The organism is Variovorax paradoxus (genome assembly GCF_022009635.1).
Classification (GTDB): Bacteria; Pseudomonadota; Gammaproteobacteria; order Burkholderiales; family Burkholderiaceae_C; genus Variovorax.
Genome location: NZ_CP091716.1, coordinates 6314559 through 6370468 on the forward strand (window position 1 = coordinate 6314559; position 55910 = coordinate 6370468).

General features: G+C 68.4%; 55 protein-coding genes and 1 riboswitch (2 of these 56 cut by a window edge). Of the genes, 22 read left to right on the forward strand and 33 right to left on the reverse strand.

Going from position 1 to position 55910, the window contains the following annotated elements:
• A protein-coding gene (locus tag L3V85_RS29470) for an alkyl sulfatase dimerization domain-containing protein (protein ID WP_237676171.1) crosses the window boundary here: on the forward strand, positions 1–105 show its end. The gene continues 1167 nt to the left of window position 1, outside the view; the window shows 105 of its 1272 coding nt (coding positions 1168–1272); the start codon falls outside the window, past its left edge; it ends in the stop codon at positions 103–105.
• Positions 106–129: 24 nt separating this feature from the next.
• On the forward strand, positions 130–1125 hold the full coding sequence (locus L3V85_RS29475; protein ID WP_237676172.1) for a Bug family tripartite tricarboxylate transporter substrate binding protein: 996 nt from the start codon (positions 130–132) through the stop codon (positions 1123–1125).
• 4 nt (positions 1126–1129) lie between these two features.
• Here the strand turns inward: L3V85_RS29475 and L3V85_RS29480 are convergent, their stop codons facing one another.
• Complete coding sequence (locus L3V85_RS29480; RefSeq protein WP_237676173.1) at positions 1130–2017, reverse strand: hypothetical protein; 888 nt, start codon at positions 2015–2017, stop codon at positions 1130–1132.
• Positions 2014–2586, reverse strand: coding sequence for a Holliday junction branch migration protein RuvA (ruvA, locus tag L3V85_RS29485; protein WP_237676174.1), 573 nt, complete (start codon positions 2584–2586; stop codon positions 2014–2016). The genes L3V85_RS29480 and ruvA overlap by 4 nt, the downstream gene beginning before the upstream one ends.
• Positions 2587–2606: 20 nt before the next feature.
• On the opposite strand from ruvA, the gene L3V85_RS29490 reads away from it, so the two are divergent.
• Both L3V85_RS29490 and ybeY read left to right on the forward strand, forming a co-directional pair.
• A complete protein-coding gene (locus L3V85_RS29490) occupies positions 2607–3563 on the forward strand; it encodes a PhoH family protein (protein WP_237676175.1) in 957 nt (318 codons plus the stop codon).
• Position 3564: 1 nt separating this feature from the next.
• Positions 3565–4032, forward strand: coding sequence for an rRNA maturation RNase YbeY (ybeY, locus tag L3V85_RS29495; RefSeq protein WP_237676176.1), 468 nt, complete (start codon positions 3565–3567; stop codon positions 4030–4032).
• Positions 4033–4046: 14 nt separating this feature from the next.
• Here ybeY and dtd read toward each other — a convergent pair whose 3' ends face one another.
• Complete coding sequence (dtd, locus tag L3V85_RS29500; RefSeq protein WP_237676177.1) at positions 4047–4490, reverse strand: D-aminoacyl-tRNA deacylase; 444 nt, start codon at positions 4488–4490, stop codon at positions 4047–4049.
• Positions 4487–5404, reverse strand: coding sequence for a cation diffusion facilitator family transporter (locus tag L3V85_RS29505; RefSeq protein ID WP_237676178.1), 918 nt, complete (start codon positions 5402–5404; stop codon positions 4487–4489). The genes dtd and L3V85_RS29505 overlap by 4 nt, the downstream gene beginning before the upstream one ends.
• A gap of 152 nt (positions 5405–5556) precedes the next feature.
• Between L3V85_RS29505 and L3V85_RS29510 the strand changes: the two genes are divergently transcribed.
• Positions 5557–6021 (forward strand): FecR family protein, encoded by a 465-nt coding sequence (locus L3V85_RS29510; RefSeq protein ID WP_237676179.1) that lies wholly within the window; start codon positions 5557–5559, stop codon positions 6019–6021.
• Entirely contained in the window at positions 6018–6641 is a 624-nt protein-coding gene (locus L3V85_RS29515) for an OmpA family protein (protein WP_337250096.1), read from the forward strand. The genes L3V85_RS29510 and L3V85_RS29515 overlap by 4 nt, the downstream gene beginning before the upstream one ends.
• Positions 6642–6648: 7 nt before the next feature.
• Here the strand turns inward: L3V85_RS29515 and tyrS are convergent, their stop codons facing one another.
• A complete protein-coding gene (gene tyrS / locus L3V85_RS29520; protein WP_237676180.1) occupies positions 6649–7857 on the reverse strand; it encodes a tyrosine--tRNA ligase in 1209 nt (402 codons plus the stop codon).
• Between the two features lie 184 nt (positions 7858–8041).
• On the opposite strand from tyrS, the gene L3V85_RS29525 reads away from it, so the two are divergent.
• Positions 8042–9388, forward strand: a complete 1347-nt coding sequence (locus L3V85_RS29525; protein WP_237676181.1) for a M23 family metallopeptidase — start codon at positions 8042–8044, stop codon at positions 9386–9388.
• Between the two features lie 42 nt (positions 9389–9430).
• Positions 9431–10555, forward strand: a complete 1125-nt coding sequence (locus tag L3V85_RS29530; RefSeq protein ID WP_237676182.1) for an anhydro-N-acetylmuramic acid kinase — start codon at positions 9431–9433, stop codon at positions 10553–10555.
• Positions 10556–10568: 13 nt separating this feature from the next.
• Here the strand turns inward: L3V85_RS29530 and mdtD are convergent, their stop codons facing one another.
• The 6 genes from mdtD to L3V85_RS29560 all read right to left on the reverse strand — a co-directional run bounded on the left by mdtD (position 10569) and on the right by L3V85_RS29560 (position 15550).
• Positions 10569–11993, reverse strand: coding sequence for a multidrug transporter subunit MdtD (gene mdtD, locus L3V85_RS29535; protein WP_237676183.1), 1425 nt, complete (start codon positions 11991–11993; stop codon positions 10569–10571).
• An 80-nt stretch (positions 11994–12073) separates the two neighbouring features.
• Positions 12074–12439, reverse strand: a complete 366-nt coding sequence (erpA, locus tag L3V85_RS29540) for an iron-sulfur cluster insertion protein ErpA (protein ID WP_007827949.1) — start codon at positions 12437–12439, stop codon at positions 12074–12076.
• A gap of 183 nt (positions 12440–12622) precedes the next feature.
• The gene (rpsI, locus tag L3V85_RS29545) at positions 12623–13015 is read right to left on the reverse strand and encodes a 30S ribosomal protein S9 (RefSeq protein WP_062479216.1); all 393 of its coding nucleotides are present in this window, start codon (positions 13013–13015) and stop codon (positions 12623–12625) included.
• A 12-nt stretch (positions 13016–13027) separates the two neighbouring features.
• Positions 13028–13459: a 50S ribosomal protein L13 gene (rplM, locus tag L3V85_RS29550; protein WP_237676184.1), complete on the reverse strand. Its 432-nt coding sequence runs from the start codon at positions 13457–13459 to the stop codon at positions 13028–13030.
• Positions 13460–13634: 175 nt separating this feature from the next.
• Positions 13635–14915: a S1C family serine protease gene (locus L3V85_RS29555; RefSeq protein WP_237676185.1), complete on the reverse strand. Its 1281-nt coding sequence runs from the start codon at positions 14913–14915 to the stop codon at positions 13635–13637.
• Complete coding sequence (locus L3V85_RS29560) at positions 14912–15550, reverse strand: hypothetical protein (RefSeq protein WP_237676186.1); 639 nt, start codon at positions 15548–15550, stop codon at positions 14912–14914. The genes L3V85_RS29555 and L3V85_RS29560 overlap by 4 nt, the downstream gene beginning before the upstream one ends.
• A gap of 162 nt (positions 15551–15712) precedes the next feature.
• On the opposite strand from L3V85_RS29560, the gene L3V85_RS29565 reads away from it, so the two are divergent.
• Positions 15713–16678: a 23S rRNA (adenine(2030)-N(6))-methyltransferase RlmJ gene (locus L3V85_RS29565; RefSeq protein WP_237676187.1), complete on the forward strand. Its 966-nt coding sequence runs from the start codon at positions 15713–15715 to the stop codon at positions 16676–16678.
• A 30-nt stretch (positions 16679–16708) separates the two neighbouring features.
• On the opposite strand, the gene L3V85_RS29570 is transcribed toward L3V85_RS29565, so the two are convergent.
• The 4 genes from L3V85_RS29570 to ahcY form a co-directional block, all read right to left on the reverse strand.
• Positions 16709–17320 carry a septal ring lytic transglycosylase RlpA family protein gene (locus L3V85_RS29570; protein ID WP_237680680.1) on the reverse strand — a complete coding sequence of 204 codons (612 nt, stop codon included), beginning with the start codon at positions 17318–17320 and terminating at the stop codon, positions 16709–16711.
• Positions 17321–17415: 95 nt separating this feature from the next.
• Entirely contained in the window at positions 17416–18240 is an 825-nt protein-coding gene (gene metF, locus L3V85_RS29575) for a methylenetetrahydrofolate reductase [NAD(P)H] (RefSeq protein ID WP_237676188.1), read from the reverse strand.
• A 10-nt stretch (positions 18241–18250) separates the two neighbouring features.
• Positions 18251–19027, reverse strand: a complete 777-nt coding sequence (locus tag L3V85_RS29580) for a TlyA family RNA methyltransferase (RefSeq protein WP_237676189.1) — start codon at positions 19025–19027, stop codon at positions 18251–18253.
• Between the two features lie 10 nt (positions 19028–19037).
• Positions 19038–20477 (reverse strand): adenosylhomocysteinase, encoded by a 1440-nt coding sequence (gene ahcY, locus L3V85_RS29585; protein ID WP_237676190.1) that lies wholly within the window; start codon positions 20475–20477, stop codon positions 19038–19040.
• Between the two features lie 67 nt (positions 20478–20544).
• Positions 20545–20613: riboswitch (S-adenosyl-L-homocysteine riboswitch) on the reverse strand.
• A gap of 183 nt (positions 20614–20796) precedes the next feature.
• Here ahcY and L3V85_RS29590 point away from each other — a divergent pair.
• The 8 genes from L3V85_RS29590 (at position 20797) to L3V85_RS29625 (ending at position 29142) form a co-directional block, all read left to right on the forward strand.
• Positions 20797–22914 (forward strand): hypothetical protein, encoded by a 2118-nt coding sequence (locus tag L3V85_RS29590; protein ID WP_237676191.1) that lies wholly within the window; start codon positions 20797–20799, stop codon positions 22912–22914.
• Between the two features lie 142 nt (positions 22915–23056).
• Positions 23057–23704 (forward strand): hypothetical protein, encoded by a 648-nt coding sequence (locus tag L3V85_RS29595; RefSeq protein ID WP_237676192.1) that lies wholly within the window; start codon positions 23057–23059, stop codon positions 23702–23704.
• 156 nt (positions 23705–23860) lie between these two features.
• Positions 23861–24361, forward strand: a complete 501-nt coding sequence (gene phaP / locus L3V85_RS29600; RefSeq protein ID WP_237676193.1) for a TIGR01841 family phasin — start codon at positions 23861–23863, stop codon at positions 24359–24361.
• A 26-nt stretch (positions 24362–24387) separates the two neighbouring features.
• Complete coding sequence (locus tag L3V85_RS29605) at positions 24388–25308, forward strand: alpha/beta fold hydrolase (protein WP_237676194.1); 921 nt, start codon at positions 24388–24390, stop codon at positions 25306–25308.
• A 32-nt stretch (positions 25309–25340) separates the two neighbouring features.
• A complete protein-coding gene (locus L3V85_RS29610; protein WP_237676195.1) occupies positions 25341–25748 on the forward strand; it encodes a hypothetical protein in 408 nt (135 codons plus the stop codon).
• A complete protein-coding gene (locus tag L3V85_RS29615; protein WP_237676196.1) occupies positions 25745–26818 on the forward strand; it encodes an alpha/beta fold hydrolase in 1074 nt (357 codons plus the stop codon). The genes L3V85_RS29610 and L3V85_RS29615 overlap by 4 nt, the downstream gene beginning before the upstream one ends.
• Before the next feature lie 2 nt (positions 26819–26820).
• Positions 26821–27423 carry a GNAT family N-acetyltransferase gene (locus tag L3V85_RS29620; protein WP_237676197.1) on the forward strand — a complete coding sequence of 201 codons (603 nt, stop codon included), beginning with the start codon at positions 26821–26823 and terminating at the stop codon, positions 27421–27423.
• A 90-nt stretch (positions 27424–27513) separates the two neighbouring features.
• Positions 27514–29142, forward strand: a complete 1629-nt coding sequence (locus L3V85_RS29625; protein WP_237676198.1) for a peptide chain release factor 3 — start codon at positions 27514–27516, stop codon at positions 29140–29142.
• A 15-nt stretch (positions 29143–29157) separates the two neighbouring features.
• On the opposite strand, the gene L3V85_RS29630 is transcribed toward L3V85_RS29625, so the two are convergent.
• The 3 genes from L3V85_RS29630 to L3V85_RS29640 all read right to left on the reverse strand — a co-directional run bounded on the left by L3V85_RS29630 (position 29158) and on the right by L3V85_RS29640 (position 31880).
• Positions 29158–29961, reverse strand: coding sequence for an ABC transporter permease (locus L3V85_RS29630; protein WP_237676199.1), 804 nt, complete (start codon positions 29959–29961; stop codon positions 29158–29160).
• Between the two features lie 87 nt (positions 29962–30048).
• Positions 30049–30825: an ABC transporter permease gene (locus tag L3V85_RS29635; RefSeq protein WP_237680681.1), complete on the reverse strand. Its 777-nt coding sequence runs from the start codon at positions 30823–30825 to the stop codon at positions 30049–30051.
• Positions 30826–30884: 59 nt separating this feature from the next.
• Complete coding sequence (locus L3V85_RS29640; RefSeq protein WP_237676200.1) at positions 30885–31880, reverse strand: ABC transporter ATP-binding protein; 996 nt, start codon at positions 31878–31880, stop codon at positions 30885–30887.
• A gap of 99 nt (positions 31881–31979) precedes the next feature.
• Here L3V85_RS29640 and L3V85_RS29645 point away from each other — a divergent pair, with 99 nt between their 5' ends.
• Positions 31980–32813, forward strand: a complete 834-nt coding sequence (locus L3V85_RS29645) for an HAD-IIB family hydrolase (RefSeq protein ID WP_237676201.1) — start codon at positions 31980–31982, stop codon at positions 32811–32813.
• 1 nt (position 32814) lies between these two features.
• Here L3V85_RS29645 and L3V85_RS29650 read toward each other — a convergent pair whose 3' ends face one another.
• Complete coding sequence (locus L3V85_RS29650; RefSeq protein ID WP_237676202.1) at positions 32815–34065, reverse strand: MFS transporter; 1251 nt, start codon at positions 34063–34065, stop codon at positions 32815–32817.
• 88 nt (positions 34066–34153) lie between these two features.
• On the opposite strand from L3V85_RS29650, the gene L3V85_RS29655 reads away from it, so the two are divergent.
• Positions 34154–34723, forward strand: a complete 570-nt coding sequence (locus tag L3V85_RS29655; protein ID WP_237676203.1) for a TetR/AcrR family transcriptional regulator — start codon at positions 34154–34156, stop codon at positions 34721–34723.
• Here the strand turns inward: L3V85_RS29655 and L3V85_RS29660 are convergent.
• The 5 genes from L3V85_RS29660 to L3V85_RS29680 all read right to left on the reverse strand — a co-directional run bounded on the left by L3V85_RS29660 (position 34710) and on the right by L3V85_RS29680 (position 40312).
• A complete protein-coding gene (locus tag L3V85_RS29660) occupies positions 34710–35693 on the reverse strand; it encodes a Bug family tripartite tricarboxylate transporter substrate binding protein (RefSeq protein ID WP_237676204.1) in 984 nt (327 codons plus the stop codon). The genes L3V85_RS29655 and L3V85_RS29660 overlap by 14 nt on opposite strands.
• Before the next feature lie 142 nt (positions 35694–35835).
• Positions 35836–36876, reverse strand: coding sequence for a histone deacetylase family protein (locus tag L3V85_RS29665; RefSeq protein WP_237676205.1), 1041 nt, complete (start codon positions 36874–36876; stop codon positions 35836–35838).
• A gap of 36 nt (positions 36877–36912) precedes the next feature.
• On the reverse strand, positions 36913–37962 hold the full coding sequence (locus tag L3V85_RS29670; RefSeq protein ID WP_237676206.1) for an ornithine cyclodeaminase: 1050 nt from the start codon (positions 37960–37962) through the stop codon (positions 36913–36915).
• 143 nt (positions 37963–38105) lie between these two features.
• A complete protein-coding gene (locus L3V85_RS29675; RefSeq protein WP_237676207.1) occupies positions 38106–39314 on the reverse strand; it encodes an amidohydrolase in 1209 nt (402 codons plus the stop codon).
• A gap of 11 nt (positions 39315–39325) precedes the next feature.
• Positions 39326–40312, reverse strand: a complete 987-nt coding sequence (locus tag L3V85_RS29680; protein WP_237676208.1) for a Bug family tripartite tricarboxylate transporter substrate binding protein — start codon at positions 40310–40312, stop codon at positions 39326–39328.
• Between the two features lie 107 nt (positions 40313–40419).
• Between L3V85_RS29680 and L3V85_RS29685 the strand changes: the two genes are divergently transcribed.
• The gene (locus L3V85_RS29685) at positions 40420–41376 is read left to right on the forward strand and encodes a LysR family transcriptional regulator (protein ID WP_237676209.1); all 957 of its coding nucleotides are present in this window, start codon (positions 40420–40422) and stop codon (positions 41374–41376) included.
• A 7-nt stretch (positions 41377–41383) separates the two neighbouring features.
• Here the strand turns inward: L3V85_RS29685 and uvrA are convergent, their stop codons facing one another.
• Positions 41384–47227 carry an excinuclease ABC subunit UvrA gene (gene uvrA / locus L3V85_RS29690; RefSeq protein ID WP_237680682.1) on the reverse strand — a complete coding sequence of 1948 codons (5844 nt, stop codon included), beginning with the start codon at positions 47225–47227 and terminating at the stop codon, positions 41384–41386.
• Positions 47228–47413: 186 nt separating this feature from the next.
• Between uvrA and L3V85_RS29695 the strand changes: the two genes are divergently transcribed.
• Positions 47414–48526, forward strand: coding sequence for an ABC transporter substrate-binding protein (locus L3V85_RS29695; RefSeq protein ID WP_237676210.1), 1113 nt, complete (start codon positions 47414–47416; stop codon positions 48524–48526).
• A 183-nt stretch (positions 48527–48709) separates the two neighbouring features.
• Positions 48710–49822, forward strand: a complete 1113-nt coding sequence (locus L3V85_RS29700) for an ABC transporter substrate-binding protein (protein ID WP_237676211.1) — start codon at positions 48710–48712, stop codon at positions 49820–49822.
• Between the two features lie 114 nt (positions 49823–49936).
• Here the strand turns inward: L3V85_RS29700 and L3V85_RS29705 are convergent, their stop codons facing one another.
• The 8 genes from L3V85_RS29705 to L3V85_RS29740 form a co-directional block, all read right to left on the reverse strand.
• Entirely contained in the window at positions 49937–50086 is a 150-nt protein-coding gene (locus L3V85_RS29705) for a hypothetical protein (RefSeq protein WP_172839900.1), read from the reverse strand.
• 131 nt (positions 50087–50217) lie between these two features.
• Positions 50218–51912, reverse strand: coding sequence for an MFS transporter (locus L3V85_RS29710; RefSeq protein WP_237676212.1), 1695 nt, complete (start codon positions 51910–51912; stop codon positions 50218–50220).
• Between the two features lie 181 nt (positions 51913–52093).
• On the reverse strand, positions 52094–52741 hold the full coding sequence (locus tag L3V85_RS29715; RefSeq protein ID WP_237676213.1) for a 2-hydroxychromene-2-carboxylate isomerase: 648 nt from the start codon (positions 52739–52741) through the stop codon (positions 52094–52096).
• Positions 52738–52995, reverse strand: coding sequence for a DUF1289 domain-containing protein (locus L3V85_RS29720; RefSeq protein ID WP_237676214.1), 258 nt, complete (start codon positions 52993–52995; stop codon positions 52738–52740). The genes L3V85_RS29715 and L3V85_RS29720 overlap by 4 nt, the downstream gene beginning before the upstream one ends.
• On the reverse strand, positions 52992–53480 hold the full coding sequence (locus L3V85_RS29725; protein ID WP_237676215.1) for a YbaK/EbsC family protein: 489 nt from the start codon (positions 53478–53480) through the stop codon (positions 52992–52994). The genes L3V85_RS29720 and L3V85_RS29725 overlap by 4 nt, the downstream gene beginning before the upstream one ends.
• A 15-nt stretch (positions 53481–53495) precedes the next feature.
• Positions 53496–54137 (reverse strand): homoserine/homoserine lactone efflux protein, encoded by a 642-nt coding sequence (gene rhtB, locus L3V85_RS29730; RefSeq protein ID WP_237676216.1) that lies wholly within the window; start codon positions 54135–54137, stop codon positions 53496–53498.
• A 3-nt stretch (positions 54138–54140) separates the two neighbouring features.
• On the reverse strand, positions 54141–55061 hold the full coding sequence (locus L3V85_RS29735) for a hydroxymethylglutaryl-CoA lyase (RefSeq protein ID WP_237676217.1): 921 nt from the start codon (positions 55059–55061) through the stop codon (positions 54141–54143).
• Positions 55062–55198: 137 nt separating this feature from the next.
• Positions 55199–55910, reverse strand: partial view of an acyl-CoA dehydrogenase family protein gene (locus L3V85_RS29740; protein WP_237676218.1) — the 3' portion only. 458 nt of this gene lie beyond the right edge of the window; 712 of the gene's 1170 nt are visible here — the last part of the coding sequence; the start codon falls outside the window, past its right edge; the stop codon is at positions 55199–55201.

The following is a 55910-nucleotide window of genomic DNA, read 5'->3' on the forward strand; positions in this document are numbered from 1 at the left end:
CGCGAGCGCGCGCGGCAGGTGCCCAGTTACGTGTCGCGCAACCTGTATCGCGTGGGCGCGGACATGATCGAGCAGGGAACCCAGGCGCGCTTCGGCATCCACTGACCCCCACATCCCAGGAGACAAGACATGACAACCACATTCCTCGGACACCGCCTGCGCACGCTGGCCCTCGGCGTGCTCGCCGCATTCGCCGCGGCCGCCGGCCACGCGCAGGGCGCCGACACCTACCCCGACAAGCCGGTGACGCTGGTCGTGCCCACGGCGGCGGCGGGCGGCACCGACACCATCTCGCGGCTGATCGCGGACGCGCTCTCCAAGGCGCTGAAGCAGCCCTTCATCATCGACAACCGCCCCGGCGCCAACGGCATCCTCGGCACCGACCTGGTGGCGCGCGGCACGCCCGATGGCTACCGGCTGCTGTTCACCTATGCGGCGGCGATGGTGGTGAACCCCAGCCTCTACAAGAAGCTGCCCTACGACCCGGTGAAGGACTTCGCGCCCGTGGCGCAGATCGGGCGCGGCGGCAACCTGCTGCTGGTGCGCCAGGACCTGCCGGTGAAGACGCTCAAGGAATTCATCGCCTACGCCAAGGCGCGGCCCGACAAGCTCAGCTACTGCTCGTGGGGCAACGGCTCCGGCGGCCACTTGGCGATGGAAAGCCTCAAGAAGCAGGCCGGCCTCGTGATGACGCACGTGCCCTACAAAGGCAGCGGCCCCTGCGTGCAGGACCTGATGGGCGGCCAGGTGGACGCGGCCTTCGCCGACATGTCGTCCACGGTGGAACTGGTGCGCGCCGGGCGCCTGAAGGCGCTGGCCAACAGCGGCCCCTCGCGCATTCCGATGCTGCCCGACGTGCCGACGATGACCGAGGCCGGCTACCCCTTCACCAACTACTCGTGGTACGGGCTGCTGGCGCCCGCGAAGACGCCGCCGGCCATCGTGAAGAAGCTCAACATTGCCGTGAACCAGGTGCTGAAGGACCCCGCCGTGGTGCAGCGCCTGCGCGAACTCAACTTCACCGACCTGCCGCAGAACACGCCCGAGCAGTTCGCCGCGACCATCCAGAAAGACCTGCACGACTGGAGCGTGCTGATCAAGGACATCGGGTTGACGATCGAATGAGCGCTCAGGCGTCGTCCATGGACCGCGACCGGCCGAACCAGAAGCCCACGATCAGGCCGACCGTGCCGAAGCCGATGGCGATCCAGAGGCTCAGGAAGGTGAAGACGTTGTAACGCCCGGGCTGCTGCGCCAGCGCGCTCGCCAGGTCGGGCTCGTTCAGGCCGCCGAGCCCGCGGGCCGCGGCGAAGTCGAAGCCCGCCGAGCCGAGGAAGTTGAGCGTCAGCAGCAGCGGCAGGATGGCGAACAGTGGAAACCACGCGCCGCGCAACTTGCGCCACGACATCAGTTGCGCCGCCACGAACAACGCCGCGCCGACAACGAACAACCCGAGCACGAAGCGGTCGCGGGCCAACGGCAGCAGCCATGGCCAGACCCACTGCAGCGGGTAGAGCGGCCATTCCGCCTGCGGCGCCAGGCCGCCGGGGCGGGCGAAGGCCTGCCAGCCCAGCGCGAGCGTGGCGCGCCCCACCAGCGCGGACGCACAGGCCACGGCCGCGACGCTCAGGCAGCCGATGCGCAAGGGAGACGAACGCGGCTGTGGAAACACATGCGACGGCAGCACCGGCAACGGAAATTGCCCCGGCTGCCAGATCCGCTTCACCACAGTGACCGGCGGCGGCGCCACCGACAGTTCGCCGCGCACCAGCCAGTCGATGGCGAAGATCGCGAGCGCGAAGGCCATCGCGGCCGTCAGCCAGGCACAGGCGCCCGGCATGTCGACGAAGCCGACCGGCGTGAACATCGGCAGGTTGCCGTACACGAGGCCCGCGCAGCCGTAGGCCAGCAGGATCGGCACGCAGCCGATATGGGCCGCCTGCATCAGCAGCTCGTCGCTGCGGACCGACTCCTGGCGCAGCGCCTGGACGCGTGACCAAGCGCCGCGCAGGCTCACTTGGCCAGCGACTTCAGCGCGAGCTTGATGCCCTCGCTCACCGTCGCGTCCTTCGGCAGCGCCTTCAATGCGAGTGCTGCTTCCTTGTCGCTGTAGCCCAGCGCGATCAGCGCCTGAAGGATGTCGGCCTGCGCGTCGGACGCCGTATGCGCGGGCAGGCCGATGTCGGCGCCCAGCTTGCCCTTGAGCTCAAGCAGCAGCCGCTCGGCGGTCTTCTTGCCGATGCCGGGGATCTTCACGAGCCGGCCCAGCTCCTGGGTGGTGATTGCCTGCGCCAGCTCGCCCACGCTCATGCCCGACAGCAGGCCGAGCGCGGTGCGCGGCCCCACGCCGGTGATCTTGATGAGCTGGCGGAAAGCCGCCCGTTCCTCGGCGGTGCCGAAGCCGTAGAGAATCTGCGCGTCCTCGCGCACGACGAAGTGCGTGAGCAGCGACACCTTCGCGCCGACGTTCGGCAGGTTGTAGAACGTGCTCATCGGCACATCGACCTCGTAGCCGACGCCGTTGCAGTCCACCACCACCTGCGGTGGATTGCGTTCGGCCAGCGTGCCGGTGAGTTTGCCTATCATGGGTGCCCTTTTTCCTTGAAATGTCCGGCGTGATTCTGCGACACACCTTTACCCCACTGAACAATTCGCGCCTCGGCCACCTGTGCGGACCTCTGGACGCCCACCTGCGCCGCATCGAGGAAGCGCTGGGCGTGAAGATCGCGCACCGCCACGAGCAGTTCAAGGTCGACGGCCCCAAGGCCGCCGCCCAGCGCGCGATGGACGTGCTGCAGGCGCTGTATGAAATCGCCCAGCGCACGATCGACCCGGCCGTGGTGCAGCTCACGCTGGCCGGCGACGGCTCGATGCTCGAGGGCGACGACGACATCGCGATGCTGGTCACCCGCCGCACCGACCTGCGCGCGCGCACGCCCACGCAGGCGGTGTACCTGGACAACATCGCCAAGCACGACATCACCTTCGGCATCGGCCCGGCCGGCACCGGCAAGACCTACCTGGCGGTGGCCTGCGCGGTCGATGCGCTGGAACGCGCGGCGGTGCAGCGCATCGTGCTCACGCGCCCGGCGGTGGAAGCGGGCGAGCGGCTCGGCTTCCTGCCCGGCGACCTGACGCAAAAGGTCGACCCCTACCTGCGCCCGCTGTACGACGCGCTCTACGACCTGATGGGCTACGAGAAGGTGCAGAAGGCCTTCGAGCGCAACGCGCTGGAGATCGCGCCGCTGGCCTTCATGCGCGGCCGCACGCTGAACAACGCCTTCGTGATCCTCGACGAGGCGCAGAACACCACGCCCGAGCAGATGAAAATGTTCCTCACGCGCATCGGCTTCGGCGCGCGCGCGGTGGTGACGGGCGACGTGAGCCAGATCGACCTGCCCAAGCAGCAGCTCAGCGGCCTGATCGACGCCGAGCGCGTTCTCAAGCGCGTGAGCGGCATCGCCATGACGCACTTCACCAGCGCCGACGTGGTGCGCCACCCGCTGGTGGCGAAGATCGTCGATGCCTATGACGGCCAGCGCAAGCGTGCGGGAGGCCACTGAGATGGCCGCATCGAAGCTCCCGGCGCTTTCGCTGTCGCTGCAGTTCGGCCGCTTCAAGGGCGTGGAGCGCCATCGCGCCGCGCTGCCGCGCCACAGCGTGACACGCTGGGTTCGCCATGCGCTCGACATCGACGGCGAGATCACCGTGCGCATCGTCGACGCCGAGGAAGGCCAGCGCCTGAACCGCGAGTTCCGCGGCAAGGACTACGCCACCAACGTGCTGACCTTCGACTATGCGCAAAGCCCGCTGGTGATGGCCGACCTGGTGCTGTGCGCGCCGGTGGTGGCGCGCGAGGCCAAGGAAAACCGCAAGACGCTGGCCGACCATTACGCGCACCTGCTGGTGCACGGCACGCTGCATGCGCAGGGCTGGGACCACGAGACCAGCGAAGCCGACGCCGACGAGATGGAGGCCTACGAGATCGAGATCCTCGCGGGCCTGGGCATTCGCAGCCCTTACGGCAAGTGACCGGATAGCGGCGGCTATGCCGTCATCTGCAGCGGGATCGTCACCGGGCCATCGTTCAGCAGGTGCACCTGCATGTCGGCGCCGAATTCGCCGGTGGCGACCACCGGGTGCGCGGCGCGCGCCTGCGCCACGAAGTATTCGTAAAGCCGGCGCCCTTCGTCGGGCGGCGCGGCCTGGGTGAAGCTGGGGCGGTTGCCGCCGCTCGCGTCGGCCGCGAGCGTGAACTGGCTCACCACCAGCAGGCCGCCGCCGATGTCCTGCACGCTGCGGTTCATCTTGCCGGCCTCGTCGGCAAAGATGCGCAGCTTGAGGATCTTGGCGAGCATGCGGTCGGCCAGGGCATCGACGTCGCCACGCTCGGCGCACAGCAGCACGAGCAGGCCGGAATCGATGGCGCCGACGGTGCGGCCGGAAATATCCACGCGTGCATTCGCCACGCGCTGAAGTACAGCTTTCATAGGGGGTGATGTTCGCCGGCCTGGGTGGCGCGGGCTTCCATGGTCAGGGGCAGGAGCTGGATGGTGACGCGCAGGCCCGGCACGGCGTCCATCAGGGACTGCTCGAGCTGGTCGCGCATGGCGGCGGCGTGCTGCAGCGTCCAGTCGCCGGGCACGTGCATGTGGAGGTCGGCAAAGCGGCGCTGGCCGGCGCTGCGCGTGACCATGTCGTCGAAGCGCAGCCGGGTGCCTTCGGGCATGCGGGCTGCGAAGGCGTCGAGCGTGGCGCGCACGGTGGCCAGCGTCTCGGGGTCGAGCGCCTGGTCCATGAGCCCCTGCGACGAACGCCACACCAGCTTGGCGCCCTCGCGCACGATGTTGAGCGCCACGCCGATGGCCAGCACCGGGTCGAGCCAGAGCCAGCCGCTCAGTTGCACGCCGATGATGCCGATCACCACGGCGGCCGAGGTCCAGACGTCTGTCATCAGGTGGCGGCCGTCGGCCTCCAGGGCAATGGAGCGGTGCGTGCGGGCCGCGCGGAACAGCACCACGGCCAGCGCGGCGTTGAAACCCGAGCTCACCACCGACAGCGCCAGGCCCCAACCCAATTGCTCCAGCGGCTGCGGCGACAGCAGGCGCTGCACCGACACCCAGAGGATGGCGATGGCCGCGCCGACGATCAGGATGCCCTCGAAACCGGAGGAGAAGTACTCGGCCTTGTGGTGGCCGTAGGGGTGCTCGTCGTCGGCCGGCCGTTCGGCGATGGTCACCATGGCCAGCGCGAACATGGCGCTCGCCAGGTTGACGAAGGACTCCATCGCGTCCGAGATCAGCCCCATCGAATTGGTGATGTAGCCGGCTGTTCCCTTGAGCACGATGGTGATCAGGGCGACTGCGACGGAAACGCGAAGCAGGGTCTTGGGGGTCAGCGTCATGCGGGATCTGCGGTGAATTTGGACGAATGACCACGCGAAAAGCGGTAATAGGCCGCAAGATCCGACTGAATTTTCGGCCTCGTGTCCATATGTAACGCCTTCGCCTTAATATTTGTGACCATTGCGAAACAATCTCTCGCAGAAAAGTCAGGATGATGAAAAAAACCGTGATCGCCTTGTGCGGCCTCGCCATTGTGGGCTCGGCCGCGCTGGCCCAGACGCCCGCCGCTGAACCGAAGGCGGGCTTCGTGAAGTCCGTGCGCGGCAGCGTGCAGTTGCTCGACGCCGGCGGCGCAGTTCGCAACGCCAAGCCCGGCGATGCGCTGGGCGCGGTGGACCGCATCGTCACCGGGCCGGACTCGTCGGCGGCCGTGGTGATGCGCGACGACACGACGCTGGTGGTCGGCCCGCTGTCGCGGCTCGACCTGAAGGAATTCCATTTCGACGGCACCACGCACGAAGGCGGCATGCTGCTGTCGCTGCTGCGCGGCTCGATGCGCATGATCACCGGCCTGATCGGCAAGACCAACCCCGACGCCGTGCGCGTCGAGACCCAGACGGCCACCATCGGCATCCGTGGCACCGATTTCATCGTTCAAGCAGACGGCCGCCCATGAAAACCCGTTTCGCCTTTTTCCCCACCCTCGTTCTTGGCATGGCCGCGCTGACGGCAATGCTGCTCGGCGCATGCTCGACCCCCGGCACCCGCGTGGTGCTGCTGCCTCAAGACGACGGCAAGCCTTCCGCCGTGGTGGTGCGCGCCAAGGACGGTGAAGAAGTCCTGTCCAAGCCTTACCAGCGCGCCACCGCCGCGGTGGGCGCCAGCGGCGCCCCGGTCGTCGACCAGGCCGATGCGGCCAAGGTGCAGGCGGAGAACAAGCAGCTGTTCGACATGCGCCCGCCGCCGCCCAAGCGCTACACGGTGTACTTCGAACTCGGCGGCACCACGCTCACGCCGTCTTCGCAGCTGACCTTGTCCGAGGCGCTGGCCGAAGCGCAGGCGCGCAGCGGCAGCGACATCGTCGTCACCGGCCACACCGACACCAAGGGCACGATCGAGCAGAACGACGAGCTCTCGCGCCGGCGCGCGCAGGAAGTGGTCCAGTTGCTGGTGGAACGCCAGTTCCCGTCCGCCCGCATCGAGGCCGTGGGGCGCGGCGAGCGCGAACTGGCGGTGCAGACCGCGGACGACGTGGACGAGCCGCGCAACCGGCGCGTCACCATCGAAGTCCGCTAGCCCAAGGTCAGCTCAGGGTCACGCGCGCGAACTTGCGCTTGCCGACCTGCACCACGTAGCTGCCCGCGGGCAGCTTCAGCGCCTTGTCGCTGACCACGACGGAGTCGATCCGCACGCCGCCGCCGTCGATCAGGCGGTTGCCCTCCGAAGTCGACGGTGCCAGGTTCGCCTGCTTGAGCAGTTGGGCGATGCCCAGCGGGGCGCCGCTCAGTGCCACCTCGGGAATCTCGTCCGGCACGCCGCCCTTGCTGCGGTTGATGAAATCCTGCTCGGCCGTGTCGGCCGCCGCCGCGCTGTGGAAGCGCGTGGTGATTTCCTTGGCCAGCGCGACCTTGGCGTCCTTCGGGTTGCGCCCGCCTTCGATCTCGGCCTTCAGCGCCGCGATCTGCTCTAGCGACTGGAAGCTCAGCAGCGTGTACCAGCGCCACATCAGGTCGTCGGAAATCGACAGCACCTTGGCGAACATGGTGTTGGCGTCTTCGCTGATGCCGATGTAGTTGTTCTTGCTCTTGGACATCTTTTCGACGCCATCGAGCCCTTCCAGCAGCGGCATAGTGAGGATGCACTGCGGTTCCTGGCCGTATTCCTGCTGGAGATGACGGCCGACGAGCAGGTTGAACTTCTGGTCGGTGCCGCCCAGTTCGAGGTCGCTCTTGAGCGCCACCGAGTCGTAGCCCTGCATCAGCGGGTAGAGGAATTCGTGCACCGAGATCGACTGGCCGGCCTTGAAGCGCTTGTTGAAGTCGTCGCGCTCCATCATCCGGGCGACCGTGTACTTGGCGGCCAGCTGGATCATGCCGCGGGCGCCCAAGGGGTCGCTCCACTCGGAGTTGTAGCGGATCTCGGTCTTGTCGGGGTCCAGCACCAGGCTGGCCTGCTTGTAATAAGTCTGGGCGTTGGCCTCGATCTGCTCGCGGGTGAGCGGCGGGCGGGTGTTGTTCCGGCCCGAGGGGTCGCCGATGGTGCTGGTGAAGTCGCCGATCAGGAAGATCACCCGGTGGCCCAGGTCCTGAAGCTGGCGCATCTTGTTGAGCACCACCGTGTGGCCGATGTGGATGTCCGGCGCGGTCGGGTCCAGGCCCAGCTTGATGCGCAGCGGCGTTCCGGTGGCTTCGGAGCGCTGCAGCTTGCGCACCCATTCGTCCTGCGGCAGCAGTTCGTCAGCGCCTCGGAGGGAGATTTCGAGCGCGCGTCCTACACTATTTGAGAGGCTCATGGATGTAACAGATTCGGCCTTTACGGGCCTTTTTGGCTGATTTTCAAGGTGCCGAAGCTATACTCAGCCCGACTTTTCGAGCGCCGAATTCTAAGCGGCGCTTTTTTCCGCACCGTCTCCTGCCGCCCTGAACGTTACTGGGCCTTGCAGCACGGATTTGCAGAACCTGAGCTGGAATTCAAGTTTGATCAACGGCATTCTTGCCGCCGAGGAGCTTCTCGCTTCCCGCGTGGCTTATACATTCCGGACGTACCCCAAGCAGATCACCGCGGTCATCGCGGCCGCCCTGCTGAGCGCCGGCACCCTCGCGGTGGCATCGCTCGGTCCGGACGCATCCGACCTCCCCGTTCGCCAGATCCTGGAAGCCACGGCCCCCATTTCGGTGGCCGACCAGAGCGAATCGCTGGAAAGCTTCAGCTTCACGCTGTTCCGCACCGACGTCACGCGCTCGAGCGACACGGCCGAGGCGCTGCTCAAGCGCCTGGGCATTTCCGACCCCGCGGCCACCGCCTTCGTGCGCGGCAGCGTCGAGGCCCGCAACGCGCTGTTCTCGCGCGCCGGCCGCACCGTGACGGCCGAGGCCACGCAGGAAAACCAGCTCAAGAAGCTCAGCGCCCGCTGGATTCCGGACGGCGACGGCGGCTTCAAGCGCTACGTCATCGAACGCACGCCCACCGGCTTTGCCGGCGTGACCGAGCGCGACGCGCTCACGGCGGGCACGCGCCTGGCGAGCGGCACCATCCGTACCTCGCTGTTCGCCGCCACCGACGACTCGCGCATTCCCGACGCGGTGGCGAGCCAGTTGGCCGACATCTTCGCGGGCGACGTCGACGTGCGCAACCTGCGCAAGGGCGACCGCTTCGCCGTGGTCTACGAGACCCTGGAAGCCGACGGCCAGGCGCTGCGCAGCGGCCGCGTGCTCTCGGCCGAGTTCGAGAACAACGGCAAGATCCACCAGGCCGTGTGGTTCCAGCCGCCCGGCGCGGGCCAGAAGGGCAGCTACTACCGCCCGAACGGCGACAGCCTGCGCAAGGCCTACCTGGCGACGCCGGTCGAGTTCTCGCGCGTGTCCAGCGGTTTCGCGATGCGCATGCACCCGATCCTGAACAGCTGGCGCCAGCACAACGGCATCGACTACGCGGCGCCCACGGGCACCTCGGTGCGCACGGTCGGCGACGGCACGGTCGATTTCGCGGGCACGCAGAACGGCTACGGCAACATCGTCATCATCAACCACCGCAACAACCAGCAGACGGCGTACGCCCACCTGAGCCGCATCGACGTCAAGGCCGGCCAGAGCGTGAGCCAGGGCCAGACGATCGGCGCCGTGGGCATGACCGGCTGGGCCACCGGCCCGCACCTGCACTTCGAATTCCGCGTGGGCGGGGTCTACCAGAACCCGACCTCCATCGCCCAGGAAGGCGGCGCGCCGATCACCGCGGCGATGCGCCCGGCCTTCGAGCGCATCGCCGTCGGTGCCCGCACCGAACTGGCAGCGGCCTTCTCCGTCATCCAGGCCAGCGCGGACTGAGCACGCGCGGCGGCGGCCCTCTTTTCCCGACCTGACGCCAGGATGGCCGCCGAACTTTTCATCGGCCTGATGTCGGGCACATCGCTCGACGGCGTCGACGGCGTGCTCGCCGACCTTTCAGACGGCCGCATCGCGGTGCGGTCCTACGCCACGGCCGGCTTTCCCGTGGCACTGCGCGCGGAACTGCTCGCGCTCAACACCACCGGCGACAACGAACTGCACCGCGCGGCACTGGCCGGCAACGGGCTTGCGCGGGCCTATGCCGGCGTGGTCCGGCAGCTGCTGGCGGACAGCGGCACCGATGCCCGCGCCGTCACCGCCATCGGCGCGCATGGGCAGACCGTGCGCCACCGCCCGCTGGAGTTCGACGAGGTCGGCTACACGCTCCAGATCAACAACCCCTCGCTGCTGGCCGAGCTGACCGGCATCGACGTGGTCGGCGACTTCCGCAGCCGCGATCTGGCCGCCGGCGGCCAGGGCGCGCCGCTGGTGCCTGCCTTTCACCGCGCGCTGTTCGCCCGCCCCGGCGAGCCGGTCGCGGTGCTGAACATCGGCGGCATTTCGAACCTGAGCCTGCTGCCGGCCGCGGACGCCCCCGAAGGCGCGATCGTGCTCGGCTTCGACTGCGGCCCCGGCAATGCGCTGATGGACCACTGGTGCCAGTCCCACCAGGGTCAACCCTTCGATCGCGATGGACAGTGGGCCGCCAGCGGGCAGGTGCTGCCTGGCCTGCTCGCGCAACTGCTGGCCGATCCTTACTTCGCCAAGGCCCCGCCCAAGAGCACGGGGCGCGACCTTTTCAACCCGGACTGGCTGGCCGCGCAAATCGGCACCACGGCCATGGCGCCCGCCGACGTGCAGGCGACGCTGACCGAGCTGACCGCCAGCGCCTGCGCGGCGGATCTGCGCAGCCACGGCAAAGACGCGAAGTTGCTGATCGTCTGCGGCGGCGGCGCGCTGAACGGCCACCTGCTGGCCCGCCTGCGCGCTCTGCTGCCCGGCGTCAGCGTGGAGGCATCGACCGACCACGGCCTGCCGCCGCAGCAGGTCGAGGCGGCCGCCTTTGCCTGGCTGGCCCGCGCCACCGTGCGGCGCGAACCCGGCAACCTCGCCAGCGTGACCGGCGCGCGCGGAGCGCGGGTGCTGGGCGCCATCTACCCCGCCTGAAGGCGGCCGGCCGTCAGCCCTGGCCGGATACCTCCGGCTGCGCGGGATGCGCCGCGCGCACCTCCGACGGCAGGTGCCAGAAGATCAGCGCGGACGCCACGGTGATCAGCCCCATGGTCGCAAAGGTCGCCTGGAAGGCATCCAGCGTGTGGGCGGCCGTCTCGGTGCCGAAGATGCCGTTGTAGCCCGCCAGCACCGCGCCGGCGGCGGCCACGCCCATGCTCATGGCCAGCATCTGCACCATCGACAGCAGGCTGTTGCCGCTGCTGGCCATGCTGCCGTCCAGGTCCTTCAGGGTGATGGTGTTCATGGCGGTGAACTGCAGCGAATTGACCGCGCCGAAAGCCAACAACTGCAGCACGTGCAGCACCATCGGCTGGCCCGGCGCCGTGAGGCCGAAGCTGGCCATGGTGCAACCCACCAGAGCCGTGTTGACCACCAGCACCCGGCGGTAGCCGTGCCGCGTGATCAGCGGCGTGGCGAAGCGCTTCATGGCCATGCCGGCCAGCGCGATCGGCAGCATCATCAGTCCGGCGCGCACCGGCGAGTAGCCCATCGACACCTGCAGCAGCAGCGGCACCAGAAAAGGCATGCAGCTGCTGCCGAGCCGCGAGAACAGGTTGCCGATCAGGCCGATGCTGAGCGTCGGCACATGGAAGAGCGAGGGCGCGAACAGCGGCTCGGGCGTTCGCGAGGCGCGCAGCCAGTAGGCCGCGATGCTGGCAAAGCCGAAGATCAGCACGACCATCACGCCGCCCTGTCGCAGGCCCACGCCGTCGAGCGAAAGCGAAATAGCCACCATGCCGAAGGCCAGCATCGCGTAGCCGACGCTGTCGAAGCGCTTTTGCACCACGCCGCGCAGGTCGGGCATGTACTTGAGCGTGGCGAGGCAGCCGGCCAGCCCCACGGGCACGTTGATCAGGAAAATCCAGTGCCAGGAGGCGTACTGCACCAGCCACCCGCCCAGCGTGGGGCCCAGCAAGGGCCCTATGAGCCCCGGGATGGCCACGAAACTCATCGCCTGGAGGAACTCCCCACGCGGCACCGTTCGCAGCAGCGACAGCCGCCCCACGGGCAGCAGCAGCGCCCCGCCGAGCCCCTGCACCACGCGCGCCGCCACAAGTTGCCCCAGGCTGTGCGACAGCGCGCACAGCACCGAGCCGAGCGCGAACAGCACGATGGCCGAGAAAAAGATGCGGCGCGTGCCGAAGCGGTCGGCGATCCAGCCCGAGGCCGGGATCAGCATCGCCATGGTCAGCGCATAGGCCACAACCACCGACTGCATGCGCAGCGGGCTTTCGCCGAGGCTGGCTGCCATTGCCGGCAACGCCGTGTTGATGATGGTGGCGTCGAGCGTCTGCATGAAGAAGCCGACGGCGACGAGCCACAGCAGGCTCTTGCGAACGGGTTGGACGGCGGTTTCAGCCTCGGAAGTCATAGGCGGCGGGAAAGGAGCAGGAACGAAAAAGCCGCCCGAAGGCGGCTTTTTGGGGAGGCTTGGTCAGCAGCATCCGGGCATCAGGCCGAAAAGCTCGATCCGCAGCCGCAGGTGCTGGTGGCGTTCGGGTTCTTGATCACGAACTGGGCGCCTTGCAGGTCTTCCTTGTAGTCGATCTCGGCGCCGACCAGGTACTGGTAGCTCATGGCGTCGATCAGCAGCGACACACCGTTCTTGGTCATGGTGGTGTCGTCTTCGTTCGTGATTTCGTCGAAGGTGAAGCCATACTGGAAACCGGAGCAACCGCCACCTTGCACGAACACGCGCAGTTTCAGGTCGGGGTTGCCTTCTTCGGCGATCAGGTCTGCAACCTTGGCTGCCGCACTGTCGGTGAAGACGATCGGCTCGGGCATCTGGGTCTGGATGTTTTCGGCTACGGCGCTCATGGGGTGATAACTCCTGGTGGGCCGAACAGGCGGCCAATGGAACGAATGCTACTGCAATGCCGCAATTTCGGCAGGCGGACTGTGGCGTGCACCCCTACGCAAGTGGGGTCGGGCGGCCATGTGCCAAGACGCCGCAACGAAAAAGCCGCCCGGAGGCGGCTTTCTTGTTCGAAGCGAACAGGATCAGCGCTTGCTGAACTGCTTGCGACGACGGGCGGAGTGCAGACCGACCTTCTTACGCTCGACTTCACGTGCATCGCGCGTCACGAAGCCGGCTTGGCTCAGGACGGGCTTCAGGCTCGCGTCGTAGTCGATCAGCGCGCGGGTGATGCCGTGGCGGGTGGCGCCGGCTTGACCCGATTCGCCGCCGCCGTTCACGTTGACCATCACGTCGAAAGCTTCGAGGTTGTTGGTCAGCGCCAGGGGTTGCTTCGCGATCATGATCGAGGTTTCGCGGCCGAAGAACGCTTGGATGTCCTTGCCGTTGACCGTGATCTTGCCGGTGCCCTTTTTCAGAAACACGCGGGCGACGCTGGATTTGCGACGGCCGGTGCCATTGTTCCATTCACCAATCATTCTCAAGGCTCCTTACAGTTCCAGCACTTTGGGCTGTTGGGCGGTATGCGGGTGCTCAGCGCCACCGTACACCTTGAGTTTCTTGATCATTGCGTAACCGAGCGGGCCCTTGGGCAGCATGCCCTTGACAGCCTTTTCCAGGGCGCGGCCCGGGTGCTTGTTCTGCATGTCGCGGAAGTTCGTCGCGGTGATGCCGCCCGGGTAGCCCGAGTGACGGTAGTACACCTTGTCGATCGACTTGGCGCCAGTGACGCGCAGGTGCGATGCGTTGATGATGACGATGAAGTCACCGGTATCGACGTGAGGCGTGTAAATGGCCTTGTGTTTGCCGCGCAAACGGAGAGCAACTTCGCTGGCTACTCGTCCGAGGACCTTGTCGGTCGCGTCAATCACAAACCACTCGTGCGTCACGTCAGCGGGCTTGGCGCTGAACGTTTTGGTCATGAGTTTTTCTCTTGAAAAGAGGGTTTGGCGAGCCCTTTTCCACGGTCGGCGTTCCTCTGGTGGGAATCTCTTAGGTGGGCTTGAAGTCTTCGCCGCGGGGCTACAAAAACGCTGCGAAGCCCGCGATTATATGAAGAAACGGCCAAATGGCCAATTTCCGGGATTCGGGCCGGTTTCAGCGCTGGATGCGAACGAGTTCCAGGGCTTCGTTCGTTGCGCTGGAATTGCCGCGCCGGTGTTCGCCTTCGAACCTGACGATGCGCCCCAGTTCAGGACTGTAGAGAGCGGAGCCCACGAAACGCGTGCCGACGAGGGAGGGGCTCGTGCCATAGGAGGGGGCATAGATCCATCCCTCGTACGCGACGCGCAACACGTTGAGCTCCACGCCCCCCACCCGGAACGGGCGTTCGCCGCCGACGGTTGCGTCCAATTCGTGCCGCAGCCTGTCCCCGCTCGAGGCGATGTAGTCGAGGTGCCAGCGCATGCCGGGCTGCACGCCCTTGCGGACCCAGCCCCCTGGCGGCGACGAGGTGTCGAACATGCCGCCAGCCGGCGACGCGACCGACACGACTTCGCCGCCGGCCTTCTCGACGCGCCCGCCCATGTTGAACGAGAGCTCGTCGCCGTCGACCTTGTCGAGCCGATAGATCACCGGCGTCCGGTTGCCCGTCAGCTTGTCGATGCGCACATATTCGAGGGCGTCTCCGGGGCGCAGCGGCTCGTTCAGCGGCACTTCGACGCCAGGCACCCGCCGTCCCGATGACCCGGCGGGCTCCCTGGCCCGCGCCTCCAGCATCGCCTTGGCCCGCGCCGGCAACTCCGCAAGGAACTCGACCGGCATCGCGAAATTGAGGCTGCCGCCGTCGCGCGCGCCAAAGCTGGTGATGCCCAGCAGGCGTCCTTCGCTGTCGAACAGCCCGCCGCCGCTCGAGCCCGGCGAGATGGCCGCGGTGGTCTGCAGCAGCCGGGCCTCCGGCTCGCCGGCGCCACCACCGCCGCCGCGCAGGCCCGACAGGATGCCCTCGCTGAGCGTGTTCTCCAGGCCGCGCGGGTTGCCGATGGCATACACCCGCTGTCCCACGCGCGCGCTGCCCGCGGGCGCCAGGACGACCGGGGGCGCCGTGAAATTGGCCACCTTGATCTGACACAGGTCGCGCGCCGGGTCCGGAAACTCCAGCGTCGCGCCGTAGGTGACGTTGTCCTGCTTGATGACGAAGCTGCTCGCCTTGGCCAGCACATGGCAGTTGGTGACGAGCCGGCCGGCCGCGATCACCACCGCGCTGCCGGCACGCAAGGGGCGCTCCTGTGCGTCGAAGGTGCGAACTGCCCAGACGCTGCCCGACACCTTGCTGAACAGCGCCTCCGGCTCCAGCGCGGCGGCCGCCCCCGCCGCCAGGGCCAAGCCCAGGAACGCGGGTGCCGCGCGCAGCGGCAGTGCCCTCGCCGAGCCGCTCATGGCTTGGCCGGCAGCAAGCCGCTCAGGTCATCCATCGAAACCCGCGTTTCGGGCTTGGACTGAGGCTGCGGTGCAGCCGGCGCCAGGGCCTGGCTCGGCGGCGGAGTCACGGGCGCGGGCGCCACCACCTTGACCGGCGGCGGCTCCGGTGCCGGCGCCACGGGAGCCGGACGCGCCTCCTCGGGTGGCTTCACCGCCACCGTCTTGGGCGCCGCCGGCGGTGCCGCGGCCATCTCGGTCGTGCCGATGCGGATGCCCGCCGTCGGCCCTTCGCCCGTCTGCGCGCTGCGATCGATGCTTCGCACTTCGCCGAAAATCAGCTGGATCCAGCTCGGATAGTTGTAGCCCGCCGCCGTGCCGGCATCGACCGCCGCGCCGATCAAGCCGCCGATCAGGATGTTCCCGGCCATGCCCACGTTGGCGCGCGACACGGCCTGTCCGTTGGCCGGCGCGAAGCCGGGCTGGCTGCATTCGATGTTGAGATTGGCGCTCGAGCGCCTGATCGGCACCGTGTCGCCCGAGCGCATCACGGTGTCGTTGCGGTCGTTGGTGACCTGGCATTTGGCGCCGTCGACCACCTTGCCCGCGGCCGTCATGGTCTCGATCTTCACGTTCTGCGTGGTGCCGTGCGTCACCGACGCGCAGCCCGTCAGAATAGACAGAACACCCGCGCCGACGCACAGGCCCCAAAATCGCCATCCAGCTCCTCGCATCTGCAACGCCCTCTTTTTTTGTAAACCGATGTTTCGGCGCGAGAGTCTAGCGTCGTCCATCCCATTTTTTCAGGCCCATTCCCCATGTTCAGTTACCGCCACGCCTTCCATGCCGGCAACCACGCCGACGTGCTCAAGCACACGGTGCTGATTGCCACGCTCGACCACCTGCTCGAAAAAGACGCGGCCCTCACGGTCGTCGACACCCACGCCGGCGCCGGCCTGTACCGCCTCGACGGCGACTATGCCGGCACCAGCGGCGAAGCGGCCGAAGGCATCCTGCGCCTTCTTTCGGGCAAGAAGGAGCCGGCCGCGCCCGCATCGGCTCCTGCACCCGCGGCGAAATCCGCCGCGAAGAAAGCGGCACCCGAGGCCGAAGCCCCGCTGGCCGATGCCATCGCCCGCTATCTCGGCGTGATCAGCGACTTCAATTCCAAGGGCGGCGCGCGCGTCTACCCCGGCTCGCCGTTCATCATCCAGCACCTGCTGCGCGACCACGACAAGCTCAAGCTGTTCGAGCTGCATCCCACCGACTCCCGCACGCTGAGTGCCAACATCGCGCAGCTCGAAGCCGGCAGGCAGATCGCCGTGCTGCTCGAGGACGGCTTCGGCAGCGCCACCAAGTTCCTGCCGCCGCCCTCGCGGCGCGCGCTGGTGCTGATGGACCCGAGCTACGAGATGAAGACCGACTACGGCCGCGTGCTCGACTTCGCGGCCGAGGCGCTCAAGCGCTTTGCCACGGGCACCTACGCGATCTGGTATCCGATCATTCCGCGCCCCGAGGCGCACGACCTGCCGCGCCGCCTCAAGACGATGGCGACCAAGGCCGGCAAGTCGTGGCTGCACGCCACGCTGACGGTCAAGTCGAGCAAGATCACGAAAGACGCCGCCTCGGGCGAAACGCAGCGCCCGGGCCTGCCGGCCAGCGGCATGTTCCTGATCAATCCGCCCTACACGCTGAAGCCGCTGCTCGCGGAAGCGTTGCCGCAACTGGTGGAACGCCTGGGGCAGGACCGCAACGCCACCTTCTCGCTCGAATCGGGCGGCTGAGCAAGCCGGTCGGGCGGCGAGCCCTTCCCTTTATTTGCGGCGGCGCTGCGGCACGATCACCTTGCGCCGCGCCGGCACCTTCACCTGGGCGCGCTGCTGCGGCTCGGCCGACGCCACGGGCGCCTGTGCGTCGCCCGGCTCCACCGGCAGGCCGCCGCAGCGCATGCCGTCGTGGTCCACCACCGTCAGCGCCACCTGCTTGATGCCCAGGCCGGTCAGGCCGATGCGGTCGGCCGCGGCGCGGCTCAGGTCGATCACGCGGCCCAGCGAATAGGGGCCGCGGTCGTTGATGCGCACCAGCACTTCGCTGCCGTTGACGAGGCTGCGCACGCACACGCGCGTGTTGAAGGGCAGAGTCTTGTGGGCCGCCGTCATGGCGGTCATGTCGAAGCGCTCGCCGCTGGCGGTCTTGCGCTGATGGAACTGGATGCCGTACCAGGAAGCGCCGCCGCGCTCGAAGATCTCGCGCGGTCCGTCGTCGGGCACGCCGTCGTCAGGTGTCAGCTCGCCCGTGCCGGACACGGCCAGGTCGTAGCGCACCGAAGGCACGCTCGAGCGCGCGGCAGCGCCGGGCGGCACCGCCAAGGCCCGCGGCAGGGGTTTCAGGTTGCCGCCGCCCTCGGCATCGGTGGCGGGCGGCATGGCGCAGCCCACGAGCGCGCAGGTCGCGGCCACGAGGGCCGCATGCAGCGCACCTCGCAGCGACGCCGCTACCGTCGCTCCGGCCGCGCGCCCTCTCAATCGAGGCGCTCCAGCAGCGCCAGCGTCGCGGCCGACTGGTTCATCGTGTAGAAGTGCATCGCCGGCGCGCCGCCCTCGGCCAGCCGCGCGCACAGGTCCGTGACCACATCGAGACCGAAGGACTTGATCGATGCCGTGTCGTCTCCAAAGCCCTGCAGCCGCAGGCGGATCCAGCGCGGAATCTCGGCGCCGCAGGCATCCGAGAAACGCATGAGCTGCGTCGAACTCGTGATCGGCATGATGCCCGGCACGATGGGCGTGTCGAGCCCCAGCTTGCGCGCGTCGTCGACGAAGCGGAAGTACGCCTCGGGGCTGAAGAAATACTGCGTGATCGCCGAATCGGCGCCCGCCTTCACCTTGGCGGCAAAGGCCTGCAGGTCGGCTTCGGGCGAGCGGGCCTGCGGATGGATCTCGGGGTAGCAGGCCACCTCGATGTGGAAGTCGCGGCCCGTCTCCTCACGGATGAAGGCGACCAGGTCGCTCGCGTACTGGAACTCGCCGCCGATGCCGTAGCCGCTCGGCAGGTCGCCGCGCAGGGCCACGAGGCGCTTGACGCCCATGGCCTTCAGCTCGGCGAGTTGCTCGCGCACCGTGGCGCGGGTGGCGCCGATGCACGAGAAATGGCTCGCCGCGTCCACGCCCTCGGACAGGATCTCCTGCACCGCACCGAAGGTGCCCTGGTGCGTGGAGCCGCCCGCGCCGTAGGTGACCGAGCAGAACTGCGGCTTGCGCGCATACAGTTGCTGGCGCACCGCGCGCAGCTTGACCGCGCCTTCGGGCGTCTTGGTCGGGAAGAATTCGAAACTCAGCGGAAGGCGCACCTGCGTCTCCTTAGGAACCGTTCGCGTGAACAGCGCGCACGGCGTGAATGAAAAACTCGCGGTTGCCGTCGCCGCCGGCGATCGGGCTGTCGAACCACTGCAGCACCTTCAGTCCGAGCGCCTCGCAGGCGTCGTACAGGCGCTTCTCGACCACCGCATACATGGACTCGTCGCGCACGATGCCGCCCTTGCCGACCTGGCCCGGCTGCAGTTCGAACTGCGGCTTGACCAGCATCAGCAGGCGGCCGTCGTCCGCCAGGAACTCGACCACCGCCGGCAGCACCAGCGTGAGCGAGATGAACGACAGGTCGCCCACGATCAGGTCGAAGCGCGACTCGCCTTCATCGCCCAGGTCGTCGGGCGACAGCGCGCGCGCATTGACGCCCTCGATGGGCACCACGCGCTCGTCTTCGCGCAGCTTCGCATGCAGCTGCCCGTGGCCGACGTCGACGCCCACCACCTTCGCGGCGCCGCGCTGCAGCAGGCAGTCGGTGAAACCGCCGGTCGACTGGCCGACGTCGAGGCACAGCTTGCCGGCCGGGTCGACACCGCTCGCGGCCAGCGCGCCTTCGAGCTTGAGGCCGCCGCGCGACACGTAGCGCGCCTCGGCCGCGTCGACCAGTTCGAGCTCGGCCGACTCGGGCACTTCGTCCTTGTTCTTGGCGACGTTGCGCCACGCGTCGCTCGTGCCCGCGTCGCGCCAGCGCATGCCGCCGGCGATGAGCCGCACGGCCTGCGAACGCGACGCGGCCAGGCCGCGCTCCACCAGCAATTGATCTGCGCGCATGCGCTGTCGATCAGTAGCGGTACGTGTCCGGCTTGTACGGACCGTTCTTGCTCACGCCGATGTAGGCGGCCTGCGCGTCGGTCAGCTCGGTGAGCATGGCGCCGACCTTCTTCAGGTGCAGGCGCGCGACCTTCTCGTCCAGGTGCTTGGGCAGCACGTAGACCTTGCCGGCCTGGTAGGCGTCGGGCTTGGTGAACAGCTCGATCTGGGCGATGGTCTGGTTCGCGAACGACGACGACATCACGAAGCTTGGGTGGCCCGTGCCGCAGCCCAGGTTCACGAGGCGGCCCTTGGCCAGCAGGATGATCTTCTTGCCGTCCGGGAAGGTGATGTGGTCGACCTGCGGCTTGATTTCTTCCCACTCGTACTTCTCGATCGAAGCGACGTCGATCTCGTTGTCGAAGTGGCCGATGTTGCAGACGATGGCCTGGTCCTTCATCTTGACCATGGTGTCGTGCGTGATCACGTCCTTGTTGCCGGTGGTGGTCACGAAGATGTCGGCCTTGTCGGCGGCGTATTCCATCGTCACGACCTTGTAGCCTTCCATCGCGGCCTGCAGGGCGTTGATGGGGTCGATTTCAGTGACCCACACCTGTGCCGACAGTGCGCGCAGCGCCTGGGCCGAGCCCTTGCCCACGTCGCCGTAGCCGGCCACGCAGGCCACCTTGCCGGCGATCATCACGTCGGTGGCGCGCTTGATGCCGTCCACCAGCGACTCGCGGCAGCCATACAGGTTGTCGAACTTGCTCTTGGTGACCGAGTCGTTCACGTTGATGGCGCGGAACAGCAGCGTGCCCTTGGCCGACATTTCATTCAGGCGGTGCACGCCGGTGGTGGTTTCCTCGGTCACGCCGATGATTTCAGCGGACTTGCGGGTGTACCAGGTGTCGTCCACGGCCAGCTTGGCCTTGATGGCGGCGAAGAGAATGCGCTCTTCCTCGCTCGTCGGGTTGGCGAGCACGCCCAGGTCCTTCTCCGCGCGCTGGCCCAGGTGCATGAGCAGCGTGGCGTCGCCGCCGTCGTCCAGGATCATGTTCGGGCCTTCGCCCTTCGAGCCCTTGGGGCCGAAGTCGAAGATGGCGTGGGTGTAGTCCCAGTAGTCCTTCAGCGACTCGCCCTTGATGGCGAACACCGGCGTGCCCTTTTCGGCGATGGCGGCGGCGGCGTGGTCCTGCGTCGAGAAGATGTTGCACGAGGCCCAGCGCACTTCGGCGCCCAGTGCTTGCAGCGTCTCGATCAGCACGGCCGTCTGGATGGTCATGTGCAGCGAGCCGGTGATGCGCGCGCCCTTGAGCGCCTGGCCCTTCGAGAACTCTTCGCGGATGGCCATCAGGCCGGGCATTTCGGTTTCCGCGATGCGGATTTCCTTGCGGCCCCAGGCGGCGAGGGACAGATCGGCGATCGCCTGGTCGGCGGTCGAGACGGGGGTGGGCTTGAGAACAGCGCTCATGAGAACTCCAACAAAACTGGTTTGAAAGATGCCACTGCGTTCGGGGAAAAGGACTCACCGCGAGAACAGCGGGTGAGCGTGGTTGCGATGTGATCCGAGCCTCACGCCTGGCGGCGCTGCAACGCTCCTCGGGACGGGGCATTGTAGACGGGGCGGACGACCGAGCCAACCTCGGGGATTTGCACCGATTCGGGCCGTATCGGCTGACATCTGCCAGCCCCGGCGTTAAAGCCCCCTCTTTTTACGATTTGCCCGGGTTCGGTTCAGCAGCCAGCCGGCTCGCTGCCGGGCCCATCAGACAATGAAGAGGGCTCAACACATGAAGATGACGAGATATCTCGCGGGTTGTGGGCTGGTCGCCTTGCTGGCGGCTTGCGGGGGCGGAGGCAGCGGCGGTGGCGGCGCGGGCGGTGGCGTGCCGCTGACGGGCCTGGGCGCCGGGCCACAGGCGGAAGCTCCGGCGGCAACGCCCGAGTCCGCGCCGGCGGCCAGGGCGGGCAAGGCCACGCTGGCCGGCGCCGACGCGCGCAGCGGCACCTACCGCGTCTATGCGTCCAACGGCACGCAGCAGCAACTGGCGCTCGACTTCGACGCCGGCAGCTACACGATGACGGACAACCTCGGCGCGGCCGAGTCCGGCACCTTCGCCGAAGACTTCACCGAACCGGGCACCTACGTCTTCGCCAGCAGCCGCATCACCACGGCCGCCAACACGGCGCGCTTTCGCGTGGCGGCCGACGTGGTCGTCGGCGCGTTCCCGTTCCAGACGGCGTATTCGAGCCCCGCGGCCTACGCCGCGCAGCCCTTCGTGGCGGCGCGCGACTTCGTCACCACGGCGGCGCTGCTCGACGGCACCTACAACCGCTTCAGCGTCACGCGCAGCCCGGGCGGCGCGCAGGACTCGTCGATGCTGGCCATGCGCCTCTCGAGCAGCGGCACCGTGCTGGAAGTCTGCAACGACGCGATCATCTACAAGATCGATCTCTGCCCCGCAGCCTCGAAGCGCACCTATTCGGTAGCGGCCGGCGCCGACGACACCTGGGTCGGCACCAACGTGAGCAACAGCAGCGACATCGCCAACTTCCGCATCGCGCGCGTCGGCGGCCAGAACGTCTATCTCGCCGGGGGCGTCAACCTGGCGCCGGCCGTGCAGTTCTTGCGCATCGGCCTGCCGGAGTCGTCCAGCTGGCCGGCCACCCGCGGCCTCGGCGCGTCGACCACGGGCAGCTGGGGCAGCAACCTGATCGACACCGCGAACTCGGTGCGTACGGCCACCAGCCCGGACGGCACCTACGGCGTCCTGACTCTGCCGGTGGGAGGCACGTTCCCGTTGCAGCCCGAGGGCATCCGCGGCGTCAACACCAACGGCACGAGCAAGTACTTCGCGATGCAGAACGGCCTGCTGTCGGTGCTGGTCGGCTCTCGCAATCCGAACACGCAGGGCTACCTGCAACTCAACCTGATCGACACCGGCACCGCGCCCGATGCGCGCAACGGCCGCTACAAGGTCTACGCAGCCAACGGCTCGCGGCAGACGCTGGCGCTGAACCTGGACAGCAAGCGCTACGAGATGACCGATGCCGCCGGCACCGTCGACTCGGGCAGCTTCACCGCCGACACGTCGGAGGCCGGCAGCTTCGTGTTCGACAGCAGCCGCATCGCGAGCCCGGTGAACACGGCACGCTTCCGGCTGGCCACGGACACCGTGGTCGGGTCGTTCCCGTTCGCGGTCGCTCAGGTCACGCCGGCGAGCTACGCGGTGCGGCCCTTTGTGGCATCGCGCGCGCTGGTGAAGACGCAGGCGGCGCTCGACGGCGTCTACAACCGGCTGGGCATCAACATGACGGCCACCGCCGCCGATTCGTCGATCACGCAGATCCAGGTCGCCAACGGCGGCACCGTGCTCTACCTGTGCAACGACAACACGATCTACCGCATCGACAACTGCCCGTCGCCCTCGGTGCGCACCTACACCGTGTCGCCCGGCTCGAGCGTCGACACCTGGCAGATCGTGAACGTGGCCAACCCGTCGGACAACGGCAGCTTCGGCATCGCGCGCATCGGCGACGAGAACGTGTACCTCTCGGCCGGCATCCTGCCCTCGACGCCCACCACGTCGGTGTTCCGCATCGGCCTGCCCGAGCGCGCGGCGTGGCCCACCGTCACCGCGCGCGGCGGCGCCACCAACGGCGGCTGGGGCAGCACGGCCATCGACGCATCGAGCTATGCGCGCACCCGGGTGCTCCCCGACGGCACGGCGGGCACGCTGAATGCCTCACTGGGCTCCATGGGCACCATCGGCCCGCTCAACATGCGCGCGGTGGGGTTCCCCAACTCGACCTTGCACTTCTCGAGCCAGAGCAGCAAGCTGTTCGCGATGGTCGGCGCGCGCAGCCCGGCCACCGCCGGCGCGCTTGAAATCGGCCTGATCGACTGACGCGCCAGCGCACAGCCCGTCCCGGGGCCGCATGCCGCAAGACCGGCATGCGGCCCTTGCTCATTCAGGCCTAAGTCGGCCGCCAGCAGATTCGGGCGCCGCGGCGTACATTGCCCCGACCCCCACTCCGCCGAAAGCCGCCATGCCGATCCTCCTGCCCCACAACCGCCGGGCGCTGCTCGCCGCCACCGTCATCAGCCTGGGCTTCGCCGCGCTGCCGAACGGCGCATCCGCGCAGCCCGCGCCCGAGACCGTCCGCATCCGCGGCACCATCGTGCGCGTCGACGCCAAGACCCTCGTCGTGCAGGACCGCGGCGGTGAAGTCGTCAGCCTCGCGCGGCCGGCCGACATGCCGGTGTCCGAGGTCTACCGCATCAAGCTCTCCGACATCAAGCGCGGCAGCTTCGTCGGCACGGCCGCTATGCCGCAGGCCGACGGCACGCAAAAAGCGATCGAAGTGGTGGTGTTCCCCGAGGCCGCGCGCGGCACCGGCGAGGGCCATCGCCCCTGGGACCTGCTGCCCGAGAGCACCATGACCAACGCCACCGTGGCCGACCTGGCCGCCGCGCCGAAGTCGGTGCGCGGCGGCCAGCAGATGCGGCTGACCTACAAGGGCGGCGAGAAGATCGTCGTCGTGCCGCCCGACGCGCCGGTGGTCACCTTCCGGCCCGGCACCGAGGCGCTGCTGGTGCCCGGCGCCAAGGTGATGGTGAACGCGCAGGAAAAGAACGGCACGCCCACGGCATTGCGCGTGACCGCGGGCCGCAACGGCTTCGCGCCGCCGATGTAATCCATCGGTACGAGCACGCGCGCGGGAACCCAAGGGAAATCCCGCAGGCATTTTTTTCGCGGCGACATGCCGGTGCGGCGTATCGTGGCGATGGACTTTTGCCGACCGGCCGGTCCTCGCCATCCACCCGTTCACCGTCACAGGAGATTCCGCACCATGGCCACTGCCAAGAAAGCCGCCGCCAAGAAGACCACTGCCAGCAGCAGTGGCAGCAGCAAGGCGGCTGCCCCCAGCGCCGCCGAGATGCTCAACCCGCTGAAGAACCTCAAGAACATGACCGACCGCCTGCAGGAGCTCAACTTGACCGGCGGCGCGGGCAAGCTGCTCGAAAGCGGCCGCAAGGACCTGCAGGCGCTGATGCAGGCCAACGAGAAGTCCTACCAGGGCCTGCAGACGGTGGTGCAGCGGCAGACCGAGATGATCAAGAGCGCCATCACCGAATGGCAGACCGCCGCCAAGGAAATGCCCGGCAAGGACCCGAAGGAAAACCTCGCCAAGCTCGACGAGCTCGGCCGCCAATCGTTCCAGCGCGCCATCGACGACATCAAGGAGCTGGCCAACCTTGCCGCCAAGTCGCAGGCCGACGCCTTCGACGTGGTGCGCCAGCGCATCCAGTCCAACGTGGACGAAGTCACCAAGCTGCTGCAGCGCAAGTAAGAGAAGAACAAAAGCCCGGCCGGCCCATGACCACCGCAGCGCCCCCCATCGAGCGGCGCACGCCCGCCAACCACGTCGAACTGGCCTGGAACAGCTTCGGCGACCCCGGCGCGCCGCCGCTGCTGCTGGTGATGGGCCTCGGCGCCCAGATGGTGGCGTGGGACGACGCCTTCTGCACGCGCCTGGCCGAGACCGGCGGGCACCGGGTGATCCGCTTCGACAACCGCGACATCGGCCACTCCACGCACCTGTCCCACCTGGGCGTGCCCGACATCCAGGCGCTGATGGCGCAGGCCATGACCGGCCAGCCGCTGCGGGTGCCCTACACGCTGCGCGACATGGCCCAGGACTGCATCGGCCTGCTCGACGCGCTCGGCATCGAGCGGGCGCACATCGTCGGCGCCTCGATGGGCGGCGCCATCGGGCAGGAGCTGGCCATTCACCATCCGCGGCGGATGCGCTCGTTCACCAGCATCATGTCGACCACCGGCAACCCGGCGCTGCCGCCGCCCACGGCGGAAGCGATGGCGGTGCTGTTCTCGCCCGCGCCGACCACCTTCGACGCTTACGTGGCGCACCACGCGAAGGTGTGGCGCGTGCTGCGCGGGCCGTCGGCTTTTCCGCTCGACGAGGCCCGCGATGCCGAACGCGCCCAGCTGGTCTTCCTGCGCGGGCTCAACCCTCCCGGCGTGGCGCGCCAGCTCGCGGCCATCCTCGCGTCGGGCAATCGCAAGCCGGCGCTGCGCGACGTGCGCGTGCCGACGCTGGTGATCCACGGCGACGCCGATCCGCTCGTGCCGGTGGCCTGCGGCGTCGACGTGGCCGACGCGATCGCGGGCGCCGCCCTGCTGCGCATACCGCGCATGGGCCATGCGCTGCCGATCGAGATGTGGCCGCAGATCGTCGACGCCATCGCGGCGCACACGGCCCGTCACTCGCACGACTGAAGACGATCCACTCGCACCCAGGGAGCGCACGAATGACCAAGTTCTCCCCGCTCGACCCCATGGCCATGTGGCGCGAGCTCACGGCCCAGTGGGAAAAAAGCACCAACGAGTTCGCCAACGAGACCATGGCCTCGGACCCGTTCCGCCAGGGCATGCACGGCGGCATGAACGCCTCGCTCTCCGCGCAGAAGGCGCTGGGCGACTTGATGGCGCGCTACCTCACGATGCTGAACCTGCCCACGCGCGCCGACATCCAGGCGCTGGGCGATCAGCTGCAGCGCATCGACGACCACCTGGCGCGCATCGCCCGCGCGGCCGAAGGCGCGCGGAGCCCGGCGCCCAAGGCCGATGCGGCGCCCCCGCCGCGTCCGCGCCGCACCAGGCAGCCGTCGGCCAAGCCCACGCCGCCCAAAGCCGCGACCGGAAAACGCGCGCCATGATGCCCACCGCCGAGGCGTTCGCCCTGCCCGACATCCGCGCCGAGATCGAGCGCGCGATCCAGCGCAACATCAAGGGCCTGGAGTTCCTCACGTCGGCCGCGCCCGCCGTCGGCCAGACGCCGAAGGACGAGATCCACCGGCGCGGCACGCTGAGCCTCTACCACTACCGCCCGCTGGTCGACGAGCTCTACCGCGTGCCGGTGCTGATGGTCATGGCCACCACCAACCGCGCCTACATCTTCGACCTCGCGCCGGGCCAGAGCATGGTCGAGTACCTGCTGCTGAAGGGCTACGACGTCTACGTGATGGACTGGAACGCGCCGCGCCCCGACGAGAAGCGCCTGCGCATCGAGGACTACGTGCTCGACTTCATTCCCGATTCCATCCGCCGCGTGCAGGAGGACTCGGGCGAGGAAGACGTCACCGTCGCCGGCTACTGCATGGGCGGCGTGCTCTCCACCCTCTACGCCGCGCTGCATCCCGGCGGGCCGATGAAGAACCTGGCGCTCTTCACCACGCCCGTCGATTTCAGCCGCATGAAGCTGTTCCATGCCTGGTCGGACCGCCGCTACTTCGACGTCGACCGGCTGATCGACACCGTCGGCAACGTGCCGCCCGAGATGCTGTTCGCCTCCTTCGACATGCTGCGCCCCGCGGGCCGCGGCGCGGGCGTGGTGCAGTTGTGGGACAACATGGACAACGACGAATTCGTCAAGTCGTACCGCATGTTCGACCGCTGGGGCGCAGAGATGCTGCCGCTGGCCGGCGAGTACTTCCGCCAGACCGTGAAAGAGCTCATGTGGGACAACAAGCTCCACAAGGGCGAGCTGGAGCTGGGCGGGCGCCCGGTGCGGCTGCAGAACATCAAGGTGCCGGTGCTGCACGCGCTCGCGCAGCACGACCACATCGTGCCGTACGAGGCCGGCCAGCCGCTGATTGCCGGCATCGGCTCGGCCGACAAGGAAGAAGTGGTGCTCAAGGGCGGACACGTGAGCCTTGCCGCCGGCCCCAACGCGGTCCGCAGGCTGTGGCCCAAACTCGACGACTGGCTGGGGGTGCGATCGACATGACCATGACATCCGTTTCCTCCTCGCGCAGCTACCCGCGCATCGTGCCCAACCCGCAGGGCGAGATCGCGCTGCGCCTCATGACCGCGGACGACGCCGACGCGGTGCTCGACTTCGCGCGCGCCCTGCCCGCGCACGACCTGCTCTTTCTGCCGCGCGACATCACCCAGCCCCGGGTGATGGACGCCTGGGTGCGCGCCATCGAGCGCGGCGACATCGACAGCGTGCTAGCGGTGCGCGGCGGCATCGTGCTCGGATGCGCGGCCGTCATCCGCGATCCGCACTCCTGGTCGGGCCACGTGGCCGAGCTGCGGGTGCTGGCGGCGCCCGCGCTGCGCGGCAGCGGCCTGGGCCAGCAACTGGCGCGCGAGGCCTGCGCGCTGGCCATCGAACGCGGGCAGGAAAAGCTCGTCGCCCAGATGACCGTCGACCAGCGCGGCGCCATCGCCGTGTTCCAGGCGCTGGGCTTCCGGCCCGAGGCGCTCTTGGGCAAGCACGTCAGGGACCATAAGGGGCAGGCCCACGACATCGTGGTGCTGAGCCACGACGTGGCGCAGTTCGAGGCCCAGATGCGGGCCTACGGAATGGCCGAGGCGCTGGGCGCCTGAAACCGCCGCCGCGGGTGCTTTGCGCCGGGCCGGCGGGCGGAAATCCCCGGCCTTCTAAAATCGCGGCATTCCCCTGCCCGATTGCCCACCTTGTCTTTTGTTGCCGAAACCCGCCGCCGTCGCACCTTCGCGATCATTTCCCACCCTGACGCCGGCAAGACCACGCTGACCGAAAAGCTGCTGCTTTTCTCGGGCGCGATCCAGATCGCCGGCTCGGTGAAGGCGCGCAAGGCCTCGCGCCATGCCACGTCCGACTGGATGGAAATCGAAAAGCAGCGCGGCATCTCGGTGGCCTCGTCGGTCATGCAGATGCTGTACCGCGACCACGTGATCAACCTGCTCGACACACCCGGCCACAAGGACTTCTCGGAAGACACCTACCGCGTGCTCACCGCCGTCGACTCGGCGCTGATGGTGATCGACGCGGCCAACGGCGTGGAAGCGCAGACGCGCCGGCTGATCGAGGTCTGCCGCCAGCGCGACACGCCCATCATCACTTTCGTCAACAAGATGGACCGCGAAGTGCGCGAGCCGCTGGACATCCTCGACGAGGTGGAGCGCGAGCTGGGCATGCCCTGCGTGCCCATGACCTGGCCCGTAGGCCAGGGCAAGACCTTCCGCGGGATCATGAACCTGCGCACGCAGGCCATGACGGTGTTCGAGTCAGGCAGCGAGCGGCTGCCGCAAGACTTCGAGACCATTCCGCTGAGCGAGCGCGAAACGCTCACCAAGCGCTTCGGCGCCGACTTCGAGACCGCCATGGAAAGCATGGAGCTGGCCACCGGCGCCTCGCCCGCCTGGGACCGCGAGGCCTTCCTGGCCGGCAAGCAGACGCCCGTGTTCTTCGGCTCCGGCGTGAACAACTTCGGCGTGATGGAAGTGCTGGACGCGCTGGTCGACCTGGCGCCTTCGCCGCAGTCGCGCACCAGCACCACGCTGGTCAACCGCCAGCCGGTGGTCAAGGAGATCCAGCCCGAGGACAAGGACTTCGCGGGCGTGGTCTTCAAGGTGCAGGCCAACATGGACGCCAACCACCGCGACCGCATCGCCTTCGTGCGCATGGCCTCGGGCAAGTACACGCCCGGCATGAAGCTCAAGGTGCAGCGCACGTCGAAGGAGCTGCGCCCCACCAGCGTCGTGACCTTCATGAGCCAGCGCCGCGAGGCCGTGGAAGAGGCCTACGCCGGCGACATCGTGGGCTTCACCACCCACGGCGGGGTGCAGCTGGGCGACACCATCACCGACGGCGCGAGCCTGCAGTTCACCGGCCTGCCCTTCTTCGCGCCCGAGCTGTTCATGACGGTGATCCTGAAGAACCCGTTGCGCACCAAGCAGCTGCAGCAGGGCCTGGCCCAGCTCGGCGAAGAAGGCGCCATCCAGGTGTTCCGCCCCGAAGTCGGCGGCCCGATGCTGCTCGGCGCGGTCGGCCAGCTGCAGTTCGAAGTGGTGCAACACCGCCTGAAGGCCGAGTACGACGCCGACGTGCGGCTCGAAGGCTGCCAATACACCGGCGCGCGCTGGATCACGGCCGACACCCCGGCCGAACTGCGCGAGTTCGTGAACGCCTATCCGGTGCGCATGGCCAAGGACGCGGCAGACACGCTGGCCTTTCTGTGCACATCGCCTTACGACGTGCGGCTGGCGCAGGAGCGCTTTCCGAAGATCCACTTCCATCCGCTGCGGGAGCATGCGGGGTTGGCTCTGCAGAGCGCGGGCTGAGAAAGCCGGGCCGGATCAGCTCCCGGTCGACGCATAGTGGCGCAACCCGAAGCGCCACACCCCGAAAGCCGCCGCGAGGAACACGAAACCCGCGAGCGGCGACACCAACCCCATCCATGCGGGCGCGCCGAGCGGATCGGGCTTGCCCAGGATCGCCAGCGCCGGGTAGTACGCCACGCAGGCCAGCGGCACGATGAAGGTCAGCACGCGCCGGAACCACTGCGCGTACAACGCCAGCGGGTATTGCGCCGCCTGCACGCCGCCGTAGGTCAGCACATTGGCGATCTCAAGGCTCTCGACGGTCCAGAACGACAGCGTGCCCTGCAGCACCAGGATGCCGAGGAACAGCGCCGCGCCGCCGGCCAGCGCGAAGAGCGCGATGCCGATGGCTGCCGGCGTCCAGGCGATGTTGGCCTGCACCGTCGCGAACACCAGCACCAGCGCGCCTTGCAGCAGGCGGCCCGCGCGGCTGATGCGGAAGTCGTGCCCCATCAGTTGCAACGCGACGGGGCGCGGGCGCAGCAGCAGCCGGTCGAAGGCGCCGGTGCGAAGGAACTCGGTGCCTAACGTGTCGAACCCGCGGCCCAGCGCGTCGGCGACGGCGAACATGCAGTTCACGAGCCCGTAGAACAGCGCCACTTCGCCAAGCTGCCAGCCCTGCACTTCGCCGAAGCGATGGAACAGCGCCCAGACGGCGATGACCTCGATGCCTGTGCCGAGGAACTGGCCCGTCGTCAGCATCAGTGCCGAAGCGGGGTAACGCGCCTGGCCGCTGAGGGAGGCGGCGACGAGTCTCATGAGTAGGCGGAGCGATCCCATTTGTTTCAGTGGCTCCGGTTCTTGCGGCTTGCGCCGTGGGCGCCGATCAACCAGTGCTCTGAACGACCAGAAGACGAAGACCACACTTCAACCACCCTGCACCTCCAGCCGCCGCATCGTCCGCTGCATCGCCATGCGGCCGAACACGACCAGCACCACGATCCAGAACGACTGCAGGCCCAGCCCCGCCATGGCCTGCCAGCCGCTCATCAACCCGAAATAGATCCGCGCCGGGATGTCGACCACGCCCGCGAAGGGCTGCAGCAGCAGCGCCGTCTGCCATGCATTCGGCAACAGCATCAGCGGCAGCAGGTTTCCCGAAAAGACGATGACCACGGGCCCCGCCAGCGCGTTGATTCCGCGTTCGTTGAGCGCGGCGGTCGCGGCGATGTTAAGCAGCATCACCATCGACGTGGACAACAGCAGCGCCAGCACGGAAGACGCGAGAAACGCGATCGCGGCCGCAAAACTCGCCGGCGGCTTCCAGGCCCAATCGCCCAGCCCGACCAGCGGCAACGCGACAGCCGCGAAGGCCGCCATCAACGCCACGCGCGGCAACACGCGCGCCGCGATCCAGCCCGCGCTGCGCGCGAACCACAGCGCATAAGCATCGACCGGCCTCAGCCGGTCATAGGCCACCGCGCCGGTGCGCACGGCCTGGGCCACCTCCGGGTCGCCGAGCCACGGCACCAGCACCAGCAGGCCCTGCGAGAGCCAGCTGTAGGTGATGGCCTGCGTCAACGACATCGGCGTGCCGGCCATCGACGCGCCGCCGTAGAAGGCGGCCAGCACCATCACCTTGATGCCGCCCCACCAGCACTGCGTGCCGAAACCCGCGAGCGCGGCCGTGCGGTACTGCAGCATCTGCAGGAAACGCGAGGCGAATGCCGCGATGTAGGGGCGCGCCAGTTCGCGCAAGGCCGTCACGCTTCGGCCGCTCCGTGCATCGCGTAGAAGCGCGCGATGACGGCCTCGATGGCCAGGCCCTCGAGGCGGATGTCTTCCACCGCATGGCCGGCCGCGATGCGCGCGATCAGCGCGGGCGCGGTCGTCACCGCGGGATCGAAGTCCAGCACCAGCGTCTGGCCGTCGCGCGAATGCACCCTGGCGCCCTCCACCTGCGCGGGCAGCGCCGCGTCCTGCGCGAAGTCGACCACCAGGCGGCGCTCGGCCATCACCTGCGCGCGCAGCGCCTCCACCGGGCTGTCGGCCAGCACGCGGCCGTGGCCGATGATGATCACGCGCTGCGCCAGCGCCTCGATGTCGTGCATGTCGTGCGTGGTCAGCAGCACGGTGGTGCCGCGCTCCCGGTTGGCGCGGCGCACGAAGTCGCGCACGGCCAGTTTCGACGGTGCGTCGAGGCCGATGGTCGGCTCGTCCAGGAACAAGATGTCGGGCTCGTGCAGCAGCGCCGCGGCGATTTCCGCGCGCATGCGCTGGCCCAGCGAGAGTTGCCGCACCGGCTGGCCGAGCACGCGCTCCAGGCTCAGCAGCGCCACCAGTTCGTCGCGTGTGCGGCGGTAGCGCGCGGGGTCCACGCGGTAGATGTCGCGCAGCAGGTCGAAGCCGTCGCCAACCGGGAGGTCCCACCACAGCTGCGTGCGCTGGCCGAAGACCACGCCGATGCGCCCCACGTGCCGCTCGCGGTCGGCGAAGGGGTCGCGTCCATCGACTTCCACGCGCCCGCCGTCGGCGCGCAGGATGCCGGCGAGGATCTTGATGGTGGTCGACTTGCCCGCGCCGTTGGGGCCTATGAAGCCCAGCAGCTCGCCGCGCTCGAGCGAGAACGACACGCCCGACAGCGCCTCCACCGTGCGATGGCGGCGGTGCACGAGCCCGCGCAGCGCGCCCATCACGCCGGGGTCGCGCTCGGAGATGCGGTAGGTCTTGAGGAGGTTGTCGACGAGGATGTGAGGCATGAAGGGCGCCGCGCCGGGCTCGATGCGCGGCGGGGGCGGGATGCTACACGAAAAGCGCCGCTACGATCACGCCTCTTTTTCTTCTCTTTCCAGCACGCCATGTCCGCGCCGTCTTCCCTGCCCGCTTCGCCGAACCACCTGCTGCCGCTGACCCGTTGGGAGGCATCGGCGCGCGGCGCGCTGGTCGGCGTCTTCACGGACATCGACGACACGCTGACCAGCGAGGGCGCGATCACGCCGGACGCCTTGCAGGCGCTGGCGGACCTCAAGGCCGCGGGCCTCGCGGTGGTTGCGATCACGGGCCGGCCCGTGGGTTGGAGCCTGCCGTTCGTCACCACCTGGCCGGTCGATGCCATCGTGGCCGAGAACGGCGCGGTGGCGCTGCTGCCCGCCGCCAGCGGACAGGTCGAGAAGCGCTACCAGCAGGATGCCGCGACACGCGCCGCCAACCTCGCGCGCATGCAGGCGGTGCTGGCGCGCATCGAACGCGAGATTCCGGGCGCCGCGCGCGCCACCGACTCGCCGGGCCGCGAGACCGACATCGCCATCGACCACAGCGAGTTCGTGCAACTCGACGACGCCACCGTCGCGCGGGTGGTGGCGCTGATGCGCGGCGAAGGCATGCACGCCACCGTGAGCAGCATCCACATCAACGGCTGGTACGGCGACAACGACAAGCTCGAGGGCGCGCGCTGGATCGTGCGCGAGCTGTGGGACCGCATGCTCGACGACGAAATGAACCGCTGGGCCTACGTGGGCGACTCCACCAACGACCAGCTGATGTTCCGCAGCTTCGCGCACAGCATCGGCGTGGCGAATGTGGCGCGCTTCGTGCCGCAGCTCGAACACCTGCCGCGCTACGTGACGCAGGGCGAGCGCGGCGCGGGGTTCGCCGAAGCTGCACGCGCGGTGCTGGCCGCGCGGCGCGCATAGCTCAGGCCCCGGGCGCTTTCCGCAGCGCCGCCCACTGGTTCCACACGCCGTAGACCGCAATCAGGAGCAGCACGGCGGCATAGCCTTCGACCGTTGCCAGAAGACCGAGCGGCTTGACAAGGAACCCCGCCAGCATCGCCGGCAGGCTGAACGCGAGATAGCTCACCACGAAGATCGCCGCGAACAGCTCGCCGCGTTCGTGCGACTGCGCCAGCGGCGCGAGCGTCTGCACCAGCGCCGAGAACGCACCGCCGAAGCCCACGCCCGCCACCGCGGTGCCGACGAAGAACAGCGCGAGCGAGCGCGTGGCCAGCGACGCCAGCAGCAGCACCAGCCCGGCCGCGATGCTGGCCATGCCGACGATGGCGGGCCGCGGCGCGGCGAGGCGCCCCAGCAGCGTCGGCGCGATCGCTCCGACGCCCGACAGCACCGCCACCGTGAGCCCGTTGACCACGCCGTTGTCGACGCCGAACACATGCAGCATCAGCGATGGCGCCAGCGACAGAAACAACCCACCGAGCGCCCACACCGCAATGAACACCGGCAGGCCGCGCGCGAACTCGGCGCGGGCCCGCGCGGGGATCGACACACGCGGCACCAGCGAAGCCCATGCGCCGGGGCGACGCGTCACCGTCTCGGGCATCCACAGCACCACCGCCGCGCCGAGCGCGAACACCACGGCCAGCACGCCGAAAACCAGCATCACGGGCTGGACAGAGAACTTCACCGCCATGCCCGTCAGCAGCGCGCCGAGCGCTAGGCCGGCCAGCGGCGACACGCTGGTGATCAACGCGCCCAGCCGCTTGCGCGATGCCGGCGCGGCCTCGACCACCGCCGCGCTCAACGCGCCGCTCGCGACACCCGTGGCGATGCCCTGCACCACCCGCGCGACGATCAGCCCGCCGATGTCCTGCGCCAGCAGGAAGAGCCCCATCGCCACGGCCTGCAGCGCCAGCGCTCCCAGCACCACCGGGCGCCGCCCGATGTGGTCGGACAGCGAGCCCGCCACCAGCAGCGAGATCAGCAGCGCAATCGCGTAGATCGCGAAGGCCACGGTGAGCAAGGACGACGAGAAGTGCCAGGCGTGCTGGAACACCACGAACAGCGGCGATGGCGCGGCCGCCGCGAAGAAAAAGCCGAACAACACGGCGGCCAGCAAGGGAAACGCCACGCTCGCCGGCAACCGCCGGGGCTTGGCGCGGGCAGAGATGTCGGCGGTGGCGACGGCCAGTTCAGGGCAGGTGGATGGCATGTCGAATCCTTAATGCAACTTTTTTTGCTTTTGTGATTCTAGACCTGGGAATCCTCTAAAGCAAATATCTTTGCGTTAAAGTCCGGACATGAACGACATCACCCTTCCCAACAAGCGTCCCGGTGGCCGCAGCGCGCAGGTGCAGGCGCTGGTGCGCACCGCGCTGGAAGAACTGGTGGCCGAGCAGGGCCGCGAGCGCGTCACCGTGCCGGCCGTGGCCGAGCGCGCCGGCGTCAGCGCGTCGAGCATCTACCGCCGCTGGGGCGACCTGCAGGGGCTGCTGGCCGAGACGGCCACCCACCGCCTGGACCCGAACCGCCCGCTGCCGAACACCGGCACCCTGCGCCAAGACCTGGAAGCCTGGGCGCGCGAACTCATCGGGCACCTGGCCAAGCCGTGCAATACCTCGTTGCTGAAAGCCGCGGCCGCGCTGGCCAACGGCGATTCGGACACCGACTGCCTGCGCAACCGCCGCAAGGAAGCGCTGGCGCTGGTCGAGCAGGCACACGCACGCGGCGAGCGCGCGCCCGAGCCGCAGCAGGTGATCGATCACCTGATCGCGCCGATCGTGTTCCGGCTGGTGTTCGGGGGCGATCCGGTGAAGCCGGAATTGGCGGGGCGGCTGGTGGACGAGCTGTTCGCGCTCAGTTCGTCTTGACTTCCTTCGCCAGCCCCAGTTTCTCGATCACCACCTTCTCCCGCACCACCGTGTCCTGCGCGAACTTGGTGTAGGTGGCCGAGCTCATGTAGTTCGGCAGCATGTCGTAGCGGCCCAGCGCGGCCACGTAGCTGGGTTCTTCCATCGCCTGCTTGAAGGCGTCATGCAGCTTCTTCACCACCTCGGGCGGCGTGCCCTTGGGCGCGCCGATGCCGAAGGGCGAGTTCTGCACCACGTCGTAGCCCAGCTCCTTCAGCGTGGGCGCGTCGGGGAACTTGGCCAGGCGCTTGTCGCCCCAGGTGTTGAGCACGCGCAGCTTGCCGGCCTCGACCTGCGGCGCGAAGCCGGTGCTGTCGGCGGCGGCCATCAGCTGGCCGCTGACCACCGCGAGCATCAGGTCGGCGCTGCCCTTGTAGGGCACGTGCTGCAGTTCGATGCCGGCCTTCTGCGCGACGATCTCGGTGGTCAGGTGCGGGCTGGTCAGCGTGCCGGTCGAACCGTAGGTGAGCTTCCCGGGGTTGGCCTTGGCGTAGGCGACGAAGTCGGCCCAGGTCTTGAACGGACTGTCGGCCGGCACCACGATGCCGAAGGCATAGCCGGTGACGTTCAGCACGTACGTGATGTCCTTCAGCGGGTCCCAGTTGATCTTGGTGGTGTAGCCCAGGCGGAACACGCCCAGCGGGATCTGCGCGACGGTGTAGCCGTCGGGCTGCGCGGTCTGCAGCGCCTGCGCGGGCAGCGTGCCGCCGGCGCCGGGCTTGTTGTCGATGATCACCGGCTGGCCGAGGATCTTGCTCGCGTTGTCGGCGAGCTGGCGCATGGTGATGTCGGTCGGGCCGCCCGCCGGGAAGGCGATGACCAGCTTGACCGGCTTGGTGGGAAAGCCCTGCGCGAAAGCCGCCAGGGGAGAGGCGAGGCCGCACGCGGCAACGAGCGAGGCGGCACTGAGAAAAGTGGAGCGGCGGAGCATGGCTGACTGGATCCTGACTTGGAAAAGCGCCGATTGGGCCCCGCCAGGTCTGCGAAGGCAATCGGGACTGCCCTGATTTCCCGCGCGCCGAGGGGAGATTCGGGCGATCCGAGTCGCCTGCGCGTCAGCCAGCCAGCGGCGGCTACGCCTGCTCGAAGCCTTCGAGCACGTTCACCGCGTTCACGCCCACTTCAGCCACCGCATAACCGCCCTCGAACACGAACACCGTCGGCAGCCCGGCGCGCGCCAGGTCTTCGCCCATGCGCAGGTAGTCGTCGCTCTTGAGCTTGAAGCCCGAGATCGGGTCGCCCTCGAAGGTGTCGACACCGAGCGAGACCACCAGCGCGCCGGCCTTCACCTCGGCGATGCGTGCCAGCGCGGTCTTCAGCGCCGCGCGCCATGTCGGAAAGTCCGTGCCGCGCGACAGCGGCAGGTTGTGGTTGAAGCCCTCGCCCCTGCCCGCGCCGCGTTCGTCGGCGTGGCCCAGGTAGTAGGGGTAGTCGGTCAGCGGGTCGCCGTGCAGGCTCGCGAAGTGCACGTCGTCGCGCTCGTAGAAGATGGCCTGCGTGCCGTTGCCGTGGTGGTAGTCCACGTCGAGCACCGCCACGCGCTCCACGCCCGCATCGCGCAGTGCCTGCGCGGCGACGGCGGCGTTGTTGACGAAGCAGTAGCCGCCGAAGAAATCGGCGCCCGCATGGTGGCCCGGCGGCCGCGTGAGAGCAAAGGCCGCGCGCTGCCCGCCGATGACGCGTTGCGCCGCCGTCCACGCGCAGGCGGCACCATGCCGCGCCGCCGACCAGCTGCCCGCCATCAGCGGCGTGCCGGCGTCGAAAGAGAACAGCCCCATGCGCGCAGGGAAGCTCTTGGGCAGCACGTCGGTGCGCATGCCGCGCGTGGGCCAGTACGACGGCAGCGCGTCGCGCGACACGTTGGACGGGTCCAGCGCCACCCACTCGTCCCATGCATGCGCGATGAAGTCCAGGTAGCGCGGCGCGTGCACCCTGGCCAGCAGCGCTTCGTCGAAGGCATCTGGCGCCTGCAGCCTGCCGACGCCGCGGCGCTCCAGTTCATGCCTCACATGGTCGACGCGGGCGGGCACCTCGAAGCACGGCACGAGCTCGCCGCGGAACATCTCGACTTTGCCCTGGTGAAGAACGTGCTGGTCGTTGTAGATGGTGAGCATGGACAGGAACAGGAGCGGCAGTGGCGAAGCCGCCCATCATGCCGCACGCCGCAGCACCGCCCGGCGCCGGCCGGAGGCCGTGAGGCCGAACAGGTCCTTCGGGTCGTCGAGTTCGGGCACCAGCGCGATCTGCTGGCCGATGCCGCGTTCGGTGGCGATGCGCTGGATGTAGCGCAGCGCCGTGTAGTCCTCCAGCGCGAAGCCGACCGAATCGAACAGCGTGACCTGCGCCGGGCTCTCGCGGCCGGGCACTTCGCCCAGCAGCACGCGCCACAGCTCGTGCACCGGAAAGTCGGCCGCCACCTGCTGGATCTCGCCTTCGACGCGGGTCTGCGGCTCGTATTCGACGAACACGCGCGCCTTGCGCAGCACGTCGGGGTGCAGCTCGGTCTTGCCGGGCGAGTCGCCGCCCACGGCATTGATGTGCATGCCGGGCTCGATCATGTCGGGCGTGAGCACGGTCGCGCGGCCCTGGTAGGCGGTGACGGTGGTGACGATGTCGGCGCCGCGCACCGCGTCGGCCACGGAGCGCGCGCGCACGATGTCCAGCAGCGTGCAGGCCGACAGGTGGCGCACCAGCTTGTCGGTGGCGTGCGGGTCGGTGTCGAACACGCGCACTTCCTCGATGCCCAGCAGCGCATGGAAGGCCAGCGCCTGGAACTCGCTCTGCGAGCCGTTGCCGATCAGCGCGAGGCTGCGCGAATCGGGCCGCGCCAGCGCCTTCGCGGCCATTGCGGATGTGGCGGCCGTGCGCAGCGCGGTGGTGAACGTGAGCTCCGACAGCAGCACGGGGTAGCCCGTGTCCACTTCGGCCAGCACGCCGAAGGCCATGACCGTGGGCAGCCCGACCTGCGTGTTGTGCGGATGCCCGTTGACGTACTTGAAGGCGTAGGCGCCGTCGTCGGCCACCGGCATCAGCTCGATCACGCCGAGGTGCGAATGGCTGGCCACGCGCGCCTTCTTGTCGAACTCCCGCCACCGGAGGAAGTCGTCTCGCAATGCGTCGGCCAGGGCCTCGAGGAATTGCGGAACGCCGGTCTCGTCCACCAGGCGAACGAGGCTGTGAACATCGATGAAGCGGGTCATGACATGGCTCCTTGCGTGGCCCACGGCACGGCGCTTCACCCCTTCACATGGTCTCCACCATGGCTGATTCAGGATGCGCCTGCGCCAAGGGTTGAAGCCATTGTGCGCCGGTTTCGACAACCTTGGCGAGACCCTCTAAAGGCCTATGCGTTCAGGTGGAAGGGCGCGTTCGCGAACAGCTGCACGCCATGCAGCAGCGCGTCTTCGTCGAAGTCGAAATGCGGATGGTGATGCGGATGCACGATGCCCTTGGCCGCGCTGCGCGCACCCACGAACACATAGGCGCCCGGCGCATGCTTCAGGAAGGCGCTGAAGTCCTCGCTGTTCGGCAGGGGCCGGATCGGCTGCAGCGCCGCCGTCGCAATGCCCTGCCGCACCACCGCGCGCATGCGCTCGGCCACGGCCGGGTCATTGACCACCGGGCTGTAGCCGCGGATGTATTCCAGCTCGCAGGTAGCGCCGTGCGCCGCGGCCACGCCATTGGCGATGCGCTCCACCAGCGCGGGCACGCCGGCGCGCACCTGGTCGCTGAAGCAGCGCACCGAGCCCCACAGCTCCACTGCATCGGGGATCACGTTGAAGGCGCTGCCGCCGTCGAAGCGGGTGACCGACAGAATCAGCGCCTCGTGCGGATCGGTGTTGCGCGAGACCACGGCCTGCAGGTTGCCGACGATCTGCGCGCCGATCATGATCGGGTCGATGCAGCGGTCGGGGTTGGCCGCATGGCCGCCGCGCCCGCGCAGGCGCAGCACGAAGCGGTCGGAACTGGCCAGCGCCGGGCCGTCGAGCACCGCGATGCTGCCGGTGTCCAGCGTCGACATGACGTGCGCCGAAATCACCTGGTCGACGCCCTGCATCACGCCCGCGTCCACCATCTGCTGCGCGCCGCCCGGATGCTGCTCCTCCGCATGTTGGAAGAAGAAGCGCACCTCGCCCGGCACCTGCGCGCGCAGGCCGGCCAGGATGCGCGCCGCGCCGAGCAGCATCGCCGCGTGGCCGTCATGGCCGCAGGCGTGCATGACGTTGGCGTTGCCCGAGGCGTAGTCGCAGCTCTTCTGGTCCTGCAGCGGCAGCGCATCGATGTCGGCGCGCATCGCCAACGTGCGCCCTTGCCTGCCGCCGGCCAGCCGCGCGAGCAGGCTGGTGGGCGTGGGGCGGCTCACCTCGATGCCGTCGATGGCCGCGAGCTCGCGTTCGAGGAAATTGGCGGTGTCCACCTCCTTGAACGACAGCTCGGGGTGGCGGTGCATATGGCGCCGCCATGCCACGACCTCGGCATGCTGGCGCTGCGATTGCGCATCGACGGTTTCGGCGATGGCGGAAAGCGAAAGGGGCGTGCTGGATGCGTTCATGGTTCTGTCGCTCATTCGGGACTGATGCCTGCGGCCTGGACGATGCGGCGGTTGCGCGCCAGCCCGCTTTCGATCTGCGCGCGGAATGCCTCCGGTGTGCCGCCGATCGCATCCACGCCCAGTTCCTTCAGGCGCGCCAGCAGCGCCGGGTCGCGCAGAGCGGCCACTGCCGCGTCGTGCAGCTTCTTCTGGATGGCGGTCGGCGTCTTCACGGGCGCCACCAGCCCGAACCAGGTCATCGCAAGCTCGTTGAGGTCGGGCTGGCCGAGTTCCTTCAGCGTCGGCACCGAAGGCAGCGCTTCCAGCCGCTTCGAGGCGCCCACGGCAAAGGGCAGCAGCTTGCCGCTCTTGATGTACGAGGCCGACGAGGGGTACTGGTCGCTCGACACCTGGGTCTCGCCCGCCAGCGCCGCCGTCAGGGCCGGGCCCATGCCGCGGTAGGGAATGTGGCGCAGCTTGAACTTCAGGTCGGTGTTCATCGCCTCGATCAGAAGGTGGCTGATGGAGCCGGGGCCCGACGAGCCCATGTTGTAGGTGTCGGGCTTGGCGCGCACCTCGGCCACCACCTGCTCGAAGCTGCGGCCCGGGAACGACGGATGCACCATGAACACCGCGGGCACGGTCGCCAGCACGGTGATCGGCGCCAGGTCTTTCAGCGGATCGACGCGGTTTGCCTTCAGCATGACCGGGTTCACCGTCAGCGTGCTCACGGTGCCGATGCCGACGGTGTAGCCGTCCGCGTCGGCGCGGGCCACGGCCTCGGAGCCGATCATGCCGCCGCCTCCCGCGCGGTTGTCCACGATCACCGGCTGGCCCAGCGTGGCCTGCATCTTGTCGGCCACCAGACGGGCCACGAGGTCGGTCGAGCCGCCGGGCGCGAACGGCACGATCAGCTTGACCGGGCGCTGCGGATAGCCGTCCTGCGCAAGGGCGGGAAGCGCGAAAAGGCCCAGCATGGCCGCTGTGAGGGCCGCGAGCCGGCGACGAGAGAACTGCATGGCGTGGATGTCCGTGGGAGCCGAAAAGTGGCCGGATTATGTTGACGCCATCGATCGGCTTCCAATAGATTCATCGGCTCTGCGATAAGCAAATCCAATACCCAAAGATGCCCACGGTCACGCCCGCCTCGTCCGTCCTCTATGCCCGGCTGGTCGCCAAGGGGCGGCTGCGGCATCTGCAGTTGCTGGTGTCGATCGCCGATTCGGGCGGCGTGCGGCGCGCGGCCGAACAGATCGGCATGAGCCAGCCCGCCGCCACGCAGGCGCTGGCCGACATCGAAAGCCTGCTCGGCACGCCGCTGTTCGAGCGCCATGTGCGCGGCATGCGGCTCACGGCCGTGGGGCGGGCCGTGGTTCCGATGGCGCGCAACACGCTGAGCGCCCTGCGCGCCTCCGCCGACACGGTGCATGCGCTGCAGGCCGGCGCGGGCGGCGTGCTGCGCGTGGGCGCGATCCCGGCGGCCGTCTCGGGCCTGCTGTGCCGGATGCTGCCGTCGTTCAGCGCGCGCCACCCCGACCTGCGCATCGAAGTGGTGGAAGCCACCGGCGAGCAGCTGATGGCCGACGTGATGTCGGGCCGCGTGGACATGGCGCTGTGCCGCCGCCCGGCGGAAATGCCCGCGCCCTGCAGCTTCGAGGCGCTGGCGCCCGACGTACCGTGGATCGTCGCGGGCCGTCGCCACCCGCTGGCGCGCAAGGCGAAGCCGACGCTGGCCGACCTGCGCGCCGCGCATTGGGCATTGCCGGTCCACGGCATCGGCGTGCGCGACATCTTCGATGCGCTGTTCGAAGCGCCCGACGCGCCGAAGCCCGCGCTTCATTCGATCTCGAGCACCTCGCTGCCGCTGGTGCTCGAAATACTGCGCGGCGACCGCGTGCTGTCGATGGTGCCGCGCAGCCTGATTGCGCCGTTCGTGCAATGGGGCCTGGTCGCGCGCGTGGCCTTCGAACTCGACAGCGAGTTCGAAGGCATCGGCGCATTGCAGGGCCCCGAGAGCGACAGACCGGCCGTGGCCGCCTGCCTCGAAGCGCTGCGCGAGGCGGCCCGATCGGAAGCCGCCTGAAGAGCGGTCAGCGCGCCAGCACCGGTGCCAGCGCCACGCCGGTGTGGGTGCCCAGGCGCACAACTTCTTCCGGCGGCGCCGCCGCGACGATGCGCCCGCCCGCGTTGCCGCCTTCCGGCCCCAGGTCGATGATCCAGTCGGCCTCGGCGATCAGGTCGAGGTCGTGCTCGATCACCACCACGCTGTGGCCGCCGTTCACCAGCCGGTGCAGCACGTGGATCAGCTTCTCGACGTCGGCCATGTGCAGGCCCACGGTCGGCTCGTCGAGCACGTACAGCGTGTGCGGCGCCTTCTGCCCGCGGCGGGTGATGTCGTCGCGCACCTTGCTGAGTTCGGTCACCAGCTTGATGCGCTGCGCCTCGCCGCCCGACAGCGTGGGCGAGGGCTGCCCCAGCGTGAGGTAGCCCAGACCCACGTCCTTCAGCAACTGCAGCGGATGCGCGATGTTGGGCATGCTCGCGAAGAACTCGACAGCCTCGTCGACTTCCATCTTCAGCACGTCGCCGATGCTCTTGCCGCGCCAGCTCACCGCCAACGTCTCGGGGTTGAAGCGCGCGCCGTGGCACACCTCGCAGGGCACCTTCACGTCGGGCAGGAAGCTCATCTCGATAGTGCGCACGCCCGCGCCTTCGCAGCCCGGGCAGCGGCCTTCGCCGGTGTTGAAGCTGAAGCGCGCCGGGCCGTACCCGCGCGCCTTGGCTTCGAGCGTGTCGGCGAAGAGCTTGCGGATGGTGTCCCAGAAGCCGATGTAGGTGGCCGGACAGCTGCGCGGCGTCTTGCCGATGGGCGTCTGGTCGACTTCGAGTACGCGGTCGATGGTCTCGTAGCCGTCTACCTTCCTGCAGCCGGCCCACGCCGGGCGCTTGCCGGCGGCGTCGGCGTCGCGGCCCGCCTTGGTCATGCGCTGCACCACGATGCCCTGCACGCTGGCCAGCAGCACGTCGCGCGCGAGCGTGGACTTGCCCGAGCCGCTGACGCCGGTGACCACCACCAGGCGGTGCAGCGGCAGCGTGGCCGTCAGGTCCTGCAGGTTGTGCAGGTCGGCGCCGTGCACGGTGAGCCATTCGCCGTTGTCCTCGGCCTGCGGGTCGGGCGACGGGATCGAACGGCGCGCCTGCAGCGGGTGCCGGATGGCATCGCGCAGGTAGCGGCCGGTCTGCGAATCGCCGGCATTCTGGATGTCGGCCACCGTGCCCTCGGCCACCAGGCGGCCGCCGCGCTTGCCCGCGCTCGGACCGATGTCGATGATGTGGTCGGCGCGGCGGATGGTGTCCTCGTCGTGCTCCACCACCACCAGCGTGTTGCCCTTCTCGCCCAGCTTGTGCAGCGCGTTCAGCAGGATCTGGTTGTCGCGCGCATGCAGGCCGATGGTCGGCTCGTCGAGCACGTAGCACACGCCCTGCAGGTTGCTGCCGAGCTGCGCAGCCAGGCGGATGCGCTGCGCCTCGCCGCCCGAAAGCGTGGGCGCGCCGCGGTCGAGCGTGAGGTAGCCCAGGCCCACCTCCTCGAGAAACTCGAGCCGGCTCTTGATCTCGGGCACCAGGTCGCGCGCGATCTCGGCTTCGCGGCCGGTGAGCGCGAGCCCTTCGAACCACTGGCGCACCTCGGTCACGCTCATGCGCGCGAGTTCGGTGATCCCGATGCCGCCCGACCCGTTGGCCAGCGACGCGCCGAAGCTCACCGCGCGCGCCGTGGCGTTCAGCCGCGTGCCCTCGCAGGTCGGGCACGCCACGTCGGCCAGGTCTTCCACCTCGGGTTCGGCGAAGGTCTGCTCGCGGCCCTTGTTGTCGTCGTCGCGCACGGAGTCGTCGAACACCTTGCGCTGGTCCTTGCTGAGCTTGACGCCGGTGCCCACGCAATCGGGGCACCAGCCGTGCTTGCTGTTGTAGCTGAACAGGCGCGGATCGAGTTCGGCGTAGCTGGTGCTGCACACCGGGCAGGCGCGCAGCGTGGAGAACACGTGCACGCGGCCGATGCCGGCGGCGGACACGCCCGCCATCATCGCGGCGCGCAGGCCGTCGAGTTCGCTCAGCACATGCACCACGCCCTTGCCGTGCTCGAGCGCCTTGGTCAGCGCCTCGCGCAGTTCGGTTTCCTTCGAGGGCAGCACGTCGAGGCTGGCCACCGGCAGCTCGATGCTGTGCTCCTTGAAGCGGTCGATGCGCGGAAAGCCGGTGGTCGGCAGAAAGTCGCCGTCCACGCGCAGGTGGGTGAAGCCGCGCGGGCGCGCCCAGTCGGCCAGCTCGGTGTACACGCCCTTGCGGTTGCTCACCAACGGCGCGAGCAGGCCGATGTGCTGGCCCTTGAAGTTGCGCATGAGCTGCGCGGCGATGCTGTCGGGCGTCTGCGGCTGGACGGCGGCGCCGTCGTGAATGCAGTGCTGGATGCCCAGCTTCACGTACAAGAGGCGCAGGAAGTGCCACACCTCGGTGGTGGTGCCCACCGTGCTCTTGCGGCCGCCGCGCGACAGGCGCTGCTCGATGGCCACGGTCGGCGGAATGCCGTACACCGCGTCCACCTCGGGCCGGCCCGCGGGCTGCACGATGCTGCGCGCATAGGCGTTGAGCGATTCCAGATAGCGCCGCTGGCCTTCGTTGAACAGGATGTCGAAGGCCAGCGTCGACTTGCCCGAGCCGCTCACGCCCGTCACCACGCTGAACTTGCCGCGCGGAATGTCGACGCTGAGGTTCTTCAGGTTGTGTTCGCGCGCATTGACGATCTGCACCGCGTCGCTGCCCGGCGCCTTCTTGGCGTTGGCGATGTAGCGGCGCGCGGCGCGCTCGGCCACCTTGTAGGCGTCGGGTCCGATGGCGAGTTCGTAGTCGGCCAGCGCGGCGCCGGTGAGCGAGGCGCGGTTCTCGCGCAGCTGCTCGGGCGTGCCTTCGGCCACCACCTGGCCGCCGCCCTCGCCGCCTTCGGGGCCGAGGTCGATGAGCCAGTCGCTCGCGCGGATCACGTCGAGGTTGTGCTCGATCACGATCAGCGAATGGCCGGCCTCGAGCAGCTTGCGCAGCGCGCGCATGAGCCGCGCGATGTCGTCGAAGTGCAGGCCGGTGGTCGGCTCGTCGAACAGGAACAGCGTGCCCTTGCGCGCCACCGATTGCTTGCTCGCGGTCGCGCCCTTCGCGGCCTCGGCCAGGAAGCCCGCGAGCTTCAGGCGCTGCGCCTCGCCGCCGGAAAGCGTGGGCACGGGCTGGCCGAGCTTGACGTAGTCCAGGCCCACGTCGGAGATGGGCTGCAGCACGCGCAGCACGTCGCGGTCGGCCTCGAACACGGCCGCGGCCTCGGCCACGGTGAGGTCGAGCACGTCAGCCACGTTGTAGCTCTTGCCCTTGCGCTCCACGCGCACTTCGAGGATCTCGGGACGGTAGCGCTTGCCGTCGCAGTCGGGGCAGCGCAGGTACACATCGGACAGGAACTGCATCTCGACGTGCTCGAAGCCCGAGCCGCCGCAGGTCGGGCAGCGACCGTCGCCGGAATTGAAGCTGAACTTGCTCGCGGTGTAGCCGCGCTGGCGCGACAGCGCCGCGGTGGCGAAAATTTCGCGGATGGCGTCCCACGCGCCCACGTAGCTCGCGGGGTTGGAGCGCGCGGTCTTGCCGATGGGCGACTGGTCGACGAACACCACGTCGCCCAGGTGGTCAGCGCCGAGCATGCGGTCGTGCGCGCCGGGCGTTTCGGTGGCCTTGCCGAAGTGGCGCATGAGCGCGGGCGCCAGCACGTCCTGTATCAGCGTGGACTTGCCCGAGCCGCTCACGCCGGTGACGCACACCAGCCGCGCCAGCGGAAAGTCGACCGTGATGTTCTTCAGGTTGTGCTCGCGCACGCCCTCGAGGATGAGCCGGTGCGTGTTCTCGCTCACCAGCCGCTTGAAGCCCATGCCGATCTTCTTGCGCCCGCCCAGGTACTGGCCGGTGAGCGTGTCGGCGTCGCGCAGCTGGTCGGTGGTGCCGTCGAACACGATCTGCCCGCCGCGCGCGCCGGGGCCGGGGCCCATGTCGATCACGCGGTCGGCGGCCAGCATCACGGCCGGATCGTGCTCGACCACCACCAGCGTGTTGCCGGCGTCGCGCAGGCGCAGCATGGCTTCGGTGATGCGGTTCATGTCGCGCGGATGCAGGCCGATGCTGGGCTCGTCGAGCACGAACAGCGTGTTGACCAGCGAGGTGCCGAGCGCGGTGGTGAGGTTGATGCGCTGCACCTCGCCGCCGGAGAGCGTGCGGCTCTGGCGGTCGAGCGTGAGGTAGCCGATGCCTACGTCGTGGAGGTAGCGCAGGCGGGTGGTGATTTCTTCGAAGAGGAGCTTAAGGGCCTGGGCCTCGCCCTGTCTTGCTCCTTCCCCCGCTGGGGGAAGGTTGGGATGGGGGCTCTCGGCCTCATTCGAGGCAGCCGGACTTGCAAGCGCCGCCTGCCCTCCCCCAGCGAGGGAGGGAGCCATTCCCTGGCCCATGCGGTCGAAAAACTTCCGCAGCCGCTCAATGGGCAACAGCATCAGGTCATGCAGGCAAAGCCCCGGCAGCGCCTCGAGCTGCGCGCGCGTCCACTTCGCGCCGGTCGGCATGAAGCGCTTCTCGGGCGGCAGCACCGCGTCGGCGTCTTCCTTGCTGCCGATGCGCCAGATCAGGCTGTCGAGCTTCAGGCGCGCGCCGCTGCAGGTCGGGCACTGGGTGTAGCTGCGGTACTTGGACAAGAGCACGCGGATGTGCATCTTGTAGGCCTTGCTCTCCAGGTAGGCGAAGAAGCGGCGAACGCCGTACCACTGCTTGTTCCAGTTGCCTTCCTTGTAGTTGGGCGTGCCCTCGATCACCCAGTGCTTCTGCTCGTCGGTGAGCTTGTTCCAGGGCGTGTCGCGCGGAATGCCGGCCGTCTCCGCGTGGCGCATGAGGTCGTCCTGCGCCTCTTTCCATGCGGGCGTCTGGATGGTCTTGATGGCGCCCGCGCGCAGCGTGAGCTTGTCGTTCGGAATCACCAGGCCCAGGTCGACGCCGATCACGCGGCCGAAGCCGCGGCAGGTGTCGCAGGCGCCCACGGCCGAGTTGAACGAGAACATCGAAGGGATCGGGTCGGCGTAGCGGATGTCGCTCTCGGGGCAATGCAGGCCGGTCGAAAACTTCCAGACGTCTGTCGGTGCGTTCTCTTCGGCACCCGTGGCATGCACCGTGACGCGCCCGCTGCCGCGCTTGAGCGCGACCTCGATGGCCTCGACCACGCGCGAACGCTCGGCGCTCGAGGCGCGGAACCGGTCCGCCACCACGTCGAGCACCTTGCGCGGCCCGGTGGGCGTGGCCACTTCGCGCTCCGACTGCACGCGCGTGAAGCCGCTGGCCGACAGCCACTGCGTGACTTCCTCGGCCGTGGTGCTCGCGGGCAGTTCGACCGGGAAGGTGACGACCAGGCGCGGATCGCCCGCGGCGGCCGCGCGCTCGGCGATCTGCGCGTAGATGCTGTCGGGCGAATCGTGCCGCACCGGCAGCGCGGTCTCGCGGTCGAACAGGTCGGCCGCGCGTGCGAAGAGCAGCTTCAGGTGGTCGTTCAGCTCGGTCATGGTGCCGACCGTGGAGCGCGAGGAACGCACCGGGTTGGTCTGGTCGATGGCGATGGCGGGCGGCACGCCCTCCACCTTGTCGACCGCCGGCTTGTCCATGCGGTCCAGGAACTGGCGGGCGTAGGCGGAGAAGGTCTCCACGTAGCGCCGCTGTCCTTCGGCATAGAGGGTGTCGAACACGAGGCTCGACTTGCCCGAGCCGCTCGGCCCGGTGACCACGGTCATCTCGCCGGTGCGGATGTCGAGATCGAGGTTCTGGAGATTGTGCTGGCGCGCGCCGCGAATCCGGATGGAGCCCTGTGTCATGAATGCCTTGAGGGGTGGGGCAAACATTCTAGGGAGAGCTCCGTGACGGCTTTGCGCAGTACGTCACAAGAACGGTGCTTGCGCAGGGGTTTGTCCGAATGGAGTTGGCGACACTTTCGGAAACAAATACGACGTTTGTTTGCGTCACCCGCCGCATCGCTTCCCGCACCGACCCGAAAGGTTTCCATGACAAAGACGCGCATGCTTTGCGCCGCCGCCCTGCTGGCTTTCAGCGCCGTCGGCGCATCGGCCCAGCTCCTGATCGGCCAGACCGCCGGCATGACCGGTTCGGTCGCCGCGAGCGTGAACGAGACCATCGGCGGCGCGCAGCTGGTGATCGACGCGGTCAACGCACAGGGCGGCCTCTACGGAGAGAAGATCGAAGTGCTGCGCATGGACGACGGCTTCGATGTGAAGCGCGCCAGCGACAACGCCCGCACGCTGATCGAGGACAAGAAGGTGCTCGCACTCTTCATGAGCCGCGGCACGCCGCATTCGCAGGCCATCATCCCGTGGCTCGACAAGTACGACGTGGCGCTCGTCGGCCCCTCGACCGGCGCGATGGTGCTGCACAAGCCGCTGCAAAAGCATGTGTTCAACGTGCGCGCCACTTACCAGCGCGAGGCCGAGAAGGCGGTGCAGCACCTGCTGACCATCGGCCTCACGCGCATCGCGGTGGTGTACGTGACCGACTCGTTCGGGCAGGACGCCCTCGAAGGCGCGATGACCGGCTTCACCAAGGGCAAGGCCAAGCCGACCGCCACCATTCCGGCCGACCGCGACAAGCCCGACTACAAGGTCATCGTGCCGGCCATCAAGGAAGCCAACGCACAGGCCGTGGTGTGGATCGGCTCCGGCGTGGCCGTGGTCGACGGCATCAAGGCGCTGCGCGCGGCGGGCTCGGCGGCGCAGGTGGTCACGCTGTCGAACAACGCCTCGTCGGGCTTCATCAAGCAGCTGGGCGATGCGAGCAAGGGCGTGATCGTGACGCAGGTGTTCCCGAACGAACGTTCGCTGGGCCAGCCGATGGTGAAGGAAGCGCTGACGCTGGCGCAGGCCAAGGGCCAGTCGGAACTGTCGCCAGCGGCGCTCGAAGGCTTCGCGTCGGCCAAGGTGCTGGTCGAGGCGCTGCGCCGCGCCGGCCCCAAGCCCACGCGCGCCAAGGTGATCGCCGCGCTGGAAAGCATCAAGGGCTTCGACCTGGGCGGCGGACTGGACGTGAGCTACTCGCCGCAGGACCACAGCGGCATCGACTTCGCGGACCTGTCGATCATCAGCGACGGTCGCTTCAAGCGCTGAGTTCCGGCCACTGGAGCCCCGAAGACGACAAACGGCCCGCCGGCCCACCCGGCGGGCCGTTTGCTTTCGGGCGTCTGGAAACCTTGGTTTGACAGGGTTTCCATGCGATGGCGGATGACACTTTCAGCAACACATTACACACCTGCTGACAGCGACATCCACTTCGTGGAAAGGCTTTGCTCGATGAAGAAGACGTTCACGTCCTGCGCCGTTGCGTTTCTCCTGGCCACGGGAGCGCCCGCCGTTTCGGCCCAGATACTGATCGGCCAGTCGGCCGACCTGTCGGGGCCGGTCGCGGCCAGCGTGAAGGAAACCATCATGGGTTCGCAGCTGGTCATCGACGCGGTCAACGCGCAGGGCGGCATCAACGGCGAGCAGATCGAAGTCATCCGCATGGACGACGGGCTCGACGCCAAGCGCTCGCTGGAGAACACCCGCGTGCTCATCGAAGACAAGAAGGTGGTGGCGCTGCTGCTGAACCGCGGCACGCCCAACACGCTCGCGGTGATCCCGCTGCTCGACAAGTACGGCGTGGCGCTGGTCGGGCCGTCGACCGGCGCGATGGCGCTGCACAAGCCGCTGCAGAAGAACATCTTCAACGTGCGCTCGACCTACCAGCGCGAGGCCGAGAAGGCCGTGCAGCACTTGCAGACCACCGGCATCCAGCGCATTGCCGTGGTGCAGGCCGACGACTCCTTCGGCAAGGACGCGATGGAAGGCGCGAACAAGGGCTTCGAGAAGGCCGGGCTGAAGCCGGTGGTGGTCGCGCTGGCCGACCGCAACAAGCCCGACTACGGCGCCATCGTGCCGCAGCTCACCAAGTCGAACGCGCAGGCGGTGCTGTGGATCGGCTCGGGCACTGCCGTGACCGACGGCATCAAGGCGCTGCGCGCCGCGGGCTCGGCGGCGCAGATCATCACGCTGTCGAACAACGCGGCCTCGGGCTTCATCAAGGAACTGGGCTCGGCCAGCGCGGGCGTGATCATCACGCAGGTGCTGCCGTACGAACGCGCAATGGGCCATCCGCTGATCAAGGAAGCCGCGACGCTCGCCAAGGCGAAGGGCCAGAACGAACTGTCGCCCGCGCTGCTCGAGGGCTTCGTCGCCACCAAGGTGATGGTGGAGGCGCTGCGCCGCACGGGGCCCAAGCCCACGCGCGCCAAGCTCATCGCCACGCTCAACAACTTCCAGTACGACCTGGGACCGGGGCTGGACATCAGCTACTCGCCGACGGACCACACGGGCATCGAATACGTCGACCTGTCGATCGTGAGCGACGGCCGCTTCAAGCGGTAAGGCTCGCCCCCAGGCTTCGCGCGCTTCGTGTCGCTTCGCCTTCCCCCTACCGGGGGCAACACCTGCGGCCCGGCAAAGCCGGTTCCGCGGTGTTCCCGCATGAGACCGCTGGGCTTACTTCGGCGCGGCGGCCGGCGCGGGCTCGTGCGTGGTGGTGTCGCCGCCGTGCTTCTCGCCGGACATGTCGACCTTGTCGCCGGCCTTGGAAATCACGAACAGCGCGAGGGCGGCAAAGGCGATGAAGCCGACGACGATTTTCCACATGGGTCTTGTCTCCTGATGAAAACGGGGATGAAGGGAACGAAAGGAAAAGGCTCAAGAAAAAGGCTTCATGCGACTGGCATGAAGCCTCTTTGTTGAACGGAGGGCATTGCGCCCTCCTGGCATGCGGCGACTCAGTCGTTGGCGTAGATGTCCACGTCCTTCGTTTCGCGGATGAACAGCGTGCCGATCACCAGCGTGATGCCCGCGATGATGATCGGGTACCAGAGGCCGTTGTACATGTTGCCGGTGGAAGCCACGATGGCGAAGGCGGTGGTCGGCAGCAGGCCGCCGAACCAGCCGTTGCCGATGTGGTACGGCAGGCTCATCGAGGTGTAGCGGATGCGCGTGGGGAACAGCTCGACCAGCATCGCGGCGATCGGGCCGTAGACCATGGTCACTAGCAGCACCAGCCAGAACAGCAGCACCACGGTGAGCACCTTGTTCATCTTCGCGGGGTCGGCCTTGGCCGGGTAGCCCGCGATCTTCAGGTCTTCGGCCACGCCCTTCTTGAAGGCGGCGATTTCCTTGGCGGAGTTTTCGTCGAACTTGAGATTCACCACGTTGCCGATGGGCGCCTCGACGCTCTTGTCGCCGATCTTCACCACGGCCTTGGAGCCCGGCGCGCCGGCCACGTTCTCATAGCTCACCGAGTTCTGCACCAGGTAGCGCTTGGCGATGTCGCACGAGCTCTTGAAGTCGATCTCGCGGGCCACCGGGTTGCCCTGGAACGAGCAGGTCGCCGGGTCGGCCGTCACCGTCACGCCGGCCGTGGCCTGCGCGCGGGCCAGGTCGGGGTTGGCGGCTTCGGTCAGCATCTTGAAGACCGGGAAGTAGGTGACCACGGCCAGCAGGCAGCCGGCCATGATGATCGGCTTGCGGCCGATCTTGTCGGACAGCGTACCGAAGATCACGAAGAAGGGCGTGCCCAGCAGCAGCGCCGCGGCGATCATCAGGTTGGCCGTGGTCGCATCGACCTTCAGCTGTGCCGTCAGGAAGAACAGCGCATAGAACTGGCCCGAATACCAGACCACCGCCTGGCCGGCCGTCAGGCCCACCAGCGCCAGGATCACGATCTTCAGGTTCTTCCACTGGCCGAAGGACTCGGACAGCGGCGCCTTCGAGGTCTTGCCCTCGGCCTTCATCTTCTGGAAGGCGGGCGACTCCGACAGCGTCAGGCGGATCCACACCGAGATGCCCAGCAGCAGGATCGACACCAGGAACGGAATGCGCCAGCCCCAGTCGTTGAACGCCGCTTCGCCCATGCCTTCGCGCACGCCCAGGATCACCAGCAGGCTCAGGAACAGGCCGAGCGTGGCGGTGGTCTGGATCCACGAGGTGTAGGCGCCGCGCTTGCCGTGCGGCGCGTGCTCGGCCACATAGGTGGCGGCACCGCCGTACTCGCCGCCCAGGGCCAGGCCCTGCAGCATGCGCAGCGCGATCAGGATCACCGGCGCCGCGACGCCGATGGTCGCGTAGCTGGGCAGCAGGCCGACGATGAAGGTCGACAGGCCCATGATCAGGATGGTCACCAGGAAGGTGTACTTGCGCCCGATCATGTCGCCCAGTCGGCCGAACACGATGGCGCCGAACGGACGCACCAGGAAGCCGGCGGCAAACGCCAGCAGCGCGAAGATGAAGGCCGCGCCCGCATCCAGGCCGCTGAAGAACTGCTTGGCGATGATCGCGGCCAGCGAGCCGTAGAGGTAGAAGTCGTACCACTCGAACACGGTGCCGAGCGACGAGGCGAAGATGACCTTCTTCTCCTCTGCTGACATGGGCCGGGGGGCCGGATGCGGCACTCCCCGTGAATCTAGTGTGGCTGCCATTTGTCGTCTCCTGTGTGTATGCGTCCATGCGGTTCCCCGATTGCGGGGACCGTGGAGGCATTCTTGGAGGCGCGACTGACCCGAGGCTTTCGCGAAACTGAATCGGCGCTTACGGATTAGGGTGAAACCCGCGCGGCGCGTTTCAGCTTGTAAGAAATCGAGCCCTTGCTCGGGTTTTCACTCAGCCCTGTTTGCTGCTGCGCAGCAGGGACGGGCGCTGGTCGGCCCCGGCCCATTGCGGGCCGTCGAACCATGCGTCGCCGCCGAGGTAGGCGCGCAGCATCGCGAGGCCGTCGAAGCCCCAGAAGAGGCGCCCGTCGACCACATAGGCCGGCGTGCCGAACACGCCCAGCTGCAGCGCTTCGTCGGTGTTGCGCTTGAGCAGGGCCTTGCTCTCTTCGCTGTTCGCGTCGCGCAGGGGCTTCAGTTGCGCGGTGAGCGCGGCCAGGCGCGCAGGGTCGCCCGCTTCTTCGCCGCCGCGCCACACGTGGCGAAGGATGGTCTCGGCCACGAGGCGGCTGACGGTGCCGTCGTCGCCGGTCGACAGCGCGAGCCGCAGGTGCGCCAACGGGTTGTAGGGGTGCGAGGCGGGCATCTCGATCTGGATGCCGTGCGCCTGCCCCAGCCAGAGCACGTGGCGGTAGGTCCAGCTGCGCTTCGATGGAATCTCCGCCGGGCCGAGCTGGCCGTGCTGCTTGAGCAGCGCGCCCAGCAGCACCGGCTTGTAGGCCACGCTGTAGCTCAGCCCTTCGAGCGCCTCGGGCAGGTGCTCGAACGCAAGGTGCGCATAGGGCGAGATGAAGTCGAGATAGAAATCGATGTGCTTCATGCGGCGTTGTCTCCAGGGGCGCGCCAGATGCCGGCGAGTGCCCGCAACTCTATCGCGCGCCACACATGGCGCCGCGTCTCGTCTTCCATCTTGCTCCAGCCAGCGATCTCGGGAATGGTGCGCAGGCAGCCTTCGCAGAAGCCGCTCAGTCGGTCCATGCGGCACACCGACGAACACGGCGACGGCACATCCTCGGCCATGGCCTGCACCGCCACCGCGCGCTCGGCCAGTGTCTGCGCTTCGCCGAAATTCACACCACGTCGGCCACCGGCGCGCCGGTGAGCTTCTCGAGGTCTTGCGGGCGCAGCTGGAACACCGCATGCGGATGGCCCGCGGCGGCCCAGATTTCCTCGAAGCGGAACAGCTCGCGGTCGATCAGCACCACCGGCTTGGTGACATGGCCCACGGGCGACACGCCGCCGATGGTGAAGCCGGTGCGCGCCTTCACGAAATCAGCGTCGGCGCGGCCGGTCTTGCCGATCAGCGCATCGACCTTCTTCTCGTCCACGCGCTTGTCGCCCGAGGTAATGACCAGCACCGCCGCTTCGTCGCTCTTGCGGCGGAAGATGATGCTCTTGGCGATCTGCCCGACGGAAATGCCGAGCGCGTCGGCCGCCTGCTGCGCGGTGCGGCAGGCGTCATCGAGCATGCGTGGCGAGTGGGGGTGGCCGGCGTCCTGCAGCACGCGTGAAACGCGCTGGACGCCTTCGGGGAGGGAGTGGAGTTCGGAGCCGCACATGGGAATTCGAATCTATCAGGCGCTGCGCTTGAACAGGAACAGGAACGCACCCATCGTCATCAGCACGCCGCCGAAGACGCGGTTCTGCGCGCGCCGGGCGCGCACGCTGCGCAGCACGCCCTGCAGCCGCGCGGCCAGCCAGGCGTAGCCGTGCATCACGGTCACGTCGACCATCACCGTGGTGGCCAGCAGCACCAAAAGCTGCAGCCACAGCGGGCGCGTCGGCTGGATGAACTGCGGCAGCACCGCGGCCATGAAGACGATGCCCTTGGGGTTGGTCACGTTGGTGAGAAAGCCGCGCAGCACGCGCTGCGGCGCGGTGAGGTCGGGCTCGCGCGCGGCCTCGCCCCCATCGGCGCTCGCGGCCGGCGCCACGGGTGCGCGCCACTGGCGCCAGCCCAGCCACAGCAGGTAGCACGCGCCGACCACCTTGATCACCGTGAACGCGGTGGCCGAAGCGGTGAGCACCGCGCCCACGCCGAGGCCGGCCACCAGCAGGATCACCGCCAGCCCCAGCTGCAGGCCGACGATGGTGGCCGTGGTGCGCCGCACGCCGTAGCTGAGCCCATGGCTCATGCTCAGCACCGCGCCCGAGCCGGGCGATACCGCGATCACGCAACTCGCCACCAGGAATGCGAGCCAGACATGCAGTTCCATGCGTCAACCCGCCCGCTTGGTGCGGATGGCCTTCGATGCGCGCGAGTTCGGTTCGCGGCCCAGTGCCTCGCTGATGTACACGCCCGCGTCGATCAGCCGGTCGAGGTCGATGCCGGTCTCGATGCCCATGCCGTGCAGCATGTAGACCACGTCTTCCGTCGCCACGTTGCCCGTGGCGCCCTTGGCATAGGGACAGCCGCCCAGGCCGGCCGAGGACGACTGGAAGTTCCACACGCCCAGCTCGAGCGCCGCCAGCGTGTTGACCAGCGCCTGCCCGTAGGTGTCGTGGAAATGGCCGGAAATGGCGTCGACACCGAAGTGCGCCAGCGTGGCGTCCATGGCCGCCTGCACCTTGCGCGGCGTGCCCACGCCGATGGTGTCGGCCACGTCCACGCGCTGCACGCCGATGCCCTTCATCAGTTGCGCGAGGTAGCCGACCTTGGCCGGGGCGATCTCGCCTTCATAGGGGCAGCCGACCGTGCACGACATGGCGCCGCGCACAGCGATGCCTTTTTCGAGCGCCGCGGCCACCACGGGCGCGAAGCGCTCGATGCTCTCGGCGATCGAGCAGTTGATGTTCTTCTGGCTGAAGGCTTCGCTGGCGGCGCCGAACACCACGATCTCGTCGGGCCACTCTTCGCGCGGCGCGGCGATGGCGGCCTCGAAACCCTTCATGTTGGGCGTGAGCACCGAGTAGCGCACGCCGGGCTTGCGCCGGATGCCGTGCATGACCTCGGCGTTGTCGGCCATCTGCGGCACCCACTTGGGGCTCACGAAGCTGGTGACCTCGATCTCCTTGAGGCCGGCGTCCTGCAGGCGGTGCACGAGGCCGATCTTCACTTCGGCCGAGACCGGCTGCTTCTCGTTCTGCAGGCCGTCGCGCGGGCCGACGTCGACGATCCTGACTTGGGTGGGGAGTTTCATGGGATGTCTCTGGTGTCGCGGGAGGATGAAAAACCGCCACCCATTGTCCGACACATGCAAATGCCCTGCTTGGTACACAAGTCGCGGAAGGTAGCAATGCGCGCCGGCGAGGTTGCAAATGGTGCCAGCCGCGCGGATCAGTACGACTTGGGCAGCCCCAGCGCCTTCTCGGCGATGAAGTTCAGGATCATCTGCGGGCTGACCGGCGCGATGCGCGGTATGTAGCTCTCGCGCAGCAGCCGCTCGACGTGGTATTCCTTGGCATAGCCCATGCCGCCCAACGTGAGCACCGCGTTCTGGCAGGCGTCGTGCGCCGCCTCGGCCGCCAGGTACTTGGCGGCGTTGGCCTCGACGCCGCAGGGTTCGCCCGCGTCGTACAGCGTGGCGGCCTTGAGCATCATCAGGTCGGCCGCTTCCAGGTTGGCCCAGGCACGCGCCAGCGGATGCGCCACGCCCTGGTTCTGGCCGATGGGCCGGCCGAACACGACGCGCTCCTGCGCATACTGCGAGGCGATGCGCAGCGCCGCGCGGCCGATGCCGATGGCTTCCGCCGCGATGAGGATGCGCTCGGGGTTCAGCCCGTGCAGGATGTATTCGAAGCCCCTGCCCTCCTCGCCGATGCGGTCTTCCTCCGGCACCGCGAGCCCGTCGATGAAGAGCATGTTCGAGTCGACCGCCGCGCGGCCGAGCTTGTGGATCTCCCGCACCTCGACCCTGGCGCGGTCCAGCGGCGTGTAGAACAGCGTGAGGCCCTGCGTGGGCTTCTTCACCTGATCGAGCGGCGTGGTGCGCGTGAGGATGAGCATGCGGTCGGCCACCTGCGCGGTCGAGATCCAGATCTTGCGGCCA

Coding starts and splice junctions, on each gene's coding strand:
- L3V85_RS29630 (WP_237676199.1), bottom strand. CDS start 29,961: ATGGGATCGCTCCGCCTACTCATGAGACTCGTCGCCGCCTCCCTCAGC.
- dtd (WP_237676177.1), bottom strand. CDS start 4,490: ATGAAAGCTGTACTTCAGCGCGTGGCGAATGCACGCGTGGATATTTCC.
- rhtB (WP_237676216.1), bottom strand. CDS start 54,137: ATGGAACTGCATGTCTGGCTCGCATTCCTGGTGGCGAGTTGCGTGATC.
- L3V85_RS29725 (WP_237676215.1), bottom strand. CDS start 53,480: ATGTGCGGCTCCGAACTCCACTCCCTCCCCGAAGGCGTCCAGCGCGTT.
- tyrS (WP_237676180.1), bottom strand. CDS start 7,857: ATGAGCCTCTCAAATAGTGTAGGACGCGCGCTCGAAATCTCCCTCCGA.
- L3V85_RS29505 (WP_237676178.1), bottom strand. CDS start 5,404: ATGACGCTGACCCCCAAGACCCTGCTTCGCGTTTCCGTCGCAGTCGCC.
- L3V85_RS29660 (WP_237676204.1), bottom strand. CDS start 35,693: ATGCTCCGCCGCTCCACTTTTCTCAGTGCCGCCTCGCTCGTTGCCGCG.
- phaP (WP_237676193.1), top strand. CDS start 23,861: ATGGCCACTGCCAAGAAAGCCGCCGCCAAGAAGACCACTGCCAGCAGC.
- L3V85_RS29635 (WP_237680681.1), bottom strand. CDS start 30,825: ATGCTGCAGTACCGCACGGCCGCGCTCGCGGGTTTCGGCACGCAGTGC.
- L3V85_RS29590 (WP_237676191.1), top strand. CDS start 20,797: ATGAAGATGACGAGATATCTCGCGGGTTGTGGGCTGGTCGCCTTGCTG.
- L3V85_RS29605 (WP_237676194.1), top strand. CDS start 24,388: ATGACCACCGCAGCGCCCCCCATCGAGCGGCGCACGCCCGCCAACCAC.
- L3V85_RS29710 (WP_237676212.1), bottom strand. CDS start 51,912: ATGGCAGCCACACTAGATTCACGGGGAGTGCCGCATCCGGCCCCCCGG.
- ybeY (WP_237676176.1), top strand. CDS start 3,565: ATGGCCGCATCGAAGCTCCCGGCGCTTTCGCTGTCGCTGCAGTTCGGC.
- L3V85_RS29665 (WP_237676205.1), bottom strand. CDS start 36,876: ATGCTCACCATCTACAACGACCAGCACGTTCTTCACCAGGGCAAAGTC.
- L3V85_RS29715 (WP_237676213.1), bottom strand. CDS start 52,741: ATGAAGCACATCGATTTCTATCTCGACTTCATCTCGCCCTATGCGCAC.
- mdtD (WP_237676183.1), bottom strand. CDS start 11,993: ATGACTTCCGAGGCTGAAACCGCCGTCCAACCCGTTCGCAAGAGCCTG.
- erpA (WP_007827949.1), bottom strand. CDS start 12,439: ATGAGCGCCGTAGCCGAAAACATCCAGACCCAGATGCCCGAGCCGATC.
- L3V85_RS29580 (WP_237676189.1), bottom strand. CDS start 19,027: ATGCGCGCAGATCAATTGCTGGTGGAGCGCGGCCTGGCCGCGTCGCGT.
- L3V85_RS29565 (WP_237676187.1), top strand. CDS start 15,713: ATGTTCAGTTACCGCCACGCCTTCCATGCCGGCAACCACGCCGACGTG.
- L3V85_RS29645 (WP_237676201.1), top strand. CDS start 31,980: ATGTCCGCGCCGTCTTCCCTGCCCGCTTCGCCGAACCACCTGCTGCCG.
- L3V85_RS29570 (WP_237680680.1), bottom strand. CDS start 17,320: ATGCCGCCCGCCACCGATGCCGAGGGCGGCGGCAACCTGAAACCCCTG.
- rpsI (WP_062479216.1), bottom strand. CDS start 13,015: ATGATTGGTGAATGGAACAATGGCACCGGCCGTCGCAAATCCAGCGTC.
- L3V85_RS29700 (WP_237676211.1), top strand. CDS start 48,710: ATGAAGAAGACGTTCACGTCCTGCGCCGTTGCGTTTCTCCTGGCCACG.
- L3V85_RS29610 (WP_237676195.1), top strand. CDS start 25,341: ATGACCAAGTTCTCCCCGCTCGACCCCATGGCCATGTGGCGCGAGCTC.
- L3V85_RS29615 (WP_237676196.1), top strand. CDS start 25,745: ATGATGCCCACCGCCGAGGCGTTCGCCCTGCCCGACATCCGCGCCGAG.
- L3V85_RS29735 (WP_237676217.1), bottom strand. CDS start 55,061: ATGAAACTCCCCACCCAAGTCAGGATCGTCGACGTCGGCCCGCGCGAC.
- L3V85_RS29670 (WP_237676206.1), bottom strand. CDS start 37,962: ATGACCCGCTTCATCGATGTTCACAGCCTCGTTCGCCTGGTGGACGAG.
- L3V85_RS29490 (WP_237676175.1), top strand. CDS start 2,607: ATGTCCGGCGTGATTCTGCGACACACCTTTACCCCACTGAACAATTCG.
- L3V85_RS29650 (WP_237676202.1), bottom strand. CDS start 34,065: ATGCCATCCACCTGCCCTGAACTGGCCGTCGCCACCGCCGACATCTCT.
- L3V85_RS29620 (WP_237676197.1), top strand. CDS start 26,821: ATGACATCCGTTTCCTCCTCGCGCAGCTACCCGCGCATCGTGCCCAAC.
- ahcY (WP_237676190.1), bottom strand. CDS start 20,477: ATGAGCGCTGTTCTCAAGCCCACCCCCGTCTCGACCGCCGACCAGGCG.
- L3V85_RS29685 (WP_237676209.1), top strand. CDS start 40,420: ATGCCCACGGTCACGCCCGCCTCGTCCGTCCTCTATGCCCGGCTGGTC.
- L3V85_RS29595 (WP_237676192.1), top strand. CDS start 23,057: ATGCCGATCCTCCTGCCCCACAACCGCCGGGCGCTGCTCGCCGCCACC.
- rplM (WP_237676184.1), bottom strand. CDS start 13,459: ATGACCAAAACGTTCAGCGCCAAGCCCGCTGACGTGACGCACGAGTGG.
- L3V85_RS29695 (WP_237676210.1), top strand. CDS start 47,414: ATGACAAAGACGCGCATGCTTTGCGCCGCCGCCCTGCTGGCTTTCAGC.
- uvrA (WP_237680682.1), bottom strand. CDS start 47,227: ATGACACAGGGCTCCATCCGGATTCGCGGCGCGCGCCAGCACAATCTC.
- L3V85_RS29515 (WP_337250096.1), top strand. CDS start 6,018: ATGAAAACCCGTTTCGCCTTTTTCCCCACCCTCGTTCTTGGCATGGCC.
- L3V85_RS29705 (WP_172839900.1), bottom strand. CDS start 50,086: ATGTGGAAAATCGTCGTCGGCTTCATCGCCTTTGCCGCCCTCGCGCTG.
- L3V85_RS29680 (WP_237676208.1), bottom strand. CDS start 40,312: ATGCAGTTCTCTCGTCGCCGGCTCGCGGCCCTCACAGCGGCCATGCTG.
- L3V85_RS29530 (WP_237676182.1), top strand. CDS start 9,431: ATGGCCGCCGAACTTTTCATCGGCCTGATGTCGGGCACATCGCTCGAC.
- L3V85_RS29640 (WP_237676200.1), bottom strand. CDS start 31,880: ATGCCTCACATCCTCGTCGACAACCTCCTCAAGACCTACCGCATCTCC.
- L3V85_RS29510 (WP_237676179.1), top strand. CDS start 5,557: ATGATGAAAAAAACCGTGATCGCCTTGTGCGGCCTCGCCATTGTGGGC.
- ruvA (WP_237676174.1), bottom strand. CDS start 2,586: ATGATAGGCAAACTCACCGGCACGCTGGCCGAACGCAATCCACCGCAG.
- L3V85_RS29555 (WP_237676185.1), bottom strand. CDS start 14,915: ATGAGCGGCTCGGCGAGGGCACTGCCGCTGCGCGCGGCACCCGCGTTC.
- L3V85_RS29675 (WP_237676207.1), bottom strand. CDS start 39,314: ATGAACGCATCCAGCACGCCCCTTTCGCTTTCCGCCATCGCCGAAACC.
- L3V85_RS29655 (WP_237676203.1), top strand. CDS start 34,154: ATGAACGACATCACCCTTCCCAACAAGCGTCCCGGTGGCCGCAGCGCG.
- L3V85_RS29475 (WP_237676172.1), top strand. CDS start 130: ATGACAACCACATTCCTCGGACACCGCCTGCGCACGCTGGCCCTCGGC.